The sequence below is a fragment of the Tatumella sp. UBA2305 genome, assembly GCF_002345795.1.
In the GTDB taxonomy this organism is placed as follows: Bacteria; Pseudomonadota; Gammaproteobacteria; order Enterobacterales; family Enterobacteriaceae; genus Tatumella; species Tatumella morbirosei.
In genome coordinates this window covers 56086-113756 of the sequence record NZ_DDVT01000003.1, presented here as the reverse complement: position 1 = coordinate 113756, position 57671 = coordinate 56086, and the positions used below count along the sequence as shown (strand labels likewise).

At 50.5% G+C, this 57671-nt stretch carries 54 protein-coding genes (1 of these 54 running past the window's edge); 42 read left to right on the top strand and 12 right to left on the bottom strand.

The window, feature by feature from the left end; genetic code table 11:
• Positions 1–155: 155 nt before the first annotated feature.
• Positions 156–1376, top strand: a complete 1221-nt coding sequence (gene fabB / locus B3Z23_RS01805) for a beta-ketoacyl-ACP synthase I (protein WP_294900780.1) — start codon at positions 156–158, stop codon at positions 1374–1376.
• Positions 1377–1449: 73 nt separating this feature from the next.
• On the opposite strand, the gene B3Z23_RS01800 is transcribed toward fabB, so the two are convergent.
• Entirely contained in the window at positions 1450–1686 is a 237-nt protein-coding gene (locus B3Z23_RS01800; RefSeq protein ID WP_349677200.1) for a M20/M25/M40 family metallo-hydrolase, read from the bottom strand.
• Between the two features lie 326 nt (positions 1687–2012).
• Here B3Z23_RS01800 and B3Z23_RS01795 point away from each other — a divergent pair, with 326 nt between their 5' ends.
• Positions 2013–3206 (top strand): arabinose transporter, encoded by a 1194-nt coding sequence (locus tag B3Z23_RS01795; protein ID WP_294900775.1) that lies wholly within the window; start codon positions 2013–2015, stop codon positions 3204–3206.
• Here the strand turns inward: B3Z23_RS01795 and B3Z23_RS01790 are convergent.
• Positions 3179–4603: a PLP-dependent aminotransferase family protein gene (locus tag B3Z23_RS01790; RefSeq protein ID WP_294900773.1), complete on the bottom strand. Its 1425-nt coding sequence runs from the start codon at positions 4601–4603 to the stop codon at positions 3179–3181. The two genes, B3Z23_RS01795 and B3Z23_RS01790, sit on opposite strands and share 28 nt — an antisense overlap.
• Before the next feature lie 85 nt (positions 4604–4688).
• Between B3Z23_RS01790 and B3Z23_RS01785 the strand changes: the two genes are divergently transcribed.
• A complete protein-coding gene (locus tag B3Z23_RS01785; protein WP_294900771.1) occupies positions 4689–5129 on the top strand; it encodes a rhodanese-like domain-containing protein in 441 nt (146 codons plus the stop codon).
• Here B3Z23_RS01785 and flk read toward each other — a convergent pair.
• Both flk and B3Z23_RS01775 read right to left on the bottom strand, forming a co-directional pair.
• Positions 5126–6160 carry a flagella biosynthesis regulator Flk gene (flk, locus tag B3Z23_RS01780; RefSeq protein ID WP_294900768.1) on the bottom strand — a complete coding sequence of 345 codons (1035 nt, stop codon included), beginning with the start codon at positions 6158–6160 and terminating at the stop codon, positions 5126–5128. The genes B3Z23_RS01785 and flk overlap by 4 nt on opposite strands.
• Positions 6161–6292: 132 nt before the next feature.
• Entirely contained in the window at positions 6293–7189 is an 897-nt protein-coding gene (locus B3Z23_RS01775; protein WP_294900766.1) for a DMT family transporter, read from the bottom strand.
• Positions 7190–7377: 188 nt separating this feature from the next.
• Between B3Z23_RS01775 and pdxB the strand changes: the two genes are divergently transcribed.
• The 16 genes from pdxB to yfcD all read left to right on the top strand — a co-directional run bounded on the left by pdxB (position 7378) and on the right by yfcD (position 22024).
• Positions 7378–8514 carry a 4-phosphoerythronate dehydrogenase PdxB gene (gene pdxB / locus B3Z23_RS01770; RefSeq protein ID WP_294900764.1) on the top strand — a complete coding sequence of 379 codons (1137 nt, stop codon included), beginning with the start codon at positions 7378–7380 and terminating at the stop codon, positions 8512–8514.
• A gap of 77 nt (positions 8515–8591) precedes the next feature.
• Positions 8592–9599: an aspartate-semialdehyde dehydrogenase gene (locus B3Z23_RS01765; RefSeq protein ID WP_294900762.1), complete on the top strand. Its 1008-nt coding sequence runs from the start codon at positions 8592–8594 to the stop codon at positions 9597–9599.
• A gap of 2 nt (positions 9600–9601) precedes the next feature.
• Complete coding sequence (gene truA, locus B3Z23_RS01760; protein ID WP_294900759.1) at positions 9602–10429, top strand: tRNA pseudouridine(38-40) synthase TruA; 828 nt, start codon at positions 9602–9604, stop codon at positions 10427–10429.
• Positions 10430–10435: 6 nt separating this feature from the next.
• Positions 10436–11092, top strand: coding sequence for a DedA family protein (locus B3Z23_RS01755; protein ID WP_294900756.1), 657 nt, complete (start codon positions 10436–10438; stop codon positions 11090–11092).
• 151 nt (positions 11093–11243) lie between these two features.
• Complete coding sequence (accD, locus tag B3Z23_RS01750) at positions 11244–12155, top strand: acetyl-CoA carboxylase, carboxyltransferase subunit beta (protein WP_038021798.1); 912 nt, start codon at positions 11244–11246, stop codon at positions 12153–12155.
• 65 nt (positions 12156–12220) lie between these two features.
• Positions 12221–13489 (top strand): bifunctional tetrahydrofolate synthase/dihydrofolate synthase, encoded by a 1269-nt coding sequence (gene folC, locus B3Z23_RS01745; RefSeq protein WP_294900751.1) that lies wholly within the window; start codon positions 12221–12223, stop codon positions 13487–13489.
• A complete protein-coding gene (gene dedD / locus B3Z23_RS01740) occupies positions 13479–14315 on the top strand; it encodes a cell division protein DedD (RefSeq protein ID WP_294900748.1) in 837 nt (278 codons plus the stop codon). The genes folC and dedD overlap by 11 nt, the downstream gene beginning before the upstream one ends.
• 215 nt (positions 14316–14530) lie before the next feature.
• Entirely contained in the window at positions 14531–15019 is a 489-nt protein-coding gene (gene cvpA / locus B3Z23_RS01735; protein WP_038022700.1) for a colicin V production protein, read from the top strand.
• Between the two features lie 37 nt (positions 15020–15056).
• Positions 15057–16574 carry an amidophosphoribosyltransferase gene (gene purF, locus B3Z23_RS01730; RefSeq protein ID WP_294900744.1) on the top strand — a complete coding sequence of 506 codons (1518 nt, stop codon included), beginning with the start codon at positions 15057–15059 and terminating at the stop codon, positions 16572–16574.
• A gap of 126 nt (positions 16575–16700) precedes the next feature.
• Positions 16701–17294 (top strand): UbiX family flavin prenyltransferase, encoded by a 594-nt coding sequence (locus tag B3Z23_RS01725; RefSeq protein ID WP_294900740.1) that lies wholly within the window; start codon positions 16701–16703, stop codon positions 17292–17294.
• Positions 17295–17536: 242 nt separating this feature from the next.
• Positions 17537–18319: a lysine/arginine/ornithine ABC transporter substrate-binding protein gene (locus B3Z23_RS01720; RefSeq protein WP_294900737.1), complete on the top strand. Its 783-nt coding sequence runs from the start codon at positions 17537–17539 to the stop codon at positions 18317–18319.
• Positions 18320–18385: 66 nt separating this feature from the next.
• Positions 18386–19072: a histidine ABC transporter permease HisQ gene (hisQ, locus tag B3Z23_RS01715; protein WP_294900734.1), complete on the top strand. Its 687-nt coding sequence runs from the start codon at positions 18386–18388 to the stop codon at positions 19070–19072.
• A complete protein-coding gene (locus tag B3Z23_RS01710) occupies positions 19069–19773 on the top strand; it encodes an ABC transporter permease (RefSeq protein WP_038021783.1) in 705 nt (234 codons plus the stop codon). Before hisQ ends, B3Z23_RS01710 begins: the two co-directional genes overlap by 4 nt.
• Positions 19774–19790: 17 nt before the next feature.
• Positions 19791–20564 carry a histidine ABC transporter ATP-binding protein HisP gene (gene hisP, locus B3Z23_RS01705; RefSeq protein ID WP_294900728.1) on the top strand — a complete coding sequence of 258 codons (774 nt, stop codon included), beginning with the start codon at positions 19791–19793 and terminating at the stop codon, positions 20562–20564.
• 164 nt (positions 20565–20728) lie between these two features.
• Complete coding sequence (gene yfcF / locus B3Z23_RS01700; RefSeq protein ID WP_294900725.1) at positions 20729–21373, top strand: glutathione transferase; 645 nt, start codon at positions 20729–20731, stop codon at positions 21371–21373.
• Between the two features lie 105 nt (positions 21374–21478).
• On the top strand, positions 21479–22024 hold the full coding sequence (yfcD, locus tag B3Z23_RS01695) for an NUDIX hydrolase YfcD (protein WP_294900722.1): 546 nt from the start codon (positions 21479–21481) through the stop codon (positions 22022–22024).
• Between the two features lie 76 nt (positions 22025–22100).
• On the opposite strand, the gene pta is transcribed toward yfcD, so the two are convergent.
• Complete coding sequence (gene pta / locus B3Z23_RS01690; protein ID WP_294901074.1) at positions 22101–24233, bottom strand: phosphate acetyltransferase; 2133 nt, start codon at positions 24231–24233, stop codon at positions 22101–22103.
• Between the two features lie 84 nt (positions 24234–24317).
• Positions 24318–25520, bottom strand: coding sequence for an acetate kinase (locus tag B3Z23_RS01685; protein ID WP_294900719.1), 1203 nt, complete (start codon positions 25518–25520; stop codon positions 24318–24320).
• 310 nt (positions 25521–25830) lie between these two features.
• Between B3Z23_RS01685 and yfbV the strand changes: the two genes are divergently transcribed.
• Together yfbV and B3Z23_RS01675 are read left to right on the top strand one after the other, a co-directional pair.
• Complete coding sequence (gene yfbV, locus B3Z23_RS01680) at positions 25831–26280, top strand: terminus macrodomain insulation protein YfbV (RefSeq protein ID WP_294900716.1); 450 nt, start codon at positions 25831–25833, stop codon at positions 26278–26280.
• A gap of 110 nt (positions 26281–26390) precedes the next feature.
• Entirely contained in the window at positions 26391–27047 is a 657-nt protein-coding gene (locus B3Z23_RS01675) for a sugar phosphatase (protein ID WP_294900713.1), read from the top strand.
• A 56-nt stretch (positions 27048–27103) separates the two neighbouring features.
• On the opposite strand, the gene yfbR is transcribed toward B3Z23_RS01675, so the two are convergent.
• Together yfbR and B3Z23_RS01665 are read right to left on the bottom strand one after the other, a co-directional pair.
• Positions 27104–27709 (bottom strand): 5'-deoxynucleotidase, encoded by a 606-nt coding sequence (yfbR, locus tag B3Z23_RS01670; RefSeq protein WP_294900710.1) that lies wholly within the window; start codon positions 27707–27709, stop codon positions 27104–27106.
• A gap of 153 nt (positions 27710–27862) precedes the next feature.
• Positions 27863–29080, bottom strand: a complete 1218-nt coding sequence (locus tag B3Z23_RS01665) for a pyridoxal phosphate-dependent aminotransferase (protein ID WP_038021758.1) — start codon at positions 29078–29080, stop codon at positions 27863–27865.
• A gap of 931 nt (positions 29081–30011) precedes the next feature.
• Between B3Z23_RS01665 and B3Z23_RS01660 the strand changes: the two genes are divergently transcribed.
• The 16 genes from B3Z23_RS01660 (at position 30012) to B3Z23_RS01585 (ending at position 47888) form a co-directional block, all read left to right on the top strand.
• A complete protein-coding gene (locus B3Z23_RS01660) occupies positions 30012–30971 on the top strand; it encodes a LysR family transcriptional regulator (RefSeq protein WP_294900706.1) in 960 nt (319 codons plus the stop codon).
• 503 nt (positions 30972–31474) lie between these two features.
• Positions 31475–31921: an NADH-quinone oxidoreductase subunit A gene (locus B3Z23_RS01655; protein ID WP_294900703.1), complete on the top strand. Its 447-nt coding sequence runs from the start codon at positions 31475–31477 to the stop codon at positions 31919–31921.
• A 15-nt stretch (positions 31922–31936) separates the two neighbouring features.
• A complete protein-coding gene (locus B3Z23_RS01650) occupies positions 31937–32617 on the top strand; it encodes a NuoB/complex I 20 kDa subunit family protein (protein WP_038021753.1) in 681 nt (226 codons plus the stop codon).
• A gap of 113 nt (positions 32618–32730) precedes the next feature.
• The gene (gene nuoC / locus B3Z23_RS01645) at positions 32731–34530 is read left to right on the top strand and encodes an NADH-quinone oxidoreductase subunit C/D (protein WP_294900699.1); all 1800 of its coding nucleotides are present in this window, start codon (positions 32731–32733) and stop codon (positions 34528–34530) included.
• A gap of 2 nt (positions 34531–34532) precedes the next feature.
• Positions 34533–35048, top strand: coding sequence for an NADH-quinone oxidoreductase subunit NuoE (nuoE, locus tag B3Z23_RS01640; RefSeq protein WP_294901071.1), 516 nt, complete (start codon positions 34533–34535; stop codon positions 35046–35048).
• Positions 35045–36391 (top strand): NADH-quinone oxidoreductase subunit NuoF, encoded by a 1347-nt coding sequence (gene nuoF, locus B3Z23_RS01635; RefSeq protein WP_294900696.1) that lies wholly within the window; start codon positions 35045–35047, stop codon positions 36389–36391. Before nuoE ends, nuoF begins: the two co-directional genes overlap by 4 nt.
• Positions 36392–36504: 113 nt before the next feature.
• Complete coding sequence (nuoG, locus tag B3Z23_RS01630) at positions 36505–39225, top strand: NADH-quinone oxidoreductase subunit NuoG (protein WP_294900693.1); 2721 nt, start codon at positions 36505–36507, stop codon at positions 39223–39225.
• Positions 39222–40199 (top strand): NADH-quinone oxidoreductase subunit NuoH, encoded by a 978-nt coding sequence (nuoH, locus tag B3Z23_RS01625; RefSeq protein ID WP_294900690.1) that lies wholly within the window; start codon positions 39222–39224, stop codon positions 40197–40199. The genes nuoG and nuoH overlap by 4 nt, the downstream gene beginning before the upstream one ends.
• 11 nt (positions 40200–40210) lie before the next feature.
• Complete coding sequence (gene nuoI, locus B3Z23_RS01620) at positions 40211–40753, top strand: NADH-quinone oxidoreductase subunit NuoI (RefSeq protein ID WP_294900687.1); 543 nt, start codon at positions 40211–40213, stop codon at positions 40751–40753.
• A gap of 10 nt (positions 40754–40763) precedes the next feature.
• Positions 40764–41318 (top strand): NADH-quinone oxidoreductase subunit J, encoded by a 555-nt coding sequence (gene nuoJ / locus B3Z23_RS01615; RefSeq protein ID WP_294900684.1) that lies wholly within the window; start codon positions 40764–40766, stop codon positions 41316–41318.
• Positions 41315–41617 (top strand): NADH-quinone oxidoreductase subunit NuoK, encoded by a 303-nt coding sequence (gene nuoK / locus B3Z23_RS01610; protein ID WP_087489075.1) that lies wholly within the window; start codon positions 41315–41317, stop codon positions 41615–41617. Before nuoJ ends, nuoK begins: the two co-directional genes overlap by 4 nt.
• On the top strand, positions 41614–43449 hold the full coding sequence (nuoL, locus tag B3Z23_RS01605) for an NADH-quinone oxidoreductase subunit L (protein ID WP_294900680.1): 1836 nt from the start codon (positions 41614–41616) through the stop codon (positions 43447–43449). Before nuoK ends, nuoL begins: the two co-directional genes overlap by 4 nt.
• A 105-nt stretch (positions 43450–43554) precedes the next feature.
• Positions 43555–45075 carry an NADH-quinone oxidoreductase subunit M gene (gene nuoM / locus B3Z23_RS01600; protein WP_038021734.1) on the top strand — a complete coding sequence of 507 codons (1521 nt, stop codon included), beginning with the start codon at positions 43555–43557 and terminating at the stop codon, positions 45073–45075.
• 6 nt (positions 45076–45081) lie between these two features.
• Complete coding sequence (nuoN, locus tag B3Z23_RS01595) at positions 45082–46539, top strand: NADH-quinone oxidoreductase subunit NuoN (protein ID WP_294900675.1); 1458 nt, start codon at positions 45082–45084, stop codon at positions 46537–46539.
• Between the two features lie 94 nt (positions 46540–46633).
• Positions 46634–47374, top strand: a complete 741-nt coding sequence (locus tag B3Z23_RS01590; protein ID WP_294900672.1) for an SDR family oxidoreductase — start codon at positions 46634–46636, stop codon at positions 47372–47374.
• A gap of 46 nt (positions 47375–47420) precedes the next feature.
• A complete protein-coding gene (locus B3Z23_RS01585) occupies positions 47421–47888 on the top strand; it encodes a GNAT family N-acetyltransferase (protein WP_294900669.1) in 468 nt (155 codons plus the stop codon).
• A gap of 98 nt (positions 47889–47986) precedes the next feature.
• Here B3Z23_RS01585 and B3Z23_RS01580 read toward each other — a convergent pair whose 3' ends face one another.
• From B3Z23_RS01580 to B3Z23_RS01565, 4 genes are read right to left on the bottom strand one after another with little or no spacing between them, the layout of a single operon-like run.
• On the bottom strand, positions 47987–48808 hold the full coding sequence (locus tag B3Z23_RS01580; RefSeq protein ID WP_294900666.1) for an alpha/beta fold hydrolase: 822 nt from the start codon (positions 48806–48808) through the stop codon (positions 47987–47989).
• 33 nt (positions 48809–48841) lie between these two features.
• Complete coding sequence (locus B3Z23_RS01575) at positions 48842–50473, bottom strand: MFS transporter (RefSeq protein WP_294900663.1); 1632 nt, start codon at positions 50471–50473, stop codon at positions 48842–48844.
• On the bottom strand, positions 50460–50882 hold the full coding sequence (locus tag B3Z23_RS01570) for a DoxX family protein (RefSeq protein WP_294900660.1): 423 nt from the start codon (positions 50880–50882) through the stop codon (positions 50460–50462). The genes B3Z23_RS01575 and B3Z23_RS01570 overlap by 14 nt, the downstream gene beginning before the upstream one ends.
• A gap of 5 nt (positions 50883–50887) precedes the next feature.
• The gene (locus tag B3Z23_RS01565; RefSeq protein ID WP_294900657.1) at positions 50888–52765 is read right to left on the bottom strand and encodes an amidohydrolase; all 1878 of its coding nucleotides are present in this window, start codon (positions 52763–52765) and stop codon (positions 50888–50890) included.
• Between the two features lie 321 nt (positions 52766–53086).
• Between B3Z23_RS01565 and B3Z23_RS01560 the strand changes: the two genes are divergently transcribed.
• The 5 genes in view from B3Z23_RS01560 to B3Z23_RS01540 are tightly spaced (at most 58 nt apart) and all read left to right on the top strand, a layout consistent with a single transcriptional unit that may run on beyond the window.
• The gene (locus B3Z23_RS01560) at positions 53087–53779 is read left to right on the top strand and encodes a hydrolase (protein ID WP_294900654.1); all 693 of its coding nucleotides are present in this window, start codon (positions 53087–53089) and stop codon (positions 53777–53779) included.
• A gap of 58 nt (positions 53780–53837) precedes the next feature.
• Entirely contained in the window at positions 53838–54089 is a 252-nt protein-coding gene (locus tag B3Z23_RS01555) for a DUF1427 family protein (RefSeq protein WP_294900651.1), read from the top strand.
• Positions 54090–54091: 2 nt separating this feature from the next.
• Complete coding sequence (locus B3Z23_RS01550) at positions 54092–54346, top strand: DUF1427 family protein (protein WP_294900648.1); 255 nt, start codon at positions 54092–54094, stop codon at positions 54344–54346.
• Positions 54347–54389: 43 nt separating this feature from the next.
• Complete coding sequence (locus tag B3Z23_RS01545; RefSeq protein ID WP_294900645.1) at positions 54390–54764, top strand: response regulator; 375 nt, start codon at positions 54390–54392, stop codon at positions 54762–54764.
• Between the two features lie 7 nt (positions 54765–54771).
• Positions 54772–57671 carry the 5' portion of an ATP-binding protein gene (locus B3Z23_RS01540; RefSeq protein WP_294900641.1) on the top strand. 2719 nt of this gene lie beyond the right edge of the window, so only the first 2900 of its 5619 coding nucleotides appear in the window; its start codon is at positions 54772–54774; its stop codon lies off the right edge, out of view.

The following is a 57671-nucleotide window of genomic DNA, read 5'->3' as shown; positions in this document are numbered from 1 at the left end:
GGCTTAAGGCTCATTGGTCAGGCAATAAGCGAATTTTATCGATATCATACCTGCGACGCAAATTTACACGGGAATTTGCTGATCGGACTTGTTCGGCTTACAAGTGTACGCTAAAGTGCACCGTAAATCGAAGAGATGTGAATGAGGACTTTTGAATGAAACGTGCAGTGATCACTGGCCTGGGGATTGTTTCCAGCATTGGTAATAATCAGCAAGAGGTACTGGCATCCCTGCGGGAAGGCCGTTCTGGTATCACCTTTTCAGAAGAAATGAAAGAAGCCGGCATGCGCAGCCATGTCTGGGGCAATGTAAAGCTGGATACCACCGGGCTGATTGATCGCAAAATTGTGCGTTTTATGAGTGATGCATCTGTTTATGCTTATCTGTCGATGGAAGAAGCGGTTAAAGATTCCGGTCTGAGCGTAGAACAGTATCAGAACAACCCGCGTGTCGGCCTGATTGCCGGTTCAGGGGGGGGGTCTCCGCGTTTCCAGGTGTTTGGTGCAGATGCCATGCGTAGCCCACGCGGCCTGAAAGCGGTAGGACCTTATGTGGTCACCAAAGCGATGGCTTCCGGGGTATCTGCTTGTCTGGCAACCCCGTTTAAAATCCATGGCGTAAACTATTCTATCAGTTCAGCCTGTGCCACTTCTGCACACTGTATCGGTAATGCGGTAGAGCAGATTCAGTTAGGCAAGCAGGACATCGTCTTTGCCGGTGGTGGTGAAGAGCTGTGCTGGGAAATGGCCTGCGAATTTGACGCAATGGGTGCGCTGTCAACTAAGTTTAACGAGACTCCGGAAAAAGCGTCCCGTACTTATGATGCCAACCGTGACGGCTTTGTTATTGCCGGTGGCGGCGGAATGGTTGTGGTTGAAGAACTGGAACATGCGTTGGCCCGTGGTGCGCATATCTATGCCGAAATTGTTGGCTATGGTGCGACTTCTGATGGCGCAGACATGGTGGCTCCGTCGGGAGAAGGTGCAGTACGTTGCATGAAGATGGCGTTGCAGGGTGTAGATACCCCAATTGATTATCTGAATACCCATGGAACCTCCACTCCGGTAGGTGATCTGAAAGAGCTGGGAGCGATTCGCGAAGTCTTTGGTGATAACACCCCGTCACTGTCTGCGACCAAAGCAATGACAGGCCACTCTTTAGGGGCCGCCGGTGTGCAGGAGGCGATCTACAGCCTGCTGATGCTGGAGCATGGTTTTATTGCGCCAAGCATTAACATCGAAGAACCGGACGAAGCAGCCAGCGGTATGAACATTGTGACCAAACCGACTGAGAAAAAACTGACTACTGTCATGTCTAACAGTTTCGGTTTTGGTGGCACCAATGCCACACTGACAATGCGTAAGTATCAGGCATAAGCCCGATAGCGTAGGTTCAGAAAACCCGGCCCTGATTACAGGGTCGGGTTTTTTTATGCCGGTTTACCGGCTGCTATTTCAGTAATTCACTCACCAGCGCTACCCAAAAGCTGGCGCAGGGGACAATCAGTTGATCATTAAAATCGTAGCCCGGGTTGTGCAGGGCACTGTACCCTTGTTCGTCACCATGGCCTGCCAGCAGGTAACAGCCACGGGGATTCGCTTCCAGCATATAGGTGAAATCTTCACTGCCCATTAATGGCGGAGTGTTAAGGTGAACTTTATCTGCACCAAACCACCGGGTGGCGATGCAGCTGATGGCGAATGCCGGTAAATTACTCTGACAGTTTTACGATTTTACGGGTAATCCTTTCCATTCTGTTATCCCCGTTAACAATGTAGCGGTATTGTAGGGCGCAGGGCGTTCTGTGTCATACAAAACGTGAGCTATAATCGCACGGCTCACGGGGATATCGGGTTGCGCCTGGCAGATAGCACAGGTTGACCGTTATCCGATTTGATCTGTGCGGCGGCTGTGTCAGAATCGATGATTCACTGGTTTTACCGGGAATGTCCGGTTCTTTTACGGGTTCTGTGTGCAGCACGGGGCCGGGACCTTAATGGAGTTTATTTGTCATGGCTGAAACTGCGTTACCGGAAACAACTGCCTCAACACTGCCGGTAGGAGTGACCTCCTTCTCGGTTTTTATTACCTATCTGACGGCCGGACTGGCACTCCCGGTCATTCCGTTGTACGTGCATCAACAGTTAGGAATGAATGATGTCATGGTCGGTTTTGCCGTGGGGATTCAGTTTTTCGCCACTTTACTGACCCGTGGCTTTGCCGGTAAGCGCGCAGACCAGCGAGGTGCGAAGCTGACGACTCTTCAGGGGATGTCCGTCATCATCCTGGTCGGGGTGGCTTATCTCTGTTCCGCATTACTGAACGGCTCAGTGGCCTTGCAGTTTACCCTGTTAATTATTGGCCGGTTATTACTGGGATTTGGTGAAAGTCTGTTGTTTACCGGCAATCTGACCTGGGGCCTGGGTCTGATTGGTCCTAAGCGTTCAGGTATCGTCATGTCCTGGAATGGGATGGCAATCTATGGGGCTCTGGCGGCTGGCGCCCCGTTAGGATTACTGATCCAGCATCATTATGGTTTCATTGGCGTCAGCGCGGTAGCCACGCTGTGTCCAGCTGTGGCACTGCTATGTTGTTTCAGTGTCCGGTCAGTCCCGGTTTCCAGCGGTAACCGTCCGTCGTTGTTTAGCGTGGTCCGGCAGATCCTGACCCCGGGTGTTGTGCTGGCATTGCAGGGAGTAGGATTTGCAGTGATAGGTGCTTTCACCTCCCTCTATTTTGCGGATCGTCACTGGGGAAATGCAGGTTATACACTGACGGCCTTTGGATTATTTTATGTCGTGGTTCGTATCTTTTTTGGGGGCTTCCCCGACAAAATTGGTGGTGTAAAGGTTGCTATGATTTCACTGGCGGTGGAAACCGTTGGATTACTTTTGCTCTGCCTGGGGACTCAGGAGTGGATGGCGTTTGCCGGTGCTGCGCTGACAGGGTGCGGATGTTCACTGGTTTTCCCGGCAATGGGAGTGGAAGTTGTCCATAGTGTAGATGCCAAAGTCAGAGGGACGGCTTTGGGGTGTTTCTCAGCGTTCCAGGATATTGCCTATGGCATTAGTGGCCCAATCGCCGGGCTATTGGCCAGCGGATTTGGCTATGGCTCGGTTTATCTGGCGGGAGCCTGTGCTGCGCTGGCAGGTTTAATTATTTCTCTGCGGTTACTATTTCAGGCAAATAACGCCCGCAGCCGCTGACAAGCCTCCAGAATTTCGGCCCGTTGCAGGGCCGAATAGCCCAGGATCCAGCCCTGTAATTTCTGACCACTGATAAACAGAGGAGAGACCGGAGGAAGAATCAGTCCGGCAGCCATTGCCTGGCGGGTCAGGGCGATTTCCTCTCCCTGTAGCAGTTCAACGGTTAACTGCAATCCCCCATCGCCAGGCATTACCCTTAGCCATTGACCAAAGTTTTGTTGCAGTTGTTCGGTCAGCAGCTGACGCCTGCTACCATACAGTTTACGCATTCGCCGCAAATGCTGAGCAAAATGACCTCGCCGGATAAATTCGGTAGTTACTGCCTGTGAGAGCTGTGGGGTATGTCCGTCGGTCAGGGTTCTCGCCCGGACCATGCTGTCGGTTAATGATACGGGCAATACCATCCAGGCCAGCCGCAGCGAAGGAAAAAGGCTTTTAGAGAAGGTTCCCAGATAAATTACCCGCTGGTGACGATCCTCTGATTGTAGTGCCGGTAACGGCGTATCCTGGTAATGGAACTCGCCGTCATAGTCATCTTCAACCAACCATGCTCCATGTTGTTTAGCCCACTCCAGCCACTCTTTCCTGCGTGCAGAGCTCATCGCCATACCCAACGGATACTGGTGAGCTACCGTCAGGTATGCCAGCTTTGCAGCAACATCCGGAACCTGTGCCCCCTGATCATCCAGTGTCAGAGGCGATAATTTTGCACCAGCGGCAAGAAAGGCATTGCGTGCTCCCGGATAACAGGCCTGTTCGGTCAGCACCTGATCCTGAGGATCAATCAACAACATGCTGATTAACTGCAATGCCTGTTGAGAACTGTTTAGAATAATCACCTGCTGAGCTGTGCAATTTACCTGTCGTGAAAGCGCCAGATAATCGGCAATCACAGTCCGTAATTCGGGAAGGCCCTGAGGATCGCCGTAGCCAAACAATTGAAGATCCTGACGACGAAGTACCTCATCGTATAATTTTTGCCAGGCTGGATAGGGAAATTCCCGCAGATCCGGAGAACCCGCCGCGAATGCGGCCGGAACCAGCGGATCCTCACATCCCCCGGTAGCCACAATTTGCCGGCCACGTTCTGACAGTATTGGCAGAGAAAAAGGATCATTCATCGGACGATTAATTGTTCTGACCGATGTCGCGACAAAGCTACCTTTCCCCTGATAACGCACCAGATAACCTTCACTTTCCAGCTGACTATAGGCCGCCTCTGTCGTTACCCGGGACAGTGACAGATCGGCGGCTAACTGACGGCTGGAAGGTAATTTCTGTCCTGCAGAAAGGTGTCCACGGTGGATGGCCAGGCGCAGAGTCTCACATAATCGCTCGCGATGGCCAAGGCCTGGTAAATTGTCAAATATCACCAGCCAGGGGGAGGGCGGTTGCATAGTGGTCTTATCAGCCTGCCAGAAGTGGTATTAGTGGTCTCGCTATCCTGCGGTAATCTGAGCTCAGTTAGCAAGGAGAAAATTGATGAACTTTAATCTGTCAGCTGTTGCCCAACCGGGCCAGTCGGTCGAATATTTACAACGTAAACTGGCATTTTACTCAGATGCCTGGGATCTGGCGGAGGATGTACAAAAGGGTAATCCGGGGATTGTCGTATTGGATGTCAGGTCTGAAACGCACTACCGGCAGGGACATATCACCACCGCGAAGAGTTTTCCTCATCGCATAATGACCGCAGAGACGCTGGCACAACTGGATCCGTCATTACTGTATATCACTTACTGTGATGGTATCGGCTGCAATGGTTCGACAAAAGGTGCATTAAAACTGGCTCAGGCGGGTTTTTATGTGCGTGAGTTGATTGGCGGACTGGATTTTTGGAAGCGTGATCAACATCCGGTGACAACCGGGGAACTCCCCGGGGAGTGGCCGTCATCACCGGCGGATAAAGAGTGTGGTTGTTAGAACAGCCACAACAGCAGAATAATAACCAATGCCAGCAGGATAACCAGCCAGCTACGGGGTATACGTGACCAGTAACTGGCTGGCGCCGGCGCGGGAATATCGGCAGTCAGTGGCTGGGGATTGGCCACGGACTCTTTTTTCCCGGCCAGAATCAACTGTTCTGCCCGTAAACGAAACAAACGATGCAACACATCCTGAGCCTGAACTTCAGTCAGAGGTTGGGTAGCGACTGAAGGGAATTGCTGCTCGCAGTAACCTGTCAGATGCTGAACCTCTGTTTCTGATGGCGGTTGTTTCAGCGATTTTAACAACGCCGGTAATGTTAGCGGCGGAGTCTGGCTAAGGGTAAGTAATGCAATTCTGGCCTGCAGATACTGGTTCATCAGTGGATAAAATCGCGATGGAATCGGATCACCATTTTTTAATGAAATCAGGCTGAACAGCTGTTGCCAGACAGCCGACGGAGAACCGCCACCGGAAATGGTTAGTTTAATCACCTGTTGTTGCAAATTCTGATGTTCAGCCGGAAGCAATGTACGATCAGTCGTGCGTATTTGTTGCGGCTGTGGAATATCCATCTGACCGTTTTGCAGCATGGTTAGTACCTGTTGCAACTGGGGCTGGGTCAGTGAGCTCAGCACGGTCTGGCCAAAATTCTGGCGGATAAAATGACTCACGGCCTGACGATTATTTCCTACCGGCAGCAAGTCTGTCAGTTGCTGGAGCAGAATTCTGGCTGAACGGGCATTTTGTTCCTGGATAAGCCGTCCGGTCAGCCATTGCTCTGCGGCGGGAAAGTGACTGGAAAGCAGTTCATTATCATGCTTTACCCCCGACTGATGGCGGATACCTGCCCATAGCTCAGCCGGCTTCAGGGAACTGATGGCCATAATCCGAACAATAATACGTTCCAGCGCAGTTCGCTGGGCAGTCGTCAGTGCAGCCGGTGACGCAGGAGTTTGGGTTTCCCGTGAATGGGCAGGAGGCGTTGTTTCGCCAGTGACCCCGGATGGGCCGCGGAGTGGTTGCATGACAAACATTCCAGCAAGTAGAGAAAATTCAGCCCGGGGTTAGCCGGAGTATCAGCCAGTATGATAACAATCCCCCTGAGAAATCCCAAGGGATAAGCAGGGAGATTTAGTTAAACATATAACAGAAAGTGGCTAACGGGACAGATTTTGTCCGGCCCCGGGGCCGAGCGGAGTTCGTAGCCGCTGAGCGAGCACTACTCCGGCCAGAGTTAATATGCCGCCTATCCAGTGCCAGCTATGTAATTTCTCATGCAGAAATATAATCGCGATAATGGCGGTAAACACCGGAGAAAGGTTAAGAAAAATGCTGGCTGTATTGGCGCCCAGACGGACGACCCCCTGAATCCATAGCCACGGGGCCACGACGGAGGCAGGAATAGCAGCATAAAGCACCAGCGGAATGCTACGAGCGGTTAAGGCAATATTCGGGGTGAGTAAAAAGCCCGGAATGAGCAGCAATACTGCAAACAGGATCTGAACGTACAGGCTTTGCCACTGTGGCAGATTCATCGACCAGCGTTTGGTGAGCACGCCATACAACGCATAGGCCGCAGCAGCAACAATCATCATCAGCTCTCCGCTGCCTAATCCATGAGTAAACAACTGTTGTGGGTGGCCCTGACTGATAAGCCAGGTGAGTCCGGAAAAGGAAAGAATTGCGCCAAACACGATACCCAGTGTCGGTGTCAGTCGCAGTATAAACAGGCTAAAAATAATCGTGAGTAACGGAATACTGGCGACAATAATCCCAATAAACAGGGCGCTGACTGTTCGTGCCGCGTAATAGGCCAGGCTCTGATACAACACCATTCCCAACGCCCCCAGAATCAACAGTTTCAACCATTCACGTGACAGCGCTGTACGGTTACGGATCACTGAAGGTAAAACGAATGGCGTCAATATCACTAACGCAATAATCCAGCGATAAAAGGATATCGACTCCGGAGTTATCACCCCTACCGTCAGTTTGCTGACAATAGAGTTGATCGCCCAGATAATCACGGCGCCGAGGGGGAACAAAAAATTCATAACCAGTCCTTCAACAGAATATCAGTGCAGTCTCCCGGGCATGACCGCCTTAGAGTGTTTAACAGAGTCGGTTAAGATGACGGACAAGAGACACTAAGGCAAGCGATTCACCGCACAAACGCCGGATGTTTTCCGGCAGGCTTTATGACAGAATATCTCTATAATTCCGGTTCAACAGGACTAAGTCAGTGAAAATTGTTGTTGATGAAAATATGCCGTATGCCCGCGAATTGTTCAGCCGGCTCGGCGATGTGATTGCGGTGCCAGGACGAACACTCTCTTCATCAGAACTGCGCAGTGCAGATGCATTAATGGTTCGTTCGGTTACCCGGGTGAATCACTCGTTGCTGGAAGGGACCCCGGTGCGTTTTGTCGGTACCGCGACGGCTGGACAGGATCATATCAACACTGCGGATTTACAGGCACAGGGGGTGGCTTTTTCGGCAGCGCCAGGTTGTAACGCTATAGCGGTGGTCGAATATGTGTTCTCGGCATTGCTCGCTCTGGCCGAACGAGACGGTTTTCTGTTGACGGATCGTACTGTCGGTATTGTCGGGGCGGGTAACGTCGGTGGGCGGTTACAGCGCCGACTGGATGCGGCAGGCATTAAAACGCTGATTTGCGATCCACCCCGCGCTGATCGTGGTGATGAAGGCGAGTTTCATTCGCTGGAAACGTTGGTGCGTGAAGCGGATGTTCTGACGTTCCACACGCCATTATTCAAAGACGGACCTTATAAAACTCTGCACCTGGCGGATCAGGCGCTGCTGGAGCAACTCACTGAAGGCACTATTTTGATTAATGCCTGCCGTGGTCCGGTGGTAGATAACCAGGCACTGCTGAGTGTTCTGGAGAATCGTCAGGACCTCTCGGTGGTACTGGATGTCTGGGAACCCGAACCTGAGTTATCGTTAGCGTTGCTGGACAAGGTGGATATCGCTACGGCACATATTGCCGGCTATACCCTGGAAGGGAAAGCCCGCGGAACGACCCAGGTTTTTGAAGCATGGTCAGCCTTTATCGGTCAGCCACAACAAGTCCCCTTAGCTGAGTTACTGCCCGTCCCGGATATTCGCCAGGTGACGCTGCGGGGAGAATGTGATCAGGCAATGCTAAAACGTCTGGCACATCTGGTGTATGATGTGCGCCGTGATGATGCCTTGTTACGCGCAGTTGCTGATAAGCCAGGGGAATTTGACCGCCTGCGTAAGCAGTATTGGGAACGCCGGGAATGGTCCTCTTTACAGCTGGATTGCGACAATGCAGACACCGCAGAAAAACTACGCTTACTGGGTTTTAATGCAAAGTTTACCGGTGATTGCTGAGTTTTTTGGTTATCACTACCTCTTGTTCAGGCGGTGGATCTCACCGCTTTATTTTTTGTTTTCTGGAGTAAACCAACATGTCTGACGGCTGGAATATCGCTCTCTTAGGAGCCACTGGTGCAGTGGGAAGTGCTGTACTGGAGTTGTTGACGGAGCGTCAGTTCCCGGTTGGTGAGTTATTCTTATTAGCCAGCGAAAATAGTGCCGGAGAGTCGGTGCGGGTGGACGGAAAAAACCATCTGGTACGTTCTGCCACAGACTTTGACTGGGCACAGGCGCAGCTGGCTTTTTTCGTGGCCGGCAGTGAAGCTTCCGCACAATACGCTGAGCAGGCAGCCAGCGCCGGGTGTCTGGTTATTGACAGTAGCCCGTTGTTTGCCCTGGAGCCAGATGTGCCACTGGTTATCGCTGAGGTGAATCCTCAGGTATTAGCCGATTACCGAAACCGTAATATCGTCAGTGTGGCGGATAATCTGGTCAGCCAGTTGTTATGTGCGATTAAGCCACTGGCGGATGCGGCAGGAGTCGGTCGTATACAGGTCACTAACCTGATATCGGTCTCCAGTCACGGTAAAGCCGCGGTGGACGGGTTGGCAGGCGAAAGTGCTCGCTTGCTCAATGGTGTACCGGTTGATGAACATTATTTTGGACGACAGCTGGCGTTTAATCTGCTGCCATTACTGCCGGATGAGCAGGGAAGTGTGGCGGCAGATCGCCGGCTGGTGGATCAGGTTCGCAAAATCCTGCAGGACGAAGGATTGCCGGTATCGGTCAGTTCCGTCCAGGCCCCCGTGTTTTACGGTAATGCCCAGAGCGTGCAGCTGGAATGCCTCAGACCATACTCGGCGGATGAAGCACGCAATGATCTGGCTGTGTCCGGAGATATTCTGTTGAGCGATGAGGGTGAGTTTCCGACCCCGGTGAGTGATGCGACCGGAAGCGGTCAGTTGTGCATTGGATCGTTACATAATGATTACGGGATCCCTGAGCAACTGCAATTCTGGTCAGTGGCCGACAATATTCGTTTTGGCGGAGCATTAATGGCAGTGAAAGTTGCTGAACGGCTGGTGCAGGAGTATCTGTAACCATGTCTGAAGTGAAGACACGTAAGCTGGCACTGGGTATCGAATATGACGGCAGCAGTTATTACGGCTGGCAGCGCCAGCCAGAGGTCCGGAGTGTGCAGGGATATCTGGAGCGGGCATTAACTACCGTGGCTAACCATGAGGTTAATGTCTTTTGTGCCGGCCGTACTGATGCGGGTGTGCATGGCACCGGTCAGGTGGTTCATTTTGAAACCAGTGTACAGCGACCGGACAGTGCCTGGACTTTGGGGGTAAATGCCAATTTACCCAAAGACATTGCAGTACGCTGGGTGAAAGAAGTCGCCGATGATTTTCATGCCCGGTTTAGTGCGACTGCACGGCGCTATCGCTATATTATTTATAATCAGCGGCTGCGTCCGGCAATCCTCGGTCAGGGAATCACTCATTTTTATCATCCGCTGGATGAGGCTGCCATGCACCGTGCAGCGCAGAGCTTATTAGGCGAAAATGATTTTACTTCATTTCGTGCGGTACATTGCCAGTCCAAAACCCCGTGGAGAAACATCAGTCATATTCATGTCTGGCGCCAGGGGGCCTTTGTGATTGTCGATATTAAAGCCAATGCATTTGTACATCATATGGTGCGCAATATTGTCGGCAGTCTGCTGGAAGTAGGTTGTGGTAACCAGCAGGAGTCATGGATGGCGGAATTACTGGCAGCAAAAGACCGTAAACTGGCGGCAGCTACTGCCAGGGCGGAAGGTTTGTATCTGGTCTCGGTGGATTATCCGGCGAAGTTCGAACTGCCGGATGTCGAGCCTGGCCCGTTATTTCTGACCGGCGATGATTTATTTTCAGGTAAAGGATAAGCATTCATGGAGTACATCCAATTTATTATTGATTTTATTCTGCACATTGATGTTCACCTGGCGCGGTTGGTCGCGGATTACGGAGTCTGGGTTTATGCCATTTTGTTCCTGATCATTTTTTGTGAAACAGGTCTGGTGGTGACTCCGTTCCTGCCGGGCGACTCTCTGCTATTTGTCGGGGGGGCACTGGCGGCACTCCCGGGCAATGATTTAAATATTCATTTGCTTGCGCTGTGTATTATCGTTGCCGCTATCGCAGGAGATGCCGTCAACTACACTATCGGCCGGTTGTTTGGCGGTAAACTGTTCAGCCGGGAAGATTCAAAAATCTTTCGCCGTAGCTATCTGGATAAAACCCACGCATTTTATGCAAAGCACGGTGGCAAAACGATTATTCTGGCGCGTTTCATCCCGATCATTCGGACCTTCGCGCCATTTGTGGCCGGAATGGGTAAAATGTCTTACCGCCACTTTGCATTATTTAACATCGCCGGGGCGATTGCCTGGGTTGTGTTGTTCAGCTATGCCGGTTACCTGTTTGGTGATTTACCGGTAGTGCAGAAGAATCTTAATTTGCTGATTGTTGCTATTATTGTTATTTCGGTCTTGCCCGGCATTATCGAAGTCTTGCGGCATCGCAGACAGGCAGCACGGAAAAATTAGTTTTTCCTGCAGGCCTCAGACGGTTAAACCAGATTTTTATCCACAGTGTGGGCGGGTTGTGGTTTAATGGGCGTCATTTACCGGCTGCTGGATAAAAATCCAGCAGAAATAAAACAACTGGATAACCCAGGTTCAAACAGAAAGGTCATCAATGAGCTGGATTGAACGCATTCTTAATAAAAGTAATGTTACCCCAACGCGTAAAGCGAGTATTCCTGAAGGGGTTTGGACGAAATGTGATAGCTGTGGCCAGGTGCTCTATCGCGCGGAGTTAGAACGGAATCTCGAAGTCTGCCCTAAATGCGATCATCACATGCGTATGCATGCCCGTGATCGTTTAGCGTCATTTATGGACCAGGGGACGACAGTTGAACTGGGCAGTGAGCTGGAACCTAAAGATGTTCTGAAGTTCCGCGATCAGAAAAAATACAAAGATCGTCTGCTGGCCGCACAAAAAAGTACCGGCGAGAAAGATGCACTGATCGTCATGAAAGGTGAGTTGCATGGTATGCCAGTAGTGGCTGCCGCGTTTGAATTCTCCTTTATGGGCGGCTCAATGGGCTCTGTAGTGGGAGCGCGTTTTATTCGTGCAGCAGAGCAGGCTCTGGAAGATAATTGTCCTCTGATCTGTTTCTCTGCCAGTGGTGGCGCGCGTATGCAGGAAGCACTGATGTCGCTGATGCAGATGGCTAAAACCAGTGCTGCGTTGGCAAAACTGCGTGAGCGCGGTCTGCCGTACATTTCGGTACTCACCGATCCTACGATGGGTGGAGTTTCTGCCAGTTTTGCGATGCTGGGCGATTTAAATGTTGCTGAACCCAAAGCACTGATTGGTTTTGCCGGCCCGCGGGTTATCGAACAGACGGTCCGTGAAAAATTACCTCCTGGCTTCCAGCGCAGTGAGTTTTTGATTGAGAAAGGGGCGATTGATATGATTATTCGCCGTCCTGAAATCCGTTTCAAAATCGCCGGATTACTGGCAAAAATGATGAATCTGCCGGCACCTTTGCATGACGGTATTCAGTCTGAACCTGAGACTGAAACGGAACATGACGAGACCTGACAGTAATGATAAAGACGCTTTAGGGCGTCTTTTATTTATGCACTGTAATGATATCAACGGGACACATGGAAAATCTTCACCTACCGCAGGCCACGTCTCCTCTTGCTACGTGGCTGACTTATCTGGAAAACCTGCACAGCCAGGCGATTGACCTGGGCCTTGAGCGTGTACGCCGTGTGGCCTCTGAGCTTAATTTGTTAAAACCGGCACCGTTTGTTTTCACGGTGGCCGGCACCAACGGTAAAGGGACCACCTGCCGTACTCTTGAAACATTACTTATCGCAGCGGGTTACCGCGTCGGTGTGTATAGCTCACCCCACCTGGTTCGGTATACCGAACGGGTGCGTATTCAGTCTCAGGAACTCAATGAGGCGGAGCATACTGCCAGTTTCGCTTTTCTTAATCAGGGGCGCGGTGAAACTTCACTGACCTACTTTGAATTCAGTACTCTCTCGGCTTTATACCTGTTTCGCGAAGCGAATCTGGATGTGGTTATCCTTGAGGTTGGGCTCGGGGGACGCCTGGATGCCACCAATATCGTGGATGCTGATGTGGCGGTTGTGACCAGCATCGCCCTGGATCATACCGACTGGTTAGGACCAGACCGTGAGAGTATTGGCCGGGAGAAAGCCGGTATTTTTCGTCAGGGCAAACCCGCCGTGGTCGGAGACCCGGACATGCCAGCCTCGATTGGCCGCGTTGCGGCAGATAAAGGTGCTGTCCTGTTGCAACGGGATCACCAGTGGTCCTATCATGAAAAGGGTGTTGTCTGGGATTTCCGTGATATTCAGGGAGAACTGCAGCAGTTGCCGGTACCGAAGGTGCCACTGCCTAATGCCGCCACTGCGCTGGCTGCATTAAGGGTATCGGGATTACAGGTCAGCGAAGCCTGTATCCGCGAGAATTTACCTAATGCTGAATTGCCAGGCCGTTTTCAGACCATCAGCGAATATCCGCGGGTGATTCTGGATGTAGCTCATAATCCTCATGCGGCAGCCTACCTGGCATCGAGATTAGCGACTTTACCTGAGACTGGTAAGGTGCATGCGGTGCTGGGAATGTTGCATGATAAAGATATTGCCGGAACACTGGCTGAACTTATCAGTCAGGTGGATTACTGGTATTGTGCGCCGCTTGAAGGCCCGCGCGGAGCCAGTGCTGAAGAATTAGTCGTCCATTTACCACAGGCGGCCAGTTTCGCCTCGGTAGACGAAGCGTGGTATGCGGCAAAGCTGCAGGCTGACGCGCAGGATATCATTCTGGTTTGCGGCTCCTTCCATACGGTAGCGCATGTGATGACGTCTATCTCAGGGGAGAGAGGAAGTGGCGAGTAAATTTCAGAATCGCTTAGTGGGTACCGTTATTCTGGTGGCTATCGGGGTTATTGTGTTACCCGGGCTGCTTGACGGTAAGAAGAAACACTATAAAGAGGAATTTGCAGCAATCCCTCTGGTGCCTAAACCGGGTGACCAGCAGGATAATGATCTGGTACCCCCGGTGACGCAACCACTCACCGGACATACCGCAACGGCTCCGGGTACGGCAACGACGCCACCTGGTGGTGAAAACAGCGCTACTGACACCCCGGGTAACAGCGCTGATACCTCCCGGCAGAGCAGTGCAGACGCGCAGCCTCAGTCACAACAGACGCAGCAGCAGGCGCAGAATGATGCTGCCGCACGGCAACAGGAAGAGGCTCGCCAGAAGCAGGCCCAACAGGCCCGTCAACAGGCTGAACGTGAAGCCAGCCAGGCTCAGGCCCGTGCTCAGCGTCTGGCCAGTGAAGCGGCAGCCAAAGCTAAAGCTAAACAGGCTCAGGCCGAAAAAGAACGTCAGCGCGCACTGGAAGCACTGAATGATCAGCCCGCAACACAGCCCTCTGCCCCTGCAGCGGAAACGAAGGCGGATGCACCGACCGGTCAGGCTTATGTTATCCAGCTCGGAGCACTGAAAAATGCGGCTAAAGTGACTGAAATTGTGACAGAGCTAAGGGCGTCAGGTTTTCGGGCTTACTCAATACCGGCGACACCCGTTCAGGGCCAGATCAATCGCATACAGGTGGGGCCAGACAATTCGAAGAGTCGCCTGCAATCGCAGATTGAACAGTTGAAAAGTAAAACCGGCCTGAGTGGAGTTGTCAGGCCATATACCGTGCGGTAATGGCAGCCTTTCGTTACACTGTCAGATTGCGTTTTCAATAAAACTTATGAAAATCAATCTTTTACTTAGCTAAACTTACAGGGGCAATGAAACGAAATTTTCATTGCCCTTTTTCTCTGCAGTCGGGGGAAAACGGTACGCAAACGTTTTCTTTTTCTGTTAAAATGCGCCCCGAACAGATTGCAGAAGGGATCACTGTTGCACCGGAAGAGCTCATGAACTGGATTGATTACGTCATAATCGGGATTGTCGGATTTTCGGCTTTAGTTAGTCTGATCAGAGGATTTGTGCGGGAAGCCTTATCTTTAGTCACCTGGGGATGTGCTTTTTTTGTTGCCAGTCACTATTTTTCTTATCTGGCAGTCTGGTTCACCGGGTTTGAAGAACCCATGGTACGTAATGGTGTAGCAATAGCCGCGCTGTTTATTGCGACGCTGATTGTCGGCGCGATTGTCAATTATGTGATTGGATCGCTGGTTGAAAAAACCGGACTATCCGGCACTGACCGTGTACTGGGTGTTTGTTTCGGAGCATTACGAGGGGTGTTGATTGTTTCAGCTATCCTGTTTTTTCTTGATACATTCACCGGGTTTTCTAAAAGTACGGACTGGTCACAATCGCAGCTGGTTCCGCAATTCAGCTACATCATCAGATGGTTTTTTGACTATTTACAGAGCACGTCGAGTTTTTTACCCCGGTCATAAGGCAGGGGAGATACGGCTTTAATGAGGAAATGACAACATGTGCGGTATTGTCGGTATCACCGGATTTCTGCCGGTCAACCAGTCTATTTACGATGCATTAACGGTATTACAGCACCGCGGCCAGGACGCGGCGGGGATCTGCACCATTGATGCGATGAACTGCTTCCGCCTGCGGAAAGCAAACGGACTGGTGAGCGATGTGTTTGAAGCACGTCATATGCAGCGCTTACAGGGGAATATGGGGATTGGCCATGTTCGTTACCCGACAGCAGGAAGCTCAAGTGCCTCTGAAGCCCAGCCTTTTTACGTAAACTCTCCTTACGGCATTACGCTGGCACACAACGGAAATCTGACCAACGCCCATGAACTGCGCTCACGCTTATTTGAGTATGGTCGTCGTCATGTGAATACCACCTCAGACTCAGAAGTGCTGTTGAATGTTTTTGCCCAGGAACTCGATCGTTTTCAGGTCTATCCGTTAACGGCAGAAAATATTTTTGCCGCCGTAGAATCACTACATACTCTGGTTCGCGGGGCCTATGCAGTGGTATCGATGATTATTGGCCACGGTATGGTGGCTTTCCGTGACCCGAATGGCATTCGTCCTTTGGTACTGGGTAAACGTGTATTGCCGGATGAACGTACTGAATATATGGTTGCGTCTGAAAGTGTTGCGCTGGATACCTTAGGCTTTGAGTTTATACGCGATGTAGCACCGGGTGAAGCCGTCTATATCACCGAGCAGGGTGAACTTTCTACCCGGCAGTGCGCGGCGAACCCGAAAAGTCATCCGTGCTTGTTTGAGTACGTTTATTTCGCGCGTCCTGACTCATTTATCGATAAAATTTCGGTGTACAGTGCCCGTGTTCGAATGGGGACTAAACTGGGTGAGAAGATTGCCCGTGAGTGGGAAGACCTGGATATTGATGTGGTTATTCCAATCCCGGAAACCTCTACCGATGTCGCGTTGGAAATTGCCCGTATTCTGGATAAACCTTATCGCCAGGGGTTCGTTAAAAACCGTTATGTCGGCCGGACCTTTATTATGCCCGGACAGCAGATGCGTCGCAGTGCAGTTCGCCGTAAGCTGAATGCAAACCGTGCCGAATTCCGTGATAAGAATGTGTTGCTGGTTGATGACTCCATTGTCCGTGGCACTACCTCGGAGCAGATTATTGAAATGGCCCGTGAAGCCGGAGCGAAGAAAGTGTATCTGGCTTCAGCGGCACCGGAAGTTCGTTTCCCTAACGTCTATGGCATCGATATGCCCAGTGTTACGGAACTGATTGCTCACGGGCGTGAAGTTGATGAAATCTGCCACCTGATTAAAGCGGATGCATTAATTTTCCAGGATCTGAATGATCTTATCGACGCCGTACGTGAAGAAAATCCGGATATCACAGAGTTTGACTGCTCGGTGTTTGATGGAATCTATGTCACTAAAGATGTTGATCAAGGCTATCTGGATTATTTACAGTCACTGCGCAACGATGATGCTCAGGCAGTTGCCAGACAAAATGAAGTCGAAAATCTGGAATTGCATAACGAAGGTTAAACTTCCTGCAATGACAGAAAAAACACAGGGCGGATTTTCCGCCCTGTGTTTTTTGGAATTCTGTTCGCCTCAATGCCCCGTCACACGTTATTATGCTGGTTTTTAGTGCACCTCCCGGAGCAGGTTATGAAAAGACTCATTGTTGGTTTATCAGGAGCCAGCGGCGTTATTTACGGTATTCGTCTGTTAGAGGTACTGAAAGATCTGCCGCAGGTGGAAACCCATTTAGTCATGAGTCAGTCTGCCCGTCAGACACTAGCCATGGAAAGTGATATCAGCGTGCGGGAAGTCCAGGCGCTGGCAGATGTGGTGCACGATAATCGTGATATAGGCGCCAGTATCTCTTCCGGTTCATTTAAGACTGATGGTATGGCCCTGCTGCCTTGTTCAATGAAGACACTGTCAGGAATTGTACACAGCTACAGTGACAATTTGCTGACCAGGGCGGCGGATGTGGTGCTCAAAGAGCGGCGGACACTGGTACTCGGGGTACGTGAAACGCCTTTACACCTGGGGCACCTGAGAATGATGACGACCGCCGCAGAGATGGGGGCGATTATTATGCCGCCGGTGCCCGCGTTTTACCATCGCCCGCAAAATGTCATGGATATTGTCGACCAGACAGTTAACCGGATAATTGACCAGTTTAACATTGAGCTGCCAGAGGACTTATTTGCCCGCTGGCAGGGCAAGAACGGAATTGAGTCTGCACTAAAATGATTCACAGGCCGGTAATGGCACCAAAATGGTGCCTTTTGTGCAGCATGGTGGTGCATTGCCCCGGGCAGCTAAACACAGAGTGTAGTGTGGAAGGTGTTTAATTCGTGGCAAAATAAAGTATTGGTCGTTTTTGGACTTTTTCAGGTAAGGTGATGCTGCCTGGCACGAAAAGTGCTAAAGAATTTGTGAACACACAACATTCATTACTCAACACTATAAAAATATCAACCTGAGGGCAGTCTATGAAAAAGCGAGTATTAGCTCTTTCTCTAATGTTGGCAATTTCCAGCGTTGGCAGTGTATTTGCTGCAATTCCCAAAACGCTGCGTATCGGTACCGACCCAACGTATCCGCCCTTTGAGTCAAAAGATTCCAGTGGCAAACTGGTGGGCTTTGACATTGATCTGACAAACGAAATTTGTGCGCGTATCCACACTAAGTGTACCTATGTGGAAGGTGACTTTGACGGACTGATTCCGTCACTGCAGGCCAATAAAATTGATGCCATCATCTCCTCGTTATCTATCACCGAGAAGCGTGAGAAACAGATCGCATTTTCAGAAAAACTGTATGCGGCGAACTCCCGACTGGTGGCGGTGAAAGGTTCTACCCTGCAGCCGACAGTGGCATCGCTGAAAGGTAAAAGTATTGGGGTAGAGCAGGGAACTACTCAGGAAACCTATGCTAACGAATACTGGCGTCCACAGGGAGTCAATGTTGTTTCTTACTCCGGGCAGGATCAGGTGTATCAGGATCTGCATGCCGGACGTATCGATGCCGCTTTCCAGGATGAAGTGCAGGCCGAAGAAGGCTTCCTGAAAAGCCCTGTAGGGAAGGGTTACGCCTTTGCGGGCCCTGCGGTTAAAGATGAGAAAATCTTTGGTGTAGGAACTGGAATGGGAATGCGCAAAAGTGACACAGATCTGAAGGCTGCAGTGGATAAAGCTTTTGAGTCTATGCGTAAGGACGGAACTTACGACAAACTGGCGAAAAAATATTTCGACTTTAATGTCTACGGCGATTAATGCGCCGCGAGCTGCCCGCCGCCAGTGGCGGGCAGTGGTTGTCTCTTTTGTTGCAGGAATTGTTTAATGCTCTATGGATATACCGACGTCATTATGAAAGGCGCGCTGGTAACGATTGAACTGGCAATCAGTTCTGTGGTTCTGGCGGTTATTTTGGGACTGATAGGCGCCGGAGCCAAACTTTCAAAAAGCACAATCTTACGATCTGTGTTCGGTTTATATACCACCATTATTCGTGGCATCCCCGATCTGGTGTTGATGCTGCTTATCTATTACGGCCTGCAGATCGCTCTTAATCAGTTTACTGACCTGATCGGTTGGGATCAGATTGATATCGATCCCATGGCGGCCGGGATTATCACCATCGGCTTTATCTACGGCGCTTATTTTACCGAGACGTTCCGTGGGGCTTTCCTGTCAGTCCCTAAGGGGCAGACGGAAGCAGCTACGGCTTATGGCATGACCAGTTCTCAGGTATTTCGTCGGGTGTTATTTCCGTTAATGATGCGTTTCGCACTGCCTGCCATAGGTAACAACTGGCAGGTGATTCTAAAAGCGACTGCATTAGTGTCATTACTTGGCCTGGAAGATGTGATTAAAGCGACGCAACTGGCAGGTAAAAGCACCTGGCAGCCGTTCTACTTCGCGATTGTCGCCGGAGTCATCTATCTGTTCTTTACCACAGTCTCCAATGGTGTGTTGTGGTGGCTGGAACGCCGCTATTCAGTTGGGGTGAAAAAGGCCGAATTATGATTGATATTATTCACGATTATTGGCAGTCACTGCTCTGGACGGACGGCTACCGGTTTACCGGCGTTGCGGTAACACTCTGGCTGTTAATTTTGTCCGTAGTGATTGGTGGAGTGATGGCCGTCATACTGGCAATTGCGCGGGTGTCATCGAACCGTTTTATTAGTACTCCGGTATGGATTTTTACCTATGTTTTTCGTGGTACCCCCTTGTATGTACAGCTATTGGTGTTTTACACCGGAATGTATACCCTGGAAGTGGTGAAAGGCAATGAGTTGCTGAATGCCTTCTTCCGTAGCGGTATGAACTGTACCTTACTGGCATTTGCACTGAATACCTGCGCTTATACCACCGAGGTCTTTGCCGGAGCTATTCGTTCTGTACCACACGGTGAAATTGAAGCCGCGCGGGCTTATGGTTTTTCCCGTTTTAAAATGTATCGTTGTATCATTCTTCCTGCAGCGCTGCGTATTGCACTGCCGGCATACAGTAACGAAGTTATACTGATGTTGCACTCCACATCACTGGCGTTTACCGCCACGGTGCCCGACGTTCTGAAAATAGCCAGAGACATTAATGCCGCGACATATCAGCCTTTTACTGCGTTTGGTATTGCTGCGATTATTTATCTGGTCATTTCCTATGGTCTGATTACCCTGTTCCGTATGGCCGAGCGTCGCTGGCTGCCACATGTTAAATCCTGATCCCGCTGAGTAAAAATATGGCTGAAATAAAATTAAGTGTGACAGAACTCCACAAACGTTATGGAGAACATGAGGTTCTCAAGGGAGTTTCATTACAGGCTGCGGCTGGTGATGTGATTAGTATTATCGGATCTTCCGGATCCGGTAAGAGTACGTTTTTACGCTGTATTAATTTTCTGGAAAAACCCAGCGAGGGCACGATTGCGCTGAACAAAGAAAATATTAATCTGGTGCGTGACAAAGATGGCCAGCTTAAGGTGGCCGATAAAGAACAATTGCGGAAATTACGCACCCGTCTGACCATGGTGTTCCAGCACTTCAACCTGTGGAGTCACATGACCGTGCTGGAAAACGTGATGGAAGCTCCGGTTCATGTTCTGGGAATCAGCAAGCAGGAAGCCCGTGAACGGGCAATTAAGTATCTGGATAAAGTCGGTATTGATGAAAGGGCACGGGCGAAATATCCGGTGCATCTGTCAGGTGGTCAACAGCAGCGCGTATCCATTGCCAGGGCGCTGGCGATGGAGCCTGAGGTTCTGTTATTCGATGAACCGACATCAGCGCTTGACCCTGAACTGGTGGGCGAAGTGCTGCGAATTATGCAGCAACTCGCTGAAGAGGGGAAAACCATGGTGGTGGTTACCCATGAGATGGAGTTTGCCCGCCACGTCTCTAACCATGTTATTTTCCTGCATCAGGGGAAAATTGAAGAGCAGGGCCATCCTGAGACGGTGTTCAGTCAGCCGAAAAGCCCACGTCTTCAGCAGTTTCTTTCCGGCGCATTAAAATAACCACCTTCCTGCCTGTATCACTATCTGTGATACAGGCAGGAGTATATTTAGCAGGAGTTGCTGCACAAACTATCGCTTCTCTGACGAAGAAATAGTCAGCAATTGCCTTCCTGCCAAAAATTCTGTAAACAGATATTTATCGTCACGCATAGCGAGAACTGTTTATGTCTTCTCCCGGATTAATTTTGTGGTCTGACTCAGGATTTCATAGTCCTTATGCTATGTCAGTGTATGTTTGTTTACAGGAGAAAGGGCTGCGTTTTAGCGTAAATACGCTGGATCTGGAACAGAACCAGCATACCCGCCCGGAGCTGTCTTCGCTGTTGCTGACAGGGCGCGTCCCTTGTCTGCAACATGATGGGTTTACACTGTCTGAATCTTCAGCTATCGCTGAGTACCTCGACGAGACATTCCCTGCACCAGACTATCCACGAGTTTATCCGTCTAATCATCAGCAAAAAGCGATGGCCAGACAGGTCCAGGCCTGGTTACGCAGTGATTTTCTGGCATTACGTACGGAGCGCCCAACCGATGTTATTTTTTCCGGAAGAAAATACCCGCCGTTGTCGGCTGCGGGGGAACGTGATGTAAAAAAACTGATCTGTGGTGCTTCTCAACTGATAGGGCAACATTCTTCGTTGTTTGGTCAATGGTCAGTGGCTGACTGTGATTTAGCCGTGATGCTTAACCGACTGGCAAAGCATGGTGATCCTTTGCCGGAAAGACTTCAGGAGTATGCAGCATTTCAGTGGCAACGAGCATCGATACAGTTGTGGGTGAATGAAGCGGTAAAGCTAAATAACAAATAAACCGGCGATGGGCAGAGTGATATTTAACATTAACTTTACGTCCATTGTAATAATTGTCTGATAATATTAGATACTGTGAGTATCTGCGAGATAAAAGGGTTACGGATGGTGGAGCTAATTCCTGAAGACGGTATTGAGTGGGTTGATATCGTAAGTGAAGATGATGAAGTCGTCAAAACAGCCAGTCGCGCGCAAATGCGTGCAGAGTGTCTCCGTCATCGGGCAACCTATATCGTGGTGCATGATGGAATGGGGCGAATTCTGGTTCAGCGTCGTACAGAGATTAAGGATTTTATGCCGGGGAAGCTGGACGCAACTGCGGGTGGCGTAGTTCAGTCAGGTGAAGATTTGCTGATTTCTGCACGGCGTGAAGCTGAGGAAGAACTTGGCATTGCTGATGTGCCTTTTGCTGAACACGGAAAATTCTACTTTGAGGATCAGCACTGTCGTGTCTGGGGGGCATTATTCAGTTGTGTGTGTCACGGCCCCTTTGCAATGCAGGAAAGCGAAGTCGCAGAAATCTTCTGGATGACACCGGAAGAAATTACTGTACGTTGTGATGAGTTTACCGACGACTCGCTTAAAGCGTTATCTTTATGGATGAGTCGTAACAGTGAAGCCCGTCGCGCATCTAACGAAATTCAGTCCTGATTCACAGATCGAAGGCCATAAAGTCAACAGGCGGGCAATATGCCCGCCTGTTTCGTTGCTGGTTGAAACCCTATTATTAATGCGTTTCGGCCTGTTTTGACTGGATGGCAGTCAGCGCGATGGTATAGACAATGTCATCCACTAAGGCACCACGCGACAGGTCATTCACTGGTTTACGCATTCCCTGCAACATCGGTCCGATAGAGATCAGATTCGCCGAGCGCTGAACTGCCTTATAGGTAGTATTTCCGGTATTCAAATCCGGGAAGATAAACACAGTCGCACGACCGGCAACCACTGAATCAGGGGCTTTAGATTTCGCCACATCTTCCATTATCGCCGCATCGTACTGTAAGGGGCCGTCGATGATTAAGTCCGGGCGTTTCTCTTTGGCCAGGCGAGTGGCCTCCCTGACCTTTTCAACATCACTGCCTGCGCCTGAATTTCCGGTGGAATACGAGATCATTGCCACTCTAGGCTCTATGCCAAAGGCAGTGGCTGAGTCTGCAGACTGAATCGCAATTTCGGCCAGTTGTTCGGCAGTAGGGTCCGGGTTAATGGCACAATCGCCGTACACCAGCACCTGCTCCGGCAGCAGCATAAAGAACACGGAGGAGACCAGTGAACTGTTAGGTGCAGTCTTAATCAGTTGCAGAGGGGGACGAATGGTGTTTGCGGTGGTATGAACTGCCCCGGAAACCAGACCGTCCACTTCGTTTTTCTCCAGCATCAGTGTTCCGAGAACGACATTATCTTCCAACTGTTCTCTGGCGACAATTTCTGTCATCCCCTTACTCTTACGCAGCTCAACCAGCCTGGCCACATAATCTTCACGTACCTTCAGGGGATCGATCACCTCGATCCCTTTGCCAAGGGTGACACCCTGGGTGGCCGCTACCCGATGAATTTCATCCGGAGAGCCCAACAGGATACAGGTGGCTATCCCACGTGCTGCACAGATGGCAGCTGCTTTGACGGTTCTAGGCTCATCCCCTTCCGGCAGTACAATGCGTTTAGCTGCCTGACGGGCCAGTTCTGTCAACTGATAACGGAAGGCCGGAGGTGATAGCAGACGGTTACCGACAGAGGCACCACTGAGTGAGTCCACCCAGTCCGTATCGATATAACTTGCTACATACTCCTGAATTTTTTCAATTCGCTGAGTATCATCGATCGGAACTTCCAGATTAAAGCTCTGCAAATTAAGCGAGGTTTGCCAGGTGTTAGTATTCACGGTAAAGACGGGCAGTCCGGTTTGTAGTGCCCGGGAGCAAAGAGCCTGGATCGGTGGATCGATTTCATAGCCGCCGGTCAGTAAAATAGCCCCAATTTCTACACCGTTCATGGCTGCAAGGCAGGCCGAAACAAGCACATCTGGCCGGTCTGCCGATGTCACCAGCAGAGAACCCGGGCGAAATAACTCCAGCATATGTGGCAGGCTGCGGGCACAGAAGGTGACTGACTGAATACGCCGGGTGTGAATATCACCTTCGTTAACCACTCTGGCGTTCAGATGACGACACATATCAATGGCCCGGGTAGCTATCAGGTCAAAACTCCAGGGAATACATCCGAGCACCGGTAACGGACTGCTTTCACGAAGTTTGGTGGTATCCAGATTGGCAATACTCGCTTCGGTGGAATCTTCAAAAATTTCAGAAAGGTCAGGGCGGGTCCGGCCTTGATCATCGACCGGAGCATTAAGCTTATTAATGATGATACCTGAAATGTTTTTATTTTTCTTTCCACCGAAACTGCTCTGAATAATTTCGAGACGTTCTCTGAACTGGGCGGCGGTATCGTTGCCGGGGGACATCACAAAGATGATTTCGGCATTCAGAGTTCGGGCAATTTCATAGTTCAGAGTATTAGCGAATTCATGCTTACGGGTAGGGACGAGACCTTCGACTAATACCACCTCAGCATCACGGGCGTTCTCGTGATAACGGGCAATAATCTCTTCCATTAATACATCCTGCTGATTAGAGCCCAGCAGATTTTCGACATATGACATACGGAGGGGTTCTGCAGCAGGAATCACAGAATTATGACGAATAATAGCCGTGGTGTGATCATCTGCATCGTTGTTGGAACGAGGCTGCGCAATAGGTTTAAAGATACTCAGGCGCATCCCTTTTCGTTCCATAGCACGGATAACACCGAGACTGACGCTGGTCAGACCGACACTGGTGCCGGTAGGAATTAGCATAATTGTGCGGGACACAATCGACCTCTCTTTTTTGTTCGTTCCTAAAACAACACCGTCAGACTTAGCTGACGGTGGGGGGATAAATCAGGCTGTCAGTCTTGCCGCATCCCGGGCAATGACGAGTTCTTCATTAGTTGGGATAACCAGTACCGGGCGGGTTCCGGGTTGATTGATAAAGCCGGATTCGCCGAAACGTGCCGCCAGGTTGCTGTCATCATCCACTGCCATGTTCAGTAAGGCCAGTTTATTCAATGTCAGTTCCCGAACTTTGGCTGCATTTTCACCAATTCCGCCGGTGAACACGACAGCATCCAACCGGCCGTCCATCAGGCATGTATAGGCACCAATATATTTTGCCAGACGATGACAGAAGACGTCCATGGCACGCCGGGCATTTTCCAGAGTCAGGTAATTATCTTCCAGATAACGACAATCGCTGGTGGTTTCGGTCAGACCCAGAAGACCCGACTCTTTGGTCAGCATGTGGTTGATCTGTTCTGTGTTCATCCCCAGATTATCGTGCAGGAAGAAAATGATCGCCGGATCAATATCACCACAGCGGGTACCCATCACCAGGCCCTCCAGCGGGGTCAGCCCCATTGAGGTATCAACAGACTGACCATCGCGGATGGCTGTGACCGATCCACCATTACCAAGATGACAGGTGATAACGTTGAGTGTTTCCACCGGTTTTTCCAGCATCCGGGCCGCTTCACGCGATACGTAATAATGGCTGGTACCATGAGCGCCATAACGGCGAATGCCATGCTGTTTGTAGAGTTTATACGGGAGAGCGTAAAGATAAGACTCTTCAGGCATTGTCTGGTGGAAAGCGGTATCAAATACCGCTACATTTTTACCGGAAAGATGTGGAAAGTTTTTCAGCGCTTCTCTGATGCCTATAAGATGAGCCGGATTATGTAACGGAGCAAAATTAGAAGACTTGCGGATTTTCTCAATGACCTGGTCATTGATAACCACCGATTCTGTCAGGCTCTCACCGCCGTGGACGACCCGATGCCCGATAGCTACAATTTTATCTGAAAGTTCAGGTTGATGGTGCAGGATAGTGTGGACAATAAAATCGAGGGCTTCACTATGGGCAGCACCAGCCCCCAGTGTGGCTTCCTGTTTATTGCCATCATGTTTCCACTTTATCCTGGCTTCCGGCAAATTGAAGCATTCAGCCAGTCCTGAAAGGTATTCATCCCCGCTTTCAGGGTCTATGATGGCAAACTTCAAAGAAGAACTGCCGCAGTTAAGAACCAGGACTAACTTACTCGACATGGAAGCACCTATTTGTTTAAAGTGGCGATTAACAGCGCCATCAGACGTTAATGTAACCCATGAATGCAGACAGGTTTAGAATAAATACCCGGGCAGGGCAATATATTGTCCATACTCAAAAAAATCAGTTATTTCTGCACTTTTTTTTGAGTGTGTGACGATAAGTTGCCGTCTCCGGAGCCACACATTTTGGCTGAATCAGCGACTGCTCAACAGCCAACGGGTAGTTACAGCGAGCATAAATTTACCCTGGTTGATGGTCGGATTTCAAAATTTTTTGATATTTTATTGATATAATTGAGGTGCCGTGATGAGTAATTCAGGCAATGTAAGCTGGTTTGGCGTATTGCAACGCGGGCAACACTATATGAAAACCTGGCCTGATGATAAACGTCTGAGCCCGGTGTTTCCTGAGCACCGTGTCGGTAAGGCGATACGTTTTGCTGTACGTTTTATGCCACCGCTGGCTGTCTTTACCCTCTGCTGGCAGATTGCCCTGCATGCGCAATTGGGACCGGCAGTAGCCAGTGCCTTATTTGCCTGCAGTCTGCCATTACAGGGGCTGTGGTGGATGGGTAAACGTTCAATGAAACCACTGCCACCGTCATTGTTGAACTGGTATCACGCCTTGCGGGAAAAACTCGCCGAGGCAGGCCAGACCACAGCCATGCCGGAGGGGACGCCGACCTACCAGTCTTTGGCGGATATTCTGAAACGGGCATTTCGTCAGCTGGATAAAACGTTTCTTGATGATCTGTGACAGGACGCGGTAGCGCCTGTAGTATGGCCGTAAACGGACGAACGCCACCCAATCTACGGCTAAATGATGTGTATTAAGAGTAGCGACTTCGATACGGCCCGGGCAAAACAATGTTTAAAACCTTTTTGTTTGATTTAGATGGTACTTTGGTGGACTCATTACCGGCAGTCGAGCTTGCCTGGACAGAGTGGGGGCACAGACATCAGATTGATGCTCAGCAGATCCTCAGCTTTATCCATGGTAAGCAGGCGATTACCTCATTGCGTCATTTTCTGGCGGGTAAAGCTGACTCTCTGATCCGCGAGGAGTTTGCCTGGCTTGAACATCGCGAAGCGACACAAACCGAGGGGATTGTCCCACTCCCAGGGGCTACGCTGTTGCTTGAATCGTTAAACCGTCAGCAGATCCCGTGGGCCATTGTCACTTCCGGGAGTTATCCTGTCGCGTTTGCCCGTTATCAGTGTCTTGGGTTGCCGATGCCGGAAGTTTTTATCACGGCTGAACAAATTGCCAGGGGTAAACCAGAGCCCGACCCCTATCTGACAGGTGCACAACAAATGGGATGTAGCCCACAACAATGTGTGGTGGTTGAAGATGCCAGCGCCGGGGTGATTTCAGGCCTGACGGCAGGTTGTGCGGTAGTAGCAGTGAATGCTCCTCAGGAAACGCCCGGCATTGAAAACTGCCTGCTGCGTCTGACTTCGCTAGAGCAATTATCTGTGCACCTTCAGGAAGATAACAGCTTCCGGCTCAGTAAAATGCCCTGAACTACTGTGATTAATGCCCGCGACGGAGTAACGCGGGCATTCACTGCGGCAAAATATTAGTGATAATGTTCTGAAATTTTATCCAGTGTTGTGGTGCAGCTTGCACAAAATACTTCCATAAAATCATTTACTTCTGGCATCTCATTTCTGAGCTCAGTAATTCGACTCTCCAGGCCTTCTTTTACATGCTGAAATTCATCGTTATGGAAGCGCAGTTCATTTAATGCCTTGATGTATGCCGATAAAATATCAGCGGCTTTGACGATAGCTTTATAGCGCGGATCGACATTTTTCTGAATGATCAATCCTGAGAAGCTTTCCCGTAAATCCTCGGGCAGAGTCTCGATGCATTCCTGCTCTGCCAGGGTTTCCAGTCTCTTAAACGCTTCAGTGAATTGTGGATTGTGGTACTTGGTTTTGGAGTTAATATCCTGCAACTTGGTTTCAGAGACTTCATGGTACAAGGCGATCACCGCAGCCCTGTCTGGATCCAGGGTGTTACCATAACGCTTATTACCAATGACGGTCAGTAAATGGGCGATGACGGCGACCTGATGGCTATGTTCTGCGACATTTTCTTTCTGAAAACAATGCATTAATGCCCAACGTTTGATTAACGGCATCCGGGTGATCCATGCCATAAATGTACTTTGTAGTTTCATTATCAGGTTCCTTAAGCGCCGGTATCTGTTGACATTGGCGTCAATAATAGCAGGAGTTAGTGGCTGCAGGACGGCAAAACAACAGGGTAAAGCAGGTGAGGGTCATGGAAAAGCAGAGAGCCGGCCCCGAAGGGCCGGACGGCAGAGCAGAGCCTACTGGCGATAATGTTCCAGGAAACGGCCAAATTTTCCGATAGCCATTTCCAGATCATCAACCCTTGGCAGAGTGACTATCCGCACATGGTCAGGCCAGGGCCAGTTAAAGGCAGTACCTTGTACCAGCAAAACTTTTTCCTGGAGCAGGAAATCCAGAACCATTTTCTGATCGTCATGGAGGTTGAACTTTTTAGGATCGATACGCGGGAACATATACAACGCCCCCTGTGGTTTCACACAACTGACCCCCGGAATATCATTAATCAGTTCCCATGCCCGGTTCCTCTGTTGGTACAAGCGACCTTCCGGGACAATGAATTCGCTAATGCTCTGGTAACCCCCCAATGCTGTCTGGATAGCATGCTGTGCCGGAACGTTGGCACACAGTCGCATCGAGGCCAGCATTTCCAGCCCTTCAATATAGCCTTTGGCATGCTTTTTGGGGCCGTTAAGTACCATCCATCCCTGACGGAATCCGGCAACCCGGTAGGTTTTAGATAACCCGTTAAATGTCACCGTCAGTAAATCCGGGGCAAGTGCCGCGATGGAGTGATGCTGAGCCTCATCGTAAAGAATTTTATCGTAAATCTCGTCAGCAAAAATAATCAGGTTATGTTCGCGGGCGATAGCCACAATTTCCAGCAACAACTCTTTGCTGTAAACGGCTCCGGTCGGATTATTAGGGTTAATAATTACTATCCCACGGGTGCGGGGGGTAATTTTGGCCCGGATATCTTCAAGATCAGGAAACCAGCCGGCAGACTCGTCGCACAGATAATGAACGGCTTTACCACTGGATAATGAAACAGAGGCTGTCCACAGTGGATAATCCGGAGCCGGAACCAGCATTTCATCACCAGTGTTCAGCAACGCCTGCATAGATTGCAGAATTAATTCTGAGACTCCATTACCGATATAAATATCTTCTACCGTCACATCGCGCATTCCACGTTTTTGGTAGTGCTGCATAATGGCTTTACGGGCGGAATAGAGCCCTTTTGAATCACAGTAACCCTGAGACGTTGGCAGATGTTTAATCACATCAACCAAAATTTCGTCCGGTGCTTCAAATCCGAACGGTGCGGGATTTCCGATGTTGAGTTTGAGAACTTTGTTACCTTCTTCTTCAAGGCGCTTCGCCTCTTTCAGAACCGGACCCCGGATATCGTAACAGACGTTATCAAGTTTCGCGGATTTTTCAATTTTCTGTGTCATTACAATCGCCTTGGATGGCAGAGTCCATTTGTCTGCTCTGTGAGTCATCCCTATAAATGTACTCCTCTGATCCGGCTAAAAGAAGGGTAAAGATGTGTTTTGGCGAGTTGTTCAGCTTATCAGTTATTTTAATGTTATTATGTAATATGAATCATTAATTTTTTAGATTGAATGACTGCGTTATGTAGTAAAAGTAGTTTTTTGTTCTGTGGTTTTTTTTTGTGTATCTGCTTGATATTGACTAAATATCTGACAATTCTATTTCCGGGAGAAAAATAGAATTTGGCATATACAGGTTAATGTTAATTGATTATTTTTCTTTGTAATCGCTTTCATTTTTATTGTAAAGATTAGAAAATCAACAAACTGCATTTCGAATTAATAGTTAATTAAGATAATTCTGCTAAATTCTAATAAATACCGACGTTTTATTTATCATTAAGCTGGAAAATTACATATTAAAACATAGGGATAGTTTATTTCTTAGGAGGGTGGGACTTTAAAGGAAAGTCCGACGGTAAAAGAATGGGGAATCAGAGTCTCTGAATATGAACCAGGTCAAAAATTATGTATTTTTATATAAAAACAATTCCAATTTACGGTTAAAAATGATTAAGTATTATTAATAAAATTAATGCGATTGAAATCTGCAATGAATTTTACGCGCTGCCTTTTAATCAGGCAGAAGTCATCTAAAATTATTGAAGCAGCATTCCGGAGGTAATGCAGTAGCAACCAGGTGAAGTATCGAAGCTAATTGCCTGTATTAACTCGAGATTTCTGGGTCTCTTAGGGGGTTGATTTGACTGGCCTGATTGCCGTCTATCCCTGACCTGAAGATCTCCGGGTTCTGTTTAGTTCCTGTCAACAGACGGGTTAAGAAGTAACACCAGGGCAGTAAGTAATAAAAACTCATAAGTGACTATAAAATATGACAAATACTAATCCTCCAATTATGAATCTGGACCTCGACCTGTTAAGGACATTTGTGGCAGTAGCTGACCTGAATACATTCGCTGCAGCAGCAGCGGCAGTTTGCCGGACGCAATCTGCAGTGAGTCAGCAAATGCAGAGGCTTGAGCAACTGGTTGGCAAAGAACTGTTTGCCAGACACGGCCGTAATAAGTTATTGACCGAACATGGAATTCAGTTACTGGGTTACGCCCGCAAGATATTACGTTTTAATGACGAAGCTTGTGCATCTCTTTTGTACAGCAATGTTCAGGGTGTACTAACCATAGGCGTTACCGAAGACACTGCTGAAACGTTGTTGCCTTATGTCCTTAATCGTATTACTGCTTTGTATCCGAAACTGACGATTGATATTCGTATCAATCCTTCGGCAACGGTTTTCACGCTGCTGGAAAATAAAGAGGTTGATATTGTGCTCGCTACGGCAGGCCATGAAGGTGTCGTCAGCCAGGTATTACGTACATCGCCGACATTATGGTTCTGTGCCGCAGATTATGCTTTTCGCCATGGCGAAGCATTGCCTCTGGTTTTACAGGATGAGCCGAATCCTTACCGTGAAATAGCGATTGACAGTCTGAACCGAAATGGCACGTTGTGGCGAATTTCTTATGTGGCTACCTCGTTGTCTGCAGTGAAAGTCGCCGTAAAATCAGGGTTGGGGGCGACTGCACGTCCTGCAGAAATGATTGGCCCGGAAGTTCGGGTTTTGGGGAATGCCGAAGGGCTGCCTGCGTTACCCGATACTCAGTATTTACTGTGTCGTCTGGAGAACAGCGATAACGAGCTACTGCGGTCAATTTTTACCGTGTTACAACCGCTGGCTGATCCTTCACATCCGCTGTCTACACATGATGAATATTGTGGTGACGATGAAGAGGATATTGCTGAGCTTAATGTCAAAGATCTTGCTGGCGAATAGCACATAATCTTCATTCCGGGGTTGACCCCGGCCCAAAAATACCCGTCTGCAGTGCAATCGCTGGCGGGTGTTTTATCTTCGGAATTTTCTCCTCTGCTGCGAAAAAAAACGGCATATGGTTGTTTTTTGCTCACTCCCGCCACAAGCCTGTTCTCGATCAAAAAAATAATCTGTGTTCTGGAAGGAAAATTATCAAAGACCTGCCAGACTATAAGGACTTAGTGTGTGATTTGAACAGGTTGTCAGTTATGCAACCTTAACTGAAGCGATTTAGCTGGACGTAGGCGCACTACTTGTTAATAATATGTTTTGTTTGTGAATTAGTCTTTAACCATAATTGTCAAGGTTGACAAAAGGTTACTAAAAGGGGTAAAAAAACCATAAAAATGCTGTGGATACGAAGCGACAGCACTCTTTATAACGTTAATACCCTTCCCTTGAATTGTTGTGGTGATGGACGGTTGCTGTTTGAGAAGTCTCTGAGCCACGTTTGATGAGTAAGCATGAGTATGTCAACAACCATTGAAGTAATTGCACATCATTGGGCTTTCGTTGTATTTGTCGTCATTGCCTTCGGACTCTGTGCCTTCATGTTAACCGGTGGCTGGTTACTCGGTGGCAGGGCCAAAGCCCGATACAAAAATACTCCTTTCGAATCGGGTATCGACGCGGTCGGTAATACTCAGTTGCGCTTGTCTGCAAAATTTTATCTGGTGGCGATGTTCTTCGTCATTTTCGATGTTGAAGCCCTGTTTCTTTACGCCTGGTCTACGTCGGTGCGTGAAAGTGGCTGGGTCGGCTTTGCAGAAGCGACAATTTTTATTTTGGTATTACTGGCAGGTCTGGTTTATCTGGCGCGAATTGGTGCGCTGGACTGGGCGCCTGCCCGGCATCGTGTTCCTGTCACTACTGACGCTGGACGCAGTGATATTCCCTCTCAAAAGCAGTAACAGCGAGGCATTAAAATGGACTATACGCTGACCCGCATAGACCCCGAAGGTAATGGCGACAATGATCGTTACCCTTTGCAGAAACAAGAAATTGTTAGCGATCCCCTTGAGCAGCATGTCCATCGCAGTGTGTACATGGGCAAACTCGAACACGCATTACATGACATGGTTAACTGGGGCAGAAAAAACTCGCTCTGGCCTTATAACTTCGGTCTTTCCTGCTGTTATGTCGAAATGACAACCTCTTTTACTGCAGTGCATGATGTGGCGCGCTTTGGCGCGGAGGTTATGCGTGCGTCTCCCCGTCAGGCTGATTTTATGGTGATAGCCGGCACACCGTTTACCAAAATGGCCCCTGTTATTCAGCGTTTATATGATCAGATGCTGGAACCTAAATGGGTTATTTCGATGGGGGCCTGTGCTAACTCCGGCGGAATGTACGATATCTACTCGGTAGTGCAGGGCGTGGATAAATTCCTGCCGGTTGATGTTTACATCCCGGGTTGTCCGCCCCGTCCGGAGGCTTACATGCAGGCATTGTTGCTGTTGCAGGAGTCTATTGGTAAAGAACGTCGTCCTCTTTCCTGGGTCGTCGGCGATCAGGGGGTATATCGGGCCAATATGCCATCGGAGCGTGAACGCAAACGCGGTGAACGTATTGCCGTGACAAACCTGCGCAGCCCGGATGAAATTTAAGCCGATAATTTAGGGATGCTATTTACCGCGCGTTGGCAGAAGTGAACCCGCCGGATTTCATCCTGATGTCATCTTATAAGTGCCTGAGTACGGGCCGAAATGGTGAATATCGTATGACTGATTTGAACACGCAAGACGCCGTTCTGCCGGCATGGCAAACAAAGGATCATCTGAATGATCCTGTTGTTGGTGAATTGCGTAATCGTTTTGGCCCAGAGGCCTTTACTGTTCAGCCCACCCGTACCGGAATACCGGTAGTCTGGGTACCGCGTGAACTATTACCGGAAGTAATTACCTTTTTACGTAAGCTGCCTAAACCTTATGTCATGTTGTATGACCTGCATGGTGTCGATGAACGGTTACGTACTCATCGTCAGGGCTTGCCGGCGGCTGACTTTTCTGTGTTCTACCATCTGTTATCCGTAGAACGTAACCGCGACATCATGATAAAAGTCGCGCTGTCAGAAAACGATCTGAATTTACCCACAGTCACTACTATTTTCCCGAATGCTAACTGGTATGAACGTGAAACCTGGGAAATGTTTGGCATTACCTTCCGTGGTCACCCGCATCTGACCCGTATCATGATGCCAGACACCTGGACTGGTCACCCGCTGCGTAAAGACTATCCGGCCCGCGCGACAGAATTTGATCCGTTCTCACTGACTAAAGCCAAAGAAGATCTGGAGATGGAGGCGTTGACCTTTAATCCGGAAGCCTGGGGCATGAAACGTGGTACCGCGAACGAAGATTTTATGTTCCTGAACCTGGGGCCTAACCACCCGTCTGCCCATGGTGCTTTCCGCATTATTCTGCAACTCGATGGTGAAGAGATTGTCGACTGTGTTCCGGATATCGGTTACCACCACCGTGGCGCCGAGAAAATGGGTGAGCGTCAGTCCTGGCATAGTTATATTCCCTACACCGATCGTATTGAATACCTCGGTGGTTGTGTGAATGAAATGCCCTACGTGCTGGCGGTAGAAAAACTGGCAGGGATCACGGTGCCGGATCGCGTCAATGTGATTCGTGTGATGTTGTCTGAGTTATTCCGTATTAACAGCCACCTGTTATATATCTCCACTTTTATTCAGGATGTCGGGGCAATGACTCCGGTGTTCTTTGCGTTTACTGATCGCCAGAAAATTTATGATGTGGTTGAAGCTATCACCGGTTTCCGTATGCATCCGGCCTGGTTCCGTATCGGCGGTGTGGCGCACGATTTACCGAAAGGTTGGGAACGCCTGCTACGCGATTTCCTCGACTGGATGCCAAAACGTCTGAAAGAGTATGACAAAGCGGCATTACGTAATACGGTTCTGATTGGGCGTTCCAAAGGCGTAGCTGCTTATAACCAAAAAGAAGCGCTGGAGTGGGGCACTACCGGGGCTGCATTACGGGCCACCGGGCTGGATTTCGATGTCCGTAAGTGGCGGCCATACTCAGGCTATGAAAACTTCGATTTCGAGGTCCCTGTCGGCGATGGCGTCAGCGATGCATACAGCCGTGTCATGCTGAAGATGGAAGAGATGTGGCAGTCACTCCGTATTCTTGAACAGTGTCTGAATAATATGCCAGCCGGAGCATTTAAGGCCGATCATCCGCTGACTACTCCGCCGCCGAAAGAACGTACCCTGCAGCATATCGAAACTCTGATCACTCACTTCCTGCAGGTTTCCTGGGGACCGGTGATGCCGGCTAATGAATCGTTCCAGATGATTGAAGCCACCAAGGGGATTAACAGCTACTACCTGACCAGTGATGGCAGCACGATGAGCTACCGGACCCGGGTCAGAACCCCGAGCTTCCCGCACTTGCAGCAAATACCGTCGGTGATTCGTGGCAGCCTGGTTTCAGACCTGATTGTCTATCTCGGCAGTATTGATTTTGTTATGTCTGACGTGGACCGCTAATGATGAATGACCAGAAAATAGCCGTTAAAACGATTGACCCTGCAGAAACTTTTGTGCTGAACGCAGAAGAGTACCAGGCAATTGAACACGAAAAGCATCATTACGAAGATGCCCGTGCAGCGTCGATAGAAGCATTAAAAATTGTTCAGAAACATCGTGGCTGGGTGCCAGACGGTGCAATAGAAGCGATTGCTGATGTGTTGGGTATCCCTGCCAGTGATGTGGAAGGCGTCGCGACCTTTTACAGTCAGATCTATCGTAAACCGGTGGGACGGCACGTTATTCGCTACTGCGACAGTGTGGTCTGCCACATTACCGGTTATCAGGGGATTCAGGCAGCGTTAGAACAGGCGTTAAATATTAAGCCAGGCCAGACGACGGCTGATGGCCGCTTCACTCTGCTGCCGACCTGTTGCCTGGGCAACTGCGACAAAGGGCCGACGATGATGGTCAACGAGCAGACGCATGTCCATCTGACCCCGGAATCGATTGCCACTTTACTGGAGCAGTATCAATGACCGTTAAGACTATCATTCGTACTGCGGAAACCCATCCTCTCACCTGGCGTATGCGTGATGATCAGCAGCCGGTGTTTCTGGAGGAGTACCGCAGTAAAAACGGCTATGCCGGTGCTATTAAAGCGCTGCAGTCGATGGCGCCCGATGAAATTGTGGCGCAAATAAAAGATTCCGGGCTGAAAGGGCGTGGTGGTGCGGGTTTCTCCACCGGTCTTAAGTGGAGCCTGATGCCAAAAGATGAATCCATGAACATCCGCTACCTGCTGTGTAACGCCGATGAGATGGAACCTGGCACTTATAAAGACCGACTGCTGATGGAACAGATGCCGCATCAGCTGGTGGAAGGGATGTTAATTGCGGCATTCGCTCTGAAAGCTTATCGCGGATATATCTTCCTGCGTGGTGAGTATATTGAAGCTGCCGCTAACCTGCGGCAGGCGATTGAAGAAGCGACAGCGGCCGGACTGCTGGGGAAAAATATCCTCGGGTCCGGTTTTGATTTTGAGCTGATGGTGCATACCGGGGCAGGACGTTATATCTGTGGCGAAGAAACGGCACTGATTAACTCGCTGGAAGGCCGCCGTGCTAACCCTCGCTCTAAGCCGCCATTCCCTGCATCAGCGGGTGCCTGGGGCAAGCCTACCTGTGTAAATAATGTTGAGACTCTGTCGAATGTGCCAGCCATCATCGCCAATGGGGTGGAATGGTACAAAGGGATTTCCGGAAGTGAGGACGCGGGCACCAAGATGATGGGCTTTTCCGGAAGGGTGAAAAACCCCGGTGTCTGGGAATTACCGTTCGGGATCACTGCCCGCGAAATTCTGGAGGATTATGCGGGGGGAATGCGCGATGGGCTGAAATTTAAAGCCTGGCAGCCAGGCGGGGCGGGTACCGATTTTCTGACCGAAAGCCACCTCGATTTGCCGATGGAATTTGCCAGTATTGGTAAGGCCGGGAGCCGCCTGGGAACCGCGCTGGCGATGGCTGTCGACCATGAGATCAATATGGTGTCACTGGTGCGTAATCTTGAAGAGTTCTTCGCCCGTGAATCCTGTGGCTGGTGTACCCCGTGCCGCGATGGTTTGCCCTGGAGCGTGAAGATTCTTCGAGCTCTGGAGCAGGGTAAAGGCCAGCCGGGTGATATTGAAACATTACAGCAATTATGTCGTCAGCTGGGGCCGGGCAAAACATTTTGTGCTCATGCTCCCGGCGCCGTGGAGCCTTTGCAGAGTGCGATAAAATATTTCCGCGACGAGTTTGAAGCGGGTATTGCACCTCAGGTATTCGGCAATCTTAACCAGATTGCGGGCATCCAGCCTAACCTGCTGAAATCACGCTGGTAGCGGGTGTCAGCTTTCGCCTGCACTGTGTGCGAAAGCGGCCCTGAAACCACGAAAATTATAAGTATTTTGTTTAACGCTCGTGCCGGCACGAGCCTTACGGAAGCATGTTCACTATGGCTACTATTCATGTAGACGGTAAAGAATATGAAGTAAACGGGGCTGACAATCTGTTGCAGGCTTGTCTTTCTCTCGGGCTGGATATTCCTTATTTCTGCTGGCATCCGGCGCTCGGGAGCGTGGGTGCCTGCCGCCAGTGTGCGGTAAAGCAATATCAGAATGCCGAAGATACCCGTGGACGTCTGGTGATGTCCTGTATGACTCCGGCTTCTGACGGTACCTTCATTTCTGTTGAAGATGCCGAAGCGAAGGAATTCCGCGAAAGTGTGGTGGAATGGCTGATGACCAACCACCCGCATGACTGTCCTGTCTGCGAAGAGGGAGGTAACTGCCACCTTCAGGATATGACCGTAATGACGGGCCACAGTTTCCGCCGTTATCGGTTTACCAAACGTACCCACCAGAATCAGGATCTCGGTCCTTTTATTTCCCATGAAATGAACCGCTGTATCGCCTGTTACCGCTGTGTCCGTTATTACAAGGACTATGCCGGAGGAACTGATCTTGGGGTTTATGGCGCGCATGATAACGTTTACTTCGGGCGGCCGGAAGATGGCACGTTGGAAAGCGAATTTTCAGGCAACCTGGTCGAAGTTTGCCCAACCGGAGTGTTCACCGATAAAACTCATTCTGAACGTTATAACCGTAAATGGGACATGCAGTTTGCTCCCAGCATCTGCCAGCAGTGCAGCATTGGTTGTAACATTAGTCCCGGCGAGCGGTATGGTGAACTCCGTCGTATAGAAAACCGCTTCAACGGCAGCGTGAACCATTACTTTTTATGTGACCGTGGCCGGTTTGGTTATGGTTATGTCAACCGTGAAGACAGACCGCGCCGTTCCAGACAATTACGTGGTTCCGACTGGGTTTCCCTGAGTGCAGAGCAGATTGTTAATGCAGCGGCTGATGTCATGCGTCAGGGGAAAAAAGTGGTGGGTATTGGCTCCGGACGCGCCAGTATTGAAAGCAACTTCGCCCTGAAACAATTGGTCGGTGCAGATAACTTCTCTACCGGGATGGCCAGTCATGAACATAACAATGTCATGCGTATTCTGGAAGTGCTGCGTAATGGTGGCGTTTATACCCCATCTCTGCGTGAGATTGAATCATACGATGCGGTGTTAGTCCTGGGGGAAGATCTGACTCAGGTAGGGGCGCGTGTTGCTTTATCGGTCCGTCAGGCAGTGAAGGGCAAAGCCCGGGAACTGGCGGCAGCCCAGAAAGTTGCCGACTGGCAGATTGCCGCGATTCTTAACATCGGACAGCACGCTAAGCACCCATTATTTGTGACGCACGTCGCTGAAACCCGGTTAGATGATATTGCTGCATGGAGCTATCGCGCCACCGTCGAAGAGCAGGCGCGTCTGGGTTTTGCCATTGCGCATGCCATTGACGGGGATGCTCCGGCCGCCGGAGAGTTTGAGCATTCACTGAAAGGTAAACTGGATGTGGTCGTCCAGGCACTGAGTGGCGCCAAAAAGCCACTGATCATCTCCGGATCCCACTCCGGCAGTCAGGCGATGATTGAAGCAGCAGCCAACGTTGCCAGGGCACTGAAAAATAAAGGGTCTGATGTCGGTATTACGTTGCTGGCTCCTCAGACCAACAGTATTGGTCTGGCAATGCTGGACGGGAAGCCGCTTGAGTCTGTGCTGGATATGCTGAGCAAGGGTGAAGCGGATACCGTCGTTATTATGGAGAATGATCTATATCGTCATGCTCCTGCGGCCCTGGTCGATGCGGCACTGAATAACAGCCATCAGGTGATTGTGCTGGATCACCAGCAAACACGAACACTGGAAAAAGCCGATTACATCCTGCCTGCATCAACCTTCGCAGAGAGCGATGGTACTGTGGTAAACCATGAAGGTCGTGCACAACGGTTCTTCCAGGTATTTGATCCGGCATTTTACGATAACAGCGTACAGGTCACCGAAAGCTGGCGCTGGTTGCATTCGCTACATGCGGTGCTGGAAAGCCGGAAAGTTGACTGGTCGCAGCTCGATCATGTGATTGACACGGTTATTGAAGAATATCCTCAGTTGGCCGCGATTAAAGAGGCGGCACCGGATGCTTCGTTCCGTATACGCGGACAGAAACTGGCGCGTTCACCTCACCGTTACAGTGGCCGTACCGCCATGCGTGCCAACATCAGTGTCCATGAACCGCGTCAGCCTCAGGATAAAGACACGATGTTTGCGTTTTCGATGGAAGGTAACAACCAACCCTCGGCTCCACGGTCGCAGATTCCGTTTGCCTGGGCACCCGGCTGGAACTCACCCCAGGCGTGGAACAAATTCCAGGATGAAGTGGGTGGGCATTTACGTAATGGTGACCCGGGCATTCGGTTGATTGAACCCTCGGACAGCGGACTTAACTGGTTTACTCCTGCTGGCCAAACTTCGGATTCCGGACAGTGGCAGGTAGCACCAATGTATCGCCTGTTTGGTAGTGAAGAGTTATCTCAGCGTTCACCGGTGTTCGGTCAGCGTATGAGCGAGGCGGTGATGGTGATTAACCCTCAGGAAGGGGAAAAACTGGGGATTAATGAAGGCGCGCGGCTGGAATTACAGTGTGGTGGTGAAACCGTTAACCTGCCGGTACATTTCTCTGCGGCACTACCCGCCGGTCAGGTCGGTTTACCGCTGGGCATGCCGGGTGTTCCTTTGTTCCTGTCTGGCGCAACCATTGAAAAACTGCAGGAGGCAGCACAATGAGTTGGTTTACTCCTGAAGTCATAGCGGTTCTGATTCAGATAGTGAAAGCGATAGTGATCCTGCTGGTGGTGGTCGCCTGTGGGGCATTTATGAGCTTTGCTGAACGACGTCTGCTGGGACTGTTCCAGAACCGCTATGGGCCAAACCGGGTTGGTTGGGGCGGATCGCTGCAACTGGCCGCCGACATGATTAAAATGTTCTTTAAAGAGGACTGGGTTCCTCCTTTCACAGACCGCGCTATTTTTACTCTGGCTCCGGTGATTGCGTTTGTTGCGTTGCTGCTGGCATTTGCCATTGTTCCGGTCTCTCCGCAATGGATGGTCACTGACCTGAACATCGGGTTGCTGTTTTTCCTGATGATGGCAGGGCTGGCGGTTTATGCGGTGCTGTTTGCAGGCTGGTCGAGTAATAACAAATATTCTCTGCTGGGCGCGATGCGTGCATCGGCGCAAACCCTGAGTTATGAAGTATTCCTCGGTTTATCGCTGATGGGCGTGGTGGCACAGGCGGGGTCATTTAATATGACCGACATTATCACCAGTCAGACACACCTGTGGAATATCATTCCTCAGTTCTTTGGATTTGTGACCTTCTGTATTGCCGGAGTTGCGGTATGCCACCGTCATCCGTTTGATCAGCCGGAAGCGGAACAGGAACTGGCCGACGGTTACCACATTGAATATGCCGGGATGAAGTTTGGTCTGTTTTTTGTCGGTGAGTATGTGGCGATTACTACCGTCTCAGCGTTAATTGTTACGCTGTTTTTCGGGGGCTGGTTAGGCCCGTGGTTACCGCCATTCATCTGGTTTGCCATCAAAACCGCATTTTTTATGATGATGTTTATTCTGATCCGCGCCGCGTTACCGCGTCCGCGCTATGACCAGGTGATGTCGTTCGGCTGGAAAGTATGTTTGCCGTTGACGCTGTTGAACCTGCTGGCGACCGCCGCAGTGATTCTGTACAACGCGCAATAAGGAGTAACACCATGACATTAAAAGAGATTGTGGTGGGCTTTGCGACACAGGTGCGCAGTATCTGGATGATAGGGATGCATGCCTTTGCTAAGCGCGAAACCCAGATGTACCCGGAAGAGCCAGTTTATCTGCCGCCACGGTATCGCGGAAGGATTGTGCTGACCCGTGATCCTGACGGTCAGGAACGTTGTGTTGCCTGTAACTTGTGTGCGGTAGCCTGTCCGGTGGGCTGTATCTCGTTGCAGAAAGCGGAAATGAGCGATGGCCGCTGGTATCCGGAGTTCTTCCGGATCAACTTCTCTCGCTGTATCTTCTGCGGATTATGTGAAGAGGCTTGCCCGACTACGGCGATTCAGTTAACCCCGGATTTTGAACTGGGTGAGTACAAGCGTCAGGACCTGGTATACGAGAAAAATGATCTGCTGATTTCAGGCCCCGGGAAATATCCCGAATATAACTTCTACCGGATGGCCGGTATGGCTATTGACGGTAAAGAGAAAGGTTCCGCCGAAAACGAAGCCAAACCTATCGACGTTAAAGGCTTATTACCCTAAGGAGTCGGGAATGGAGTTCGCATTTTATTTTTGTGGGGCAATCGCGGTGTTAACCACGCTTAGGGTGATTACTCACACTAACCCGGTGCATGCCTTGCTGTATTTAATTATCTCGCTGTTGGCAGTTGCCGGGGTGTTCTTCTCACTCGGGGCTTATTTTGCGGGTGCGCTGGAAATTATCGTTTATGCCGGTGCGATTATGGTGTTGTTCGTGTTTGTTGTGATGATGCTAAATCTTGGCAAGGAACAGCAGAAACAGGAACAGGAGTGGCTGAAGCCGTCACTGTGGATTGGTCCTGGCATTATTGCATTACTGCTGCTGGTTGCCCTGGTCAAAGCCATTAGCAGCATCAACGACCAGGGAATCGATGGGACGGTAATTGATGCTAAAGCAGTCGGTATCAGTTTATTCGGACCTTATGTATTGGCGGTTGAACTGGCATCCATGTTGCTGCTGGCAGGCGTTGTGGTGGCTTATCACATTGGTCGCGAAGACCGGCGGGGGGAGGTGCTGAGTAACCGACCCGACGACACCATCAAAGCGAACAAGGAGGAAAAAATATGATACCTCTGCAACACGGGCTCATCCTTGCGGCTGTGTTATTTGTTATGGGCCTGACGTCACTGGTCCTGCGTCGTAACCTGCTGTTTATGTTGATTGGTCTGGAAATCATGATTAATGCTGCGGCACTGGCGCTGGTGGTTGCCGGAAGTTACTGGGGCCAGGCCGACGGCCAGGTCATGTATATTCTGGCGATAAGTCTGGCGGCGGCAGAAGCCAGCATCGGGCTGGCATTGCTGCTGCAATTACATCGTCGTCGTCAGACTCTGAATATTGATTCAGTGAGTGAGATGCGCGGATGAATCTTCTCTACTTAACCGTATTACTGCCATTGATTGGCTTCCTGTTACTCGCATTTTCACGTGGCCGTTGGTCCGAAAACCTTTCCGCCACGGTAGGAATGGGATCGGTGGGTCTGGCAGCCCTGGTGACTTTATATGCTGGTATTGATTTCTTTAATCACGGACGAGTGCCCTATCAGCAGGCACTTTGGACCTGGATGCAGGTCGGACAATTTAATATTCAGGTGAATCTGACGCTGGACGGGCTGTCACTGACCATGCTGTCAGTCGTAACCGGAGTGGGCTTTCTGATTCATATGTTTGCTTCCTGGTATATGCGTGGTGAAGAGGGCTACTCACGGTTTTTCGCCTATACCAACCTGTTTATCGCCAGTATGGTCGTGTTGGTACTGGCTGATAACCTGATGCTGATGTATCTCGGCTGGGAAGGAGTAGGGCTGTGCTCTTATCTGCTGATTGGTTTTTACTACACCAATCCGGACAACGGAAAAGCGGCGATGAAAGCCTTTATCATTACCCGTATCGGTGATGTGTTCCTCGCGTTTGGCCTGTTTATCCTCTATAACCAACTGGGCACACTGAACTTCCGGGAAATGGCTGAACTGGCTCCGACACAGTTTGCCGGCAACAATCATCTGCTGGAGTGGGCAACACTGATGCTGCTGGGTGGTGCCGTCGGTAAATCTGCACAGTTACCATTACAAACCTGGCTTGCTGACGCGATGGCGGGTCCTACTCCGGTCTCGGCACTGATTCACGCGGCCACCATGGTCACGGCAGGGGTGTATCTGATAGCCCGTACTCACGGTCTGTTCCTGCTGACCCCGGACATCCTGCATCTGGTCGGAATTGTGGGAGCCATTACTCTGGTACTCGCAGGGTTTGCGGCACTGGTTCAAACCGATATCAAACGTGTGCTGGCCTACTCGACGATGAGCCAGATTGGCTATATGTTCCTGGCGTTAGGTGTTCAGGCCTGGGATGCCGCTATCTTCCATTTGATGACTCATGCTTTCTTTAAGGCCTTGCTGTTCCTGTCCTCAGGTTCGGTCATTCTGGCCTGCCATCATGAACAGAACATTTTCAAAATGGGGGGATTGCGAAAAAGTATTCCGCTGGTGTATGTCTGCTTCCTGGTGGGGGGGGCCGCACTATCGGCTCTGCCGGTGATTACAGCCGGTTTCTACAGTAAAGATGAAATCCTTTACGGTGCCATGACCAGTGGTCACCAGACTCTGATGTTAGCCGGACTGGTGGGGGCGTTTCTGACCTCAATTTATACCTTCCGTATGATCTTTATTGTGTTTCATGGTGAAGAGAAAATTAAGGCCCATGCTGGCAAGGGTATCACTCATCACCTACCACTGCTGATTCTGCTGGTGCTGTCCACCTTTATTGGAGCATTGATTACACCACCGCTGACCGGAGTGTTACCGCAGAGTCTGGGGGGGGAAGCTGGTAAGGTCGGTCTGGAAATCACTTCCGGTGTCGTGGCGATTGCCGGGATTATGATTGCCGCGCTGTTGTGGCTGGGTAAACGGCAACTGGTGTCCTCGGTAGCTGCCAGTGCGCCTGGCCGCTTCCTGTCCCGTTGGTGGTTTGCTGCCTGGGGCTTCGACTGGCTATACGACCTGCTGTTCGTAAAAACTTATCGTGCCATTGCCTGGCTGCTGAAATCAGATCCGTTCAATACGCTGATTAATCTGCTGGCAGTGATTTCCCGGGCGGCCAGTAAAGGGCTGACGGTGAGCGAAAATGGTTATCTGCGCTGGTATGTTGCTTCAATGGGCATTGGTGCAGTTGTTGTGCTGGCGTTAATGCTGGTGGTTTGAGGTGAGCAGGTAGCGGCAGGGCTACAGAGTTGCCTTCGCTACCATGCTTAATAAACTTTCGCGGATGACAGTCATTCGCGGATCACTAAAAGGGAACCAAACGCCGTGTTACTACCTTGGCTAATTATAATCCCCTTCGTTGGCGGCTTTCTTTGCTGGCTGGCTGAACGCTTTGGTGTCAGAGCTCCGCGCTGGATAGCACTGCTGACTATGGGGTTAACGCTGGCACTTTCCTTGCTGCTCTGGTCGCAGGGAGGTTATTCACTAACTCAGGCTGCGGGAATACCGCAGTGGCAATCTGAATTCTCAGTGCCGTGGATCCCGGCATTTGGCATCAACTTCCATCTGGCGATTGATGGTTTGTCGTTGCTGATGGTGGTGCTGACCGGTCTGCTCGGTACGATGGCAGTACTCTGTTCCTGGAATGAAATCCAGAAATATCAGGGTTTCTTTCATCTGAACCTGATGTGGATCCTGGGCGGTGTGATTGGGGTGTTCCTGTCACTGGATATGTTCCTGTTTTTCTTCTTCTGGGAACTGATGCTGGTGCCGATGTACTTCCTGATTGCACTCTGGGGTCACAAAGCCTCTGATGGCAAGACCCGGATCTCGGCAGCGACCAAATTTTTCATCTATACCCAGGCGTCTGGTCTGGTGATGCTGATTGCTATCCTCGGGCTGGTACTGGTGCATTTCCAGGCCACCGGCGAATGGACATTCAGTTATGAAAGATTGCTGAATACTCCGATGTCACATACGGTGCAATACCTGTTAATGCTTGGCTTCTTTATCGCGTTTGCGGTGAAAATGCCGGTTGTGCCGCTGCATGGTTGGTTGCCTGATGCTCACAGTCAGGCCCCTACCGCAGGTTCGGTAGATTTGGCAGGTATCCTGCTGAAAACCGCCGCTTACGGCCTGTTGCGCTTCAGCCTGCCATTGTTCCCACAGGCGTCAGCCGAGTTTGCACCTATTGCGATGGGACTGGGGCTTTTAGGGATTTTCTACGGGGCGTGGATGGCGTTCTCACAGACTGATATTAAACGCCTGATTGCTTACAGCTCTATTTCGCATATGGGCTTTGTGATGATTGCCATTTACACCGGTAGCCAACTAGCGTTCCAGGGGGCAGTGATCCAGATGATTGCTCATGGTCTTTCATCAGCGGCACTGTTTATTTTGTGTGGCCAGCTGTACGAAAGACTGCATACCCGTGATATGCGGCTGATGGGGGGACTCTGGTCGAGGATTAAATGGCTACCGGGGCTGTCATTATTTTTTGCCGTCGCAAATTTGGGGATGCCCGGCACCGGTAACTTTGTCGGTGAATTTATGATTCTCACCGGTAGTTTCAGGGTCGTGCCTGCAGTGATTATCATCGCCACCTTTGGCCTGGTGTTTGCTTCGGTGTACTCGCTCATCATGATGCAGCGTGCCTATTACGGCGCACCTAAATCTGATTCACCGTTGCGCGGAATGAATGCCCGTGAGTTTCTGATGATTCTGGTACTGGTGGTATTACTGGTTCTTCTGGGAGTTTATCCTCAGCCGATTCTGGATACCTCAAATGCTGCAATTAGCAATATTCAGCACTGGTTTGCCGCTTCAACTTCAATAACAAGGCCTTGATTAGCCATGACAATAACTACTGAACAATTGATTGCGCTTCTCCCCCTGTTAATCACCGGATTAACAGTGGTGGTGGTGATGCTGTCTATTGCGTGGCGACGCAACCACTTCGTGAACGCTACACTGACAGTCATTGGTCTTAACCTTGCGTTGTTATCTCTGTGGTTTGTCGGCCATAACGGTGCAACGGATGTCACTTCTCTGTTACGGGTGGACGGTTACTCGGTCTTCTATTCTGCGCTGGTGATAATGGCTGGTTTGGCCACCTGTACCTTTGCTTTCCCGTGGCTGAAGTCGTTCCATGATAATACCGACGAGTTCTATCTGCTGGTGGCTATCGCGGTATTGGGCGGGATTGTACTGTCGAGCGCTGATCATCTGGCATCACTGTTTATTGGCGTTGAACTGCTGTCACTGCCGCTGTTCGGTCTGGTAGGTTACGCGTTCCGGCATAAACGTTCACTGGAAGCCGCCATTAAATATACCATTCTGTCGGCAGCAGCCTCGTCATTCCTGCTGTTCGGTATTGCACTGGTCTATGCAGGGAGTGGTGATTTAACCTTCGTAGCGCTGGGGCAGAACCTGTCCGGTGTCGGGTTGAGTTCACCGCTGATGATGGCCGGTTTTGGTATGATTATCATTGGTATTGGTTTTAAACTGTCGCTGGTGCCGTTTCATTTGTGGACCCCGGATGTATATCAGGGGGCACCTGCACCGGTCTCCGCATTTCTTGCGACCGGCAGTAAAATTGCCATCTTTGCCGTGATGATGAGACTGTTTATCGATACGCCAGTCAGTCACAGCGAAGGGGTGAGGACTGCGTTGGGAGTGATTGCATTTGCTTCTATCCTGTTCGGTAACCTGATGGCGATTGCCCAGACCAGCATCAAACGCTTGTTGGGATACTCTTCTATTGCTCATCTCGGATATCTGCTGGTGGCATTGATTGCCTCTGAATCACAGCAATTATCGCTGGAAACCACGGGAGTTTATCTGGCCGGTTACCTGTTCAGCAGCCTGGGGGCCTTTGGTGTGGTCAGCCTGATGTCTGCAGCCGGACGGGAAAATGACACTGATTCGTTGTACTCTTATCGTGGGCTATTCTGGCACCGTCCGGTGCTATCGGCAGTTATGGCGATGATGATGCTGTCACTGGCGGGGATACCTTCGACACTGGGCTTTATTGGTAAATTCTATGTACTGGCTTCTGCAGTTAACGGTAAATTATGGTGGCTGGCCGCCGCAGTGATTGCCGGTAGTGCTATTGGTCTTTACTACTATCTGCGCGTGACAGTCAGCCTGTTCCTGAGTGCACCGGGATTACATCATCGTGATACGACCAACAGTTGGGGCTATACCGCCGGTGGTATCGTCACCCTGATTTCTGCCATTCTGGTACTTTTGCTGGGGATTTTCCCACAGCCATTGATCACCCTGGTAAAACTTGCCCAGCCGTTTATGTAATTTCTCTGTGTTAAACTGCAGTAATCACAAGGCCATGGATTCCGTGGCCTTTTTTATTTGTGTTATTTTATTTCCTGCTTTTACAGGAGTCGTTATGGCCCGTTTTACAAATAAAAATGTACTGATCACCGGAGGTACCAGTGGTATGGGGTTGGCCGGTGCATTACGGATCTGCCGGGAAGGGGGAAAGGTTGCCGTGACCGGACAGAACCCACAGCGCCTGGCAGACACGCAGACACAACTGCCGGAAGGTTCACTGGTACTGAAAGATGATGCCGGACAGGCGACGACCGGCGAGTCTTTGGCAGCGGCGGTTGCCGGCTGGCAACGTCTTGATGGCCTGTGGTTGAATGCCGGATTTGCCTCCATCGGGATGCCTGAATCAGTTACCGCCAGCGATTTTGACCGGATGATGCAGGTGAATGTACGCGGGCCAATGCTGCAACTGGTTAGCCTGTCGCCCTGGCTAAACCCCGGGGCGTCGGTAGTGATTACCTCGTCATCATCGGTGTATGAAGGGGCCGCAGCAACCAGTCTCTACGCCGCGACTAAAGGTGCACTGGTGGCGATGGTACGTAGCTGGGCTGCGGCACTGGCAGAGAGAAATATTCGTGTCAATGTACTGCTTCCCGGACCGATAGAAACTAATTTTCGGGACTTCCTGCCACAGGAAACGCGGCAAAATTTTGAGGAATTTGTGGTGAGTCAGGTGCCTCTGAAACGCGTTGGTACTGCTGAGGAGGCTGCCGCAGTAGCATTGTTCCTGCTGTCTGACGATGCCTCTTATGTCACCGGCAGCCAGTTTGCGGTGGACGGCGGGCTGGTGCGTTACTGATATATATCGCGAATTAGCTCAGAGCATAAACAGACTGGAGAACTTAATGACCGGGATTGTATGGAAAGATCTGCACCATAGTGAATTATCAGTCAGTCATTTGTATCAGCTACTGGCGCTGCGAAATCAGGTGTTTATCGTGGAACAGCAGTGTGTCTACCAGGATATCGACGGTGCTGATTTGCTGGGAGAAAACCGCCATCTGTTGGGTTTTCTGGACGGGCAACTTGCGGCTTACTCCCGATTACTGGTTCCGGAAGAGAGAGAGCAACCTCTGAGTATTGGCCGCGTTATAGTGGCCTCTTTTGCCCGTGGGCGACAACTGGGCCATCTGTTGCTGAAACAGACTCTGCAGATCTGCACTCTACGTTACCCGGGAAGGTCAGTGTATTTATCAGCACAAGCGCATTTACAGGGATTTTATGCGACCCAGGGGTTTGTCGCTTGTACCGAACCCTACAGTGAGGACGGTATAGAGCATATCGGAATGTTGTTGCAGGGTACTGAGAAGTGAAAGTGGCGAAGCAGGGGGCTTCGCCATGAAGTGATGTGTAGCTGTTATGTTAATGCCTGCGGCGAAGCCCGATCACTCTATACTTCCGTTTATGACCTTTACAGCGATTTCAGGAACGCCAGCAAATCCGCATTGAGTTGATCGGAGTGCGTAACCGCAAAGCCGTGTGGCGCATTGTCATAGACCTTCAGTTGTGCGCCTTCGATCATCTCTGCCGCCAACTTGCCGGTGGTTTCAAACGGCACTACCTGATCGTTGCTGCCATGAATCACCAGGGCAGGGACATCTATTTTTGCCATATCTGCACGGAAATCAGTGGTAGAGAATGCCGTGACGCAGTCAAGCGTTCCCTTTAGCGAGGCGAGCAGGGCAATATTTAGCGTCTGGGTCAGGACACCCGCTGATACTGTCTGTCCTGCATTAGTACCGTAGAACGGCACCGCGAAATCACTAATGAATTGCGCGCGATCTTTACGCAGGCCATCAAGGATTCCGGTGAACACCGACTGCTCAACTCCTTCAGGGTAGCTTTCCGACTGGCCGAAGATTGGCGTCACTGCACCCAGAAGAACCAGTCCGTCTACGCGAGCTGTACCGTAATTATTGATATAGCGTGCGACATCACCTCCACCCATTGAGAATCCAACCAGTGTCACATTTTGCAGATCAAGATGGTTGATTAACTCATTGATATCTGATGCGAAAGTGTCGTAATCGTAGCCAGTCCAGGGCTGATCAGATCGACCAAAACCGCGGCGATCAAAAGCGATAACGCGATAACCATTCTCAGCCAGAAAATTCAGCTGGCTATCCCACATATCAGCATCCAATGGCCAGCCGTGGCTGAAGAGGACCGGTTTCCCTTTTCCCCAGTCTTTAAAGTAAATCAACGTATCGTCGGTGGCTTTAATTGTACTCATGGTATTCCCCCTTTGATTAAAAGAAACTCTCTGTTATTCCGGTGCAACCAGATATCGGGCGACGGGTATTTCGTCACCCTGATGAAAGGTATAGACGCGGGTCTGAATTTTATGGTCGTTCATGGTATAGCGTTCAAGCTGGCGCAGATGTTCCATCCATGAACCCACCACAAACGTTTCAACGAAGATGCCCGGCTGGAGAATATCTTCATAAACGGCCCAGTTAATAGCTCCGCCGCGACGGCGCACGCGGCGCATGTCTTGCATGCAGACCGTAAAGTCGTGAGCATCTTGTTGACGAATCAGATATTCATAGCTCACCCTGACCGGCCCGCGGTCATGATTAATATCCAGTGCAGGAACCGCTTCGCCGGTTTCAGTCATGTCCAGATTCAGGTCAGGGTCTTTGTCTAACCGCCAGCGTAATACTGTCAGACAGGCAAGAAGCATTCCAACGATGGCGATACTTAGTGAAACCGGGATACTGTAGTGAGAAGCCAGCTGTCCCCAGACTGTGCTACCTACGGTCATTGAACCAAAGAAAACAGTCAGATAAACCGCCAGTACGCGTGCCTTAACCCACTTAGCGGCACTGCGCTGTGCGCCCAGGTTGAGTGTGGAGAGTACGGCTATCCAGGCAAAACCGGTAAAAAAACCGGAGACGTTAAGCAGCCAGAAATGACGGATAAATGCCAGTGCGAGCATGGTGGCGGCAAACAGCAGGCTTGCCAGCACCATCAGCTGATCGGCACTAAAACGCTTGCGCAGACGAGGGAGCAGCACGGCACCACAGATGGCTCCGACGCCGATAAAAGCCAGCATGATCCCGTACCCTCCAGGGCCGAGTCCCAGTTCCCTGCGGGCAACCAGAGGGAGAAGCGCCCATCCGGCACTGCCGAACACAAAGAAAGCCGCTGTACGTACCAGTACGTTACGCAGCACCGGGGCTGCATGAACGTAGCGGATGCCCGCCCGCACTGCTGAGAAAAAGTGCTCCGGTGGCAGACGCTGCACGCTGGGCGCTTCTTTCCAGCGATAGAGAACCCACGCCACGCCCAGTACAGAAAACGCATTCAGCATAAACACCACCCACGGGCCTGCAAGCGACAGGATTAGCCCGCCCAGTGCCGGACCTATGGCACGACTAATGTTGATGCCCAGTGAGTTCAGCGCAATAGCAGGGCCGAGTGCACTTTTGTCGACCAGATCGGGCACTATGGCCTGGAAAGGCGGTGAACTCATGGCGGCCCCCATACTCATCAGGAAGGCGGCAATCAGTAGTACCCATGGAGTGACATGTCCGGTAAAAGACAATACTGTCAGTCCTGCTGCCGCGATAAACACCCAAAGCTGAGAGAACAGCAGATATTTTCGTCTGTCGATGATGTCCGCCAGCACACCTGAGGGCAGGGCAAACAGAAACATAGGTAAGCTTGCGGCAGCCTGTACCAGCGCAACGTTTAGCGGATTGGCACTGAGCGTGAGCATTGTCCAGTTGACACCCACATCATTCATCCAGGAACCGATGTTAGACACCACTGTCGCAATCCACAGCATACGAAACACAGGCTGCCGCAAGGGTTGCCATGGAGAGGCTGGCATGGCAGGAGCGAACCTGTTTTCCTCATCCGGAGTGACGTCATGGGTGTCATTAACCTGCGTCATGCTGAACCTCTCTTTCCTTTCCTGACCCGATATGCCACTCACCCGGGCCGGTGATAGCCAGTGTGGTAAAGATAATCAAAAGCAGCCATCCAAACTGGCCTTCAGCAATACTCCAGTCAGGATGTACAACCACCATGGCAACCAGAAGTACGCCGATGACAGGCAGACAGGCGACCCGGGTGAAAATGCCAGCCAGAATGAAAATCGGACAGATAACCTCTGCAAAAATAGCCGGAAGCAGGCTCATGTAGGGACCGAGGCCGAACGGATCCTCGATACGCGTCAGTTCTTCGCTGAAGTGAAATACTTTTGGCTGGCCATGTACATACAGTAATAGCAGGCAGCCAGTGAGGCGCAGGAAGAACAGCCCCGCATTAATGCGGGACGGCTGAGAGAATAAACTCTTCATGGTTATCAGAACGCGAAGCAGCTGCAGCCGAGTGCGCCCCAAAAGGCGTTCTCCCCGGATACCGGTATATTGGCGCTACGTGCAACATCATGGGAGTGGCTATGCACACCACATGGACCGCTGCACTGGTGGGGCATCTGCTGCATGCCCACACGGGTTTGTGTGTCTGGCGGTGCGCTGCGGTAGTGACCCGGAACTTTAACAACAGGTGACCATTCTGGCAGTACAGGGATTGACGGCGGTGCTTCACTGCTGAATGAGCCTGCGGCGTAAACAATATTACCGTCAACAAGGGTCAGTACCGACTCGATTCCCTTGATCTCTTCTTCGGGCACGCTGAAGTAGTCCTTGCTCAGAACGGCCATATCAGCCAACTGACCGGCGATAATCTGGCCTTTTTTACCCTGCTCACTTGAGAACCAGGAGCTGCCCTGGGTCCAGAGCATCAATGCAGTATCACGGTCAAGGCGGGCATTGACATCATACATCTGCATTCCTCCGACTGTGCGACCAGAGACCAGCCAGTAAAGTGCTGTCCATGGATTATAGCTGGCAACCCGGGTCGCATCGGTACCCAGACCCACCGGAACGCCAGTCTCCAGCATACGAGCAACCGGGGGTGTATGACGGGTTGCTTCAATGCCGTAACGATCTGCAAAATACTCACCCTGAAACGCCATGCGGTGCTGCACCGCGATACCGCCACCCAGCTCTTTGATACGATCGATATTACGTTGTGTCACGGTTTCTGCGTGGTCAAAGAACCAGTGCAGACCGTTGAACGGAATTTCACGGTTCACTTTTTCGAACACATCCAGCATACGGCTGATCGATTCATCGTAGGTTGCATGCAGGCGAAATGGCCAGCGGTGCTCAACAAGATGGCGAACCACGCGCTCCAGCTCATCTTCCATTCCTGGAGCCAGGTCCGGACGCGGCTCAAGGAAGTCTTCAAAGTCGGCGGCTGAGAACACAAGCATTTCACCGGCACCATTGTGGCGGAAATAATCGCTGCCCTGACCCGGCGTCAACATGTCTGTCCATTTTTCGAAATCTTCCAGCTCATGACCAGGACGTTGAGTAAACAGGTTGTAAGCGATGCGCAGGGTCATCTGCTTTTTCTCATGTAACTCGGTGATGACTTCGTAATCTTCCGGGTAGTTCTGGAAGCCGCCGCCTGCATCGATGGCGCTGGTCAGGCCCAGACGGTTCAGCTCACGCATAAACTGTCGGGTAGAATTTACCTGTTGTTCAAGCGGTAATTTCGGCCCTTTTGCCAGCGTAGAGTAGAGGATCATAGCATTTGGACGGGCAATCAGCATTCCGGTCGGGTTTCCATTGCTATCACGCTGGATCTCACCACCCGGAGGATTAGGAGTATCTTTGGTATATCCCACAACTCTCAATGCGGCACGATTGAGCAGGGCACGGTCATAGAGATGAAGAACAAAAACCGGGGTATCTGGTGATGCCTCGTTGATTTCATCCAGCGTTGGCATACGGCGTTCAGCAAACTGGAACTCCGTCCAGCCACCCACCACCCGCACCCACTGCGGATTAGGTGTACGTAGCGCCTGTTCTTTCAACATTCGTAGCGCATCAGCAACCGATGGCACGCCTTCCCAGCGCAGTTCCAGGTTGTAGTTGAGCCCCCCACGAATAAGGTGCAGGTGCGAGTCATTCAGACCAGGAACCGCAGTATGACCTTTCAGATCAATGACTTTAGTGCCTTCACAGTGGTGCTGCATGACGTCTGCCAGAGTACCTACTTCAAGAAACTTGCCGTCGCGAATAGCCACCGCATCGGCAATCGGATTTGCACGATCGACGGTATGAATTCGGCCATTGGTAAGAATGACGTCAGCTTTGCCAAGGGTAACCATAGGATCTCCTGAGATGAGTTGTCCGGAACGGAAATGCAGACCGTGGACAATAATTGTCCTGCCGTGACAGCAGGATATTGGGATGTCGGGATTATGATCAGGATATCTGTAGAACGTCTAGTTATACAAAGGGATAGGTATACGTTCGTATAGTTATACCTAAAGATAATATTTTGAAAATAAAAAGGTTCCTACACTGTGCTCAGACAGTGACCCTGTGGACAGCGGCATAAATGTGACGCGGGTGATCCGGGAGCTGCCAGTTAACTCTGTTTATCTATTCCACTGGATTTAACCACAATAACCTCAATGGGCCTTAACATGACTAATCGTAAGCTTGAAGTACTGACGCCGCAGAACTGCCAGATTATCTTTATCGACCAGCAACCTCAGATGGCGTTTGGCGTCCAGTCAATCGACCGTCAGGTGCTGAAAAATAACGTGGTTGCACTGGCGAAAGCAGCCAAAGTCTTCAACATCCCGACAGTGCTGACCACCGTTGAGACTGAAAGCTTCTCCGGTAACACTTTCCCGGAACTACTGGACGTGTTCCCGGGGCAGGACATTCTTGAGCGTACCTCAATGAACTCATGGGATGACCAGAAAGTCCGCGATGCACTGGCCGCTAACGGTAAGAAAAAAGTGGTGGTTTCAGGACTGTGGACCGAAGTCTGCAACAATACCTTTGCATTGTGCGCGATGCTGGAAGGCGACTATGAAATCTACATGGTGGCTGATGCATCAGGCGGTACCACTAAAGAAGCACACGACTATGCTATGCAGCGCATGGTCCAGGCAGGCGTGATACCGGTGACCTGGCAGCAGGTGATGCTGGAGTGGCAGCGTGACTGGGCGCACAAAGACACCTACACCGCGGTGATGGATATTGCCAAAGAGCATTCAGGCGCTTACGGCATCGGCGTTGATTACGCTTACACCATGGTTCACAAAGCACCATCACGTCAGAAGACTGAGCACCGTACTCTGGCGCCGGTTCCTGCGAAAATCCGTTAGTCCGCTTAAAATGGTCCGTCTCCCGGGGGACGGACGATTATTTGATTAAGGAGGGCTCGTGAGTCCTTTATTATTGTCTCTGGGCGTGGGCGTGCTGACAGGTCTTATTTACTCACTACTTAAAGTACAGTCACCGGCTCCACCTGCAGTAGCACTGGTAGGGCTGCTGGGTATGGTGATGGGTAGCACGGCCGGCGGTGAACTGTTCCATACTGAAGTATCCGCGCGGGTACCAACCGATGTGCAGAGTCAGACAGTGAGTGATAAGCCGCTGTCTTCACCACCACGTATTGGCCAACAGGCGGGCTAAACATGCTGAAATCCTACTCTGTCTCACTGGCTGTTGGTATATTGGTTGGATTGATTTATGCCGTTCTGGACGTTAACTCGCCTGCGCCACCGATCATTGCCCTTGTGGGCCTGTCAGGTATGCAGGTTGGTGAGCATCTTATCCCATTGATCAAAAGACTGGTCAACCGTCAGCCGGTTAACCGGCACTGGTTTCGACACGAATATTACCATAAGATTGGCGACAAGACTCCGCCCTCTGGTGACAAAACCACCTAAGGATGTGACTCACAGGGCCTGAGCTTTATTTAAGGAAAACAGCATGGAGCTGTTGCAGCGCATTATCGTTGTCGATGATGAACGTTCGGTCCGCAATGGTCTGGTTAATCTGCTGGAATCTGAAGGTTATCAGACAGAAGCGTTCGGGTCGGCAGAATCTCTTCTTTGTGATGAAGCAGCGATAGTCAATGCAGCGCTGTTTATCATTGATGTTCACCTGAAAGGCATCAGTGGATTTGAGCTTTTCATCCATCTGACCCGGCGGCTAACAAAACCGGCGGGTATTATTATTTCCGGAAACGGGGATGAAAATATGATGCGGTATGCAATTAATCTGGGCGCCATCGCATTTTTATCTAAGCCGGTTGATATCGATACGTTGTTTGAGCTCATACGAAATGAGTTTTCCCAAAGGTAACCTGTCGATGATTACAACGCAGCAGACATTTAATTCCCCGGAGAATGATGACTTCATTTTATCTGAGGAGATAACCGTTAGCCCGCTTGCGCATGAAGGGAATATTGACTGGTTGCTGTGCCGTAATGCCAGCAGTGGCGATACCTTTGTTATGGCAACGGCGGGTAACGAAGCGTCGGTATTTCACATCACTCAGTTGCTGAAAAATGAATTTGCACTGCGCCATAGACTCTCTGATCACTGGTCGCTCAGGCCTGTTAAGCGAACTCATTATAAGGGCAGATATGCGCTGATATACCGGGCGTTCAACTATCGTACGCTGGCCGACTTACTTTGTACGCCACCTGGCAGCATCATAGAGTTTCTAAACTACGCGACTTTGCTTTGCACAACGCTAAGCGTTGCCCATCAGCAGGGCCTGGTGCATGGGGATATTAAACCCTCAAACTTTTTTTTCAGTGAGGAGGGTAGCGTTTACCTGGCAGGGTTCGGGTTGTCATTCGTCCAGAATGATTTGCTTATACAGCCTGACCTGCCAGTCTCAGGGGGAACACTTGCTTATATGTCTCCTGAGCATACCACCCGGTCTGCCCATCCTGTCAGCCGTGTCAGTGATTTATATAGCCTGGGAATTGTGCTGTATGAACTGCTCACCGGCAGACTCCCCTATGGTAACGTGGAAGGAGGGCAGGCAGAATGGGTACATCACCACATTGCCTCAGAGGCGACGCCTCCCCACTTGCTGTGTACAAACGTACCGGTGATGATCTCTTCGATAGTTTTGAAGCTCCTGCACAAATCGCCGGAATATCGTTATCAGACTGCAGACGGTTTACTGGCTGACCTTCGCCGCTGTGCCACAACACTCTTATCGGAGGGTAATATTGAGTCCTTCTCTCCCGGAACGCAGGACACTCAGATGGAGAGCTATTCGACGCAAGCGCTGTATGCTGACCATCCGCAGGCGACCAATATTCTGGCTGCGTTTGATGAAGTCAGCCGAAGTGGTAAGCATGCCCTGGTTACGGTGAGTGGCATGCCGGGTGCGGGAAAGTCGTCGCTGATAGCTTCTGCGCTGAAGCTGCTGCGAAATAAGAAGTCACTGCTTACCGTGGTAAAGGCAGACAAAAATTCACCGTTCCTTCCCTATGCTGTGTTTACCGCGGCTTTCAGAACGCTGACGTTGCACGTATTGGGTTTACCTGTGCAAGAGATGACGCGCTGGAAAACGCACATCCTGCGCCTGATTGGAGAGCATGCAGGCCTGGCCGTGAATCTGGTTCCAGAGTTGGGGGTATTGCTTAACCAGAAGGCTGCTGTGCAGACGCTTTCTCATACGCGCGATGCCCGGGATCGTTTTAATCTGGTGGCATTCAACCTGATAAAGGCCTTTACCGCCCCGGGGAGGCCACTGGTTATACTTTTGGATGATATTCACTGGGCAGATCAGGCTTCGTTACATCTTTTACAGAATCTGTTGAGCCGGAGTGACGAGATCCCTCTGCTTCTGGTTATCACTCATCGTGACAGCATTTCCTTACCCTGTCCCACAATCGCCAATAATCTCAAGGGTATTCGGGCAAATGCGCAGCGGATCACTGATATAACGCCTGAGCCCTTGACGGAAATAAGCATTGCCAACTGGCTTGCCAATCGTTTTCATGCCCGCAGTACAGAGACAATGGAGTTGGCGGCGCTGATACATGAGAAGACCGCCGGAAACCCGCTCTCCACTCAGGAGTTTTTTCGTCAGGCTGTTATTGATGGCCTGATTAACTATAATGCCCCGTTGAGATGGTCTTATGATTCACAGGCGCTACGCAACAGCCACTATACGGCAAACGTAGCCGCCGGCGTATTACTGAATCTGTCTTCTCTCCCTCTTCCGACCCGCGAATTGCTGGGACAGATTGCTGCCCTGGGGAGTACAGGTGAACTTAGTTTATTGAGTGAGATGACCTCTGTTGAGGTTAAGGACATTGCTGGGTCACTCCTGCCCGCAGCGACTGCCGGATTTATCACGCTCAATGAAAATATCTATTCATTTATGCATGACAGTATTTATGAAGCCGCCTTAAGTCTGCTTCATGATGAAAAAAAAGATCATTTTCATTATAAAGCTGCGCGTTACTACATGCAGGAGTCTTCGCTTAATATAACCAGTGAGTTCCTGTTCAAAGCGGCGCACCACCTGCTGTCTGTAAATCATTTATCCCTGTTGACTTCCGATTATTATGGCATCAGCCAGTTTCTGCTCCGCGCCAGCAGATGCGCCAAAACCAGCGGTGATTGCGTTTCAGGACTGCGTTATTTACAGGCTATCAGGTTGCTTCATGAAAGTGTGGGTATCGAAGTCACCAGTGAATATCTTCTTGAAGAGGCGGAGTGTGAATTTTTCAATAGCAACTTTTCCTCAGCGCTGGAACTGAGTGCCCGTATCCAGTCATCATCCGGTCAGGTCGCAAATAAGGCGCAGGCGGCCTGTCTGATGGCAGAGATTCATATGCGCCAGTCCGATAGCAAACTTGCGCTGGAAACGGCGCTCACGTGGCTTGCGGTCTTTGGCATCGAGTTGAATCGTAACCCGACCCGGGAAGAGTGCGATGAAGCACGGATTGTGCTTAAAGATGATGTGGGGAAAAATCCTTTTACCCGGTTTCGTTCTCTCGGACTGGTTGAGTGTAAAAATTCCGAGGCTGTCATGAATCTGCTGGCAGGTGCCAGCACCTTTGCGGCGTTTATTAATCCACGACTGCACTTTATGATCCTTTGCAGGTTATTACATCTGTCGATGGAACGTGGCCTGTCAGGCGCATCTACACTCGCGCTTTCCTGGTATGGCGTAGTGTGTGGTGATCAATACAACGAGTACAGCCGTGGATTTGCCAGCGCCTTGCTGGCGCGTGA

What these genes read in the sequence shown, in the direction of transcription:
- fabB (WP_294900780.1), top strand. Translation starts at nt 156, where the DNA reads ATGAAACGTGCAGTGATCACTGGCCTGGGGATTGTTTCCAGCATTGGT.
- B3Z23_RS01795 (WP_294900775.1), top strand. Translation starts at nt 2,013, where the DNA reads ATGGCTGAAACTGCGTTACCGGAAACAACTGCCTCAACACTGCCGGTA.
- B3Z23_RS01790 (WP_294900773.1), bottom strand. Translation starts at nt 4,603, where the DNA reads ATGCAACCGCCCTCCCCCTGGCTGGTGATATTTGACAATTTACCAGGC.
- B3Z23_RS01785 (WP_294900771.1), top strand. Translation starts at nt 4,689, where the DNA reads ATGAACTTTAATCTGTCAGCTGTTGCCCAACCGGGCCAGTCGGTCGAA.
- flk (WP_294900768.1), bottom strand. Translation starts at nt 6,160, where the DNA reads ATGCAACCACTCCGCGGCCCATCCGGGGTCACTGGCGAAACAACGCCT.
- B3Z23_RS01775 (WP_294900766.1), bottom strand. Translation starts at nt 7,189, where the DNA reads ATGAATTTTTTGTTCCCCCTCGGCGCCGTGATTATCTGGGCGATCAAC.
- B3Z23_RS01765 (WP_294900762.1), top strand. Translation starts at nt 8,592, where the DNA reads ATGTCTGACGGCTGGAATATCGCTCTCTTAGGAGCCACTGGTGCAGTG.
- truA (WP_294900759.1), top strand. Translation starts at nt 9,602, where the DNA reads ATGTCTGAAGTGAAGACACGTAAGCTGGCACTGGGTATCGAATATGAC.
- B3Z23_RS01755 (WP_294900756.1), top strand. Translation starts at nt 10,436, where the DNA reads ATGGAGTACATCCAATTTATTATTGATTTTATTCTGCACATTGATGTT.
- accD (WP_038021798.1), top strand. Translation starts at nt 11,244, where the DNA reads ATGAGCTGGATTGAACGCATTCTTAATAAAAGTAATGTTACCCCAACG.
- folC (WP_294900751.1), top strand. Translation starts at nt 12,221, where the DNA reads ATGGAAAATCTTCACCTACCGCAGGCCACGTCTCCTCTTGCTACGTGG.
- cvpA (WP_038022700.1), top strand. Translation starts at nt 14,531, where the DNA reads ATGAACTGGATTGATTACGTCATAATCGGGATTGTCGGATTTTCGGCT.
- purF (WP_294900744.1), top strand. Translation starts at nt 15,057, where the DNA reads ATGTGCGGTATTGTCGGTATCACCGGATTTCTGCCGGTCAACCAGTCT.
- B3Z23_RS01725 (WP_294900740.1), top strand. Translation starts at nt 16,701, where the DNA reads ATGAAAAGACTCATTGTTGGTTTATCAGGAGCCAGCGGCGTTATTTAC.
- B3Z23_RS01720 (WP_294900737.1), top strand. Translation starts at nt 17,537, where the DNA reads ATGAAAAAGCGAGTATTAGCTCTTTCTCTAATGTTGGCAATTTCCAGC.
- hisQ (WP_294900734.1), top strand. Translation starts at nt 18,386, where the DNA reads ATGCTCTATGGATATACCGACGTCATTATGAAAGGCGCGCTGGTAACG.
- B3Z23_RS01710 (WP_038021783.1), top strand. Translation starts at nt 19,069, where the DNA reads ATGATTGATATTATTCACGATTATTGGCAGTCACTGCTCTGGACGGAC.
- hisP (WP_294900728.1), top strand. Translation starts at nt 19,791, where the DNA reads ATGGCTGAAATAAAATTAAGTGTGACAGAACTCCACAAACGTTATGGA.
- yfcF (WP_294900725.1), top strand. Translation starts at nt 20,729, where the DNA reads ATGTCTTCTCCCGGATTAATTTTGTGGTCTGACTCAGGATTTCATAGT.
- yfcD (WP_294900722.1), top strand. Translation starts at nt 21,479, where the DNA reads ATGGTGGAGCTAATTCCTGAAGACGGTATTGAGTGGGTTGATATCGTA.
- pta (WP_294901074.1), bottom strand. Translation starts at nt 24,233, where the DNA reads ATGCTAATTCCTACCGGCACCAGTGTCGGTCTGACCAGCGTCAGTCTC.
- B3Z23_RS01685 (WP_294900719.1), bottom strand. Translation starts at nt 25,520, where the DNA reads ATGTCGAGTAAGTTAGTCCTGGTTCTTAACTGCGGCAGTTCTTCTTTG.
- yfbV (WP_294900716.1), top strand. Translation starts at nt 25,831, where the DNA reads ATGAGTAATTCAGGCAATGTAAGCTGGTTTGGCGTATTGCAACGCGGG.
- B3Z23_RS01675 (WP_294900713.1), top strand. Translation starts at nt 26,391, where the DNA reads ATGTTTAAAACCTTTTTGTTTGATTTAGATGGTACTTTGGTGGACTCA.
- yfbR (WP_294900710.1), bottom strand. Translation starts at nt 27,709, where the DNA reads ATGAAACTACAAAGTACATTTATGGCATGGATCACCCGGATGCCGTTA.
- B3Z23_RS01665 (WP_038021758.1), bottom strand. Translation starts at nt 29,080, where the DNA reads ATGACACAGAAAATTGAAAAATCCGCGAAACTTGATAACGTCTGTTAC.
- B3Z23_RS01660 (WP_294900706.1), top strand. Translation starts at nt 30,012, where the DNA reads ATGACAAATACTAATCCTCCAATTATGAATCTGGACCTCGACCTGTTA.
- B3Z23_RS01655 (WP_294900703.1), top strand. Translation starts at nt 31,475, where the DNA reads ATGAGTATGTCAACAACCATTGAAGTAATTGCACATCATTGGGCTTTC.
- B3Z23_RS01650 (WP_038021753.1), top strand. Translation starts at nt 31,937, where the DNA reads ATGGACTATACGCTGACCCGCATAGACCCCGAAGGTAATGGCGACAAT.
- nuoC (WP_294900699.1), top strand. Translation starts at nt 32,731, where the DNA reads ATGACTGATTTGAACACGCAAGACGCCGTTCTGCCGGCATGGCAAACA.
- nuoE (WP_294901071.1), top strand. Translation starts at nt 34,533, where the DNA reads ATGAATGACCAGAAAATAGCCGTTAAAACGATTGACCCTGCAGAAACT.
- nuoF (WP_294900696.1), top strand. Translation starts at nt 35,045, where the DNA reads ATGACCGTTAAGACTATCATTCGTACTGCGGAAACCCATCCTCTCACC.
- nuoG (WP_294900693.1), top strand. Translation starts at nt 36,505, where the DNA reads ATGGCTACTATTCATGTAGACGGTAAAGAATATGAAGTAAACGGGGCT.
- nuoH (WP_294900690.1), top strand. Translation starts at nt 39,222, where the DNA reads ATGAGTTGGTTTACTCCTGAAGTCATAGCGGTTCTGATTCAGATAGTG.
- nuoI (WP_294900687.1), top strand. Translation starts at nt 40,211, where the DNA reads ATGACATTAAAAGAGATTGTGGTGGGCTTTGCGACACAGGTGCGCAGT.
- nuoJ (WP_294900684.1), top strand. Translation starts at nt 40,764, where the DNA reads ATGGAGTTCGCATTTTATTTTTGTGGGGCAATCGCGGTGTTAACCACG.
- nuoK (WP_087489075.1), top strand. Translation starts at nt 41,315, where the DNA reads ATGATACCTCTGCAACACGGGCTCATCCTTGCGGCTGTGTTATTTGTT.
- nuoL (WP_294900680.1), top strand. Translation starts at nt 41,614, where the DNA reads ATGAATCTTCTCTACTTAACCGTATTACTGCCATTGATTGGCTTCCTG.
- nuoN (WP_294900675.1), top strand. Translation starts at nt 45,082, where the DNA reads ATGACAATAACTACTGAACAATTGATTGCGCTTCTCCCCCTGTTAATC.
- B3Z23_RS01590 (WP_294900672.1), top strand. Translation starts at nt 46,634, where the DNA reads ATGGCCCGTTTTACAAATAAAAATGTACTGATCACCGGAGGTACCAGT.
- B3Z23_RS01585 (WP_294900669.1), top strand. Translation starts at nt 47,421, where the DNA reads ATGACCGGGATTGTATGGAAAGATCTGCACCATAGTGAATTATCAGTC.
- B3Z23_RS01580 (WP_294900666.1), bottom strand. Translation starts at nt 48,808, where the DNA reads ATGAGTACAATTAAAGCCACCGACGATACGTTGATTTACTTTAAAGAC.
- B3Z23_RS01575 (WP_294900663.1), bottom strand. Translation starts at nt 50,473, where the DNA reads ATGACGCAGGTTAATGACACCCATGACGTCACTCCGGATGAGGAAAAC.
- B3Z23_RS01570 (WP_294900660.1), bottom strand. Translation starts at nt 50,882, where the DNA reads ATGAAGAGTTTATTCTCTCAGCCGTCCCGCATTAATGCGGGGCTGTTC.
- B3Z23_RS01565 (WP_294900657.1), bottom strand. Translation starts at nt 52,765, where the DNA reads ATGGTTACCCTTGGCAAAGCTGACGTCATTCTTACCAATGGCCGAATT.
- B3Z23_RS01560 (WP_294900654.1), top strand. Translation starts at nt 53,087, where the DNA reads ATGACTAATCGTAAGCTTGAAGTACTGACGCCGCAGAACTGCCAGATT.
- B3Z23_RS01550 (WP_294900648.1), top strand. Translation starts at nt 54,092, where the DNA reads ATGCTGAAATCCTACTCTGTCTCACTGGCTGTTGGTATATTGGTTGGA.
- B3Z23_RS01545 (WP_294900645.1), top strand. Translation starts at nt 54,390, where the DNA reads ATGGAGCTGTTGCAGCGCATTATCGTTGTCGATGATGAACGTTCGGTC.